The sequence below is a fragment of the Streptomyces sp. Ru72 genome (assembly GCF_002920635.1).
Lineage (GTDB): Bacteria > Actinomycetota > Actinomycetes > Streptomycetales > Streptomycetaceae > Streptomyces.
Genome location: NZ_PQSR01000004.1, coordinates 113,606 through 168,276 on the forward strand (window position 1 = coordinate 113,606; position 54,671 = coordinate 168,276).

Sequence of the window (54,671 nt, forward strand, 5' to 3'; positions counted from 1 at the left end):
CGGTCGCGCCGATCAGCTTCACACCGCGCGCGTGGGCCTGGTGGTAGGGCTTGGCACCCTTGAAGCTCGGCAGGAAGGAGTGGTGGATGTTGATGATCCTGCCGCTGAGCTGCTTGCACAGGTCGTCCGAGAGCACCTGCATATAGCGGGCCAGGACCACCAGCTCGACGTCCAGCTCGCGCACCAGCTCCAGCAGCCGCGCCTCGGACTCCGACTTGGTGTCCTTCGTCACCGGGATGTGGTGGAAGGGAATGCCGTACGAGCCCACCAGCTCGGCGAAGTCGGTGTGGTTGGAGACTACGGCCGCGATCTCGACGGGCAGCGCGCCGATCCGGGCGCGGAAGAGCAGGTCGTTCAGGCAGTGGCCGAACTTGCTGACCATGAGGATGACGCGCATCTTGTCGTCGGCCCGGTGGATCTGCCACTCCATCTGGAAGGAGTCACCGATGGCCGCGAAACTCGCGCGCAGCTTGTCCACGGTCACCGGGGCCTCGGCGGAGAAGTGGACCCGCATGAAGAACAGTCCCGTGTCCTGGTCGCCGAACTGCTGGCTGTCGACGATGTTGCATCCGGTCATGAACAGGTAGCTCGACACGGCGTGCACGATGCCCTGCTTGTCCGGGCAGGAGAGGGTGAGGACGTACTGGTCGGCCGGGACCGAGGCTCGGGTGGACTGCTCGTTCATGCACGCCAGGGTCTCATGTCCGCGGCCCCGTGCGGACCGCCGTCCCGCCACCCGGACGGTCCGGCGGACGCCAGGGCCCGCGCGCGCAGAACCACGGGGCCTACGCGCTCCTCGTCAGGATCCGCAGCACCTCGAGCGTGCGCGGCGGCGCGTCCGGGTCCTCCCCGTCGGCCACCGAGAGCCGCACGTGGGCGTCGCGTGCCGCCCGCACCGCCTCCGGCCACGCCTGGTGGTTGAGGTAGGCGTCCACCGGCGCGTCCGGCCCGACCTGGTGCATGATCCGCAGCACTCGCAGGACGGCGGTGTCGACGAGGGCCGCCTCCTGCGAGTCCCGGAAGATCGTGCCGACGTACTTCTCGGCCGACCAGTTGTCCAGCCAGGTGTCCTCGACCAGGCGGTACACGGCGTCGGTGACGTCGCCGTACCCCTCGACACCGGCCAGCCAGACGTCCCGCTGGAAGACGGGATCGGAGAGCATGTGCAGCGCGGAGCGCACATTGCTGCGCCAGCGCCACCACGGCATGTCGTTGAGTGGCATGCCGCCCATGGTGGATGAGCGACGACCGCGACGGGAAGAGTTCTCCGGAGCTTGCACGGTCATCGATCGTACGTTCCCTGTGAAATGCGGATCATCGGCCCCTGCAATTCACCTTCATGTCACCTTCCGTTGCCCCCGGATGACACGAGGGTTAGTGGTGTGAGGGAATCGTGCGTGTCCATGACCGGCAGGCGACGCACCAGCTCCTCCCCCGACCGCCCCCGTGTTCCGGGTTCCGTCCCTGAAAAAGCGACTCCCCGCGTCAGGACCGTCCTGCTGTCCGCGGGCGCGTTGGCGGCCTGTGCGTCGATCGCGGTCGCCTGCGGGGTCGTCCCCGGTACCACGGGGGGTTCCGGGGACGCCCCCGTGACCGTCATGACCTGGGCACCCGACAAGACCTCGGCGACCAACAAACCGGGCATGCCGGCGATGGCGCAGGCCTACGCGCGCTGGGTCAACGCCCACGGCGGCCTGAAAGGCCGCAAGCTCGAGGTCCTGACCTGCAACGACCACAACGACTACGTGGACGCCGCGAAATGCGCCCGGCTCGCCGTGAAGGAGAACGCCGTCGCCGTCGTCGGTTCCTACAGCCAGTACGCCAGCTCCTTCCTCTCCCCGCTGGAGTCGGCGGGCATCCCCTACATCGGGGGCTACGGCCTGACCGACGACGAGTTCAAGAGCGTGCTGTCCTACCCCGTCAACGGCGGCCAGCCCGCGCTGCTGGCCGGTCTCGGCGAGGAGCTGGGCCGGACCTGCGGCCGCGTCGCCCTGGTCCGCCCCGACACGGTCGCCGGCGACGAGCTCCCCCTGCTGCTCGACGCCGGACTGAAGGCGGCGCACCACGCCCCCGTGGCAGACGTGCGCGCCGCCGAGGACGCCACCGCCCTCGACGACCAGGCACGGCAGGCGCTCGGGGAGGCGACCGCGAACCCCCGGAAGAAGGGGTGCGTGGTCCCGGCGCTCGACGAACGCACCGGGACCTTCATGGACTCCTTCCGCCGTCTGAGCACCGACTACACGCCGGTGCGCACCGCGTCCGTGCTCGGCAGCGTCGACCAGTCGGTGATCGACTCCTCCGGCGGCGGCTCCGGCCCCTACGAGGACGCCTACGTCACCGGCTGGTATCCGGAGGCGTCGGACCCGCGCTGGAACGAGATGAAGGAGGTGATCAAGGAGCAGGCCTTCGACGACGACCGGATCGATCCGGCGGACGCGGGCGTGCAGACGACGTGGATCGCGTACCAGGTCCTGAAGAAGGTCGTCGAGTCGCTCGGCAACCGCGAGGTGTCGGCCCGCACGATCCGCATGGCCCTCGACAACGGCCTGAAGGTCGACACCGGCGGCCTCACCCCGACCCTGCGCTGGCGCTTCCAGGACCTGACCGCCGTCGTCGACTTCCCCCGCCTGATCAACTCCGACGTGACCTTCCAGGTCGTGCGCGGCGGACGGCTGGTGGCGGCACGCAAGGGCTTCGTGAACGTGTCGAAGACGCTGGAGAGCACGGACAGCGAGTGAGGCGTGCCGGTGCGCGCCGCCCGCTGAAGCGGTCTGCGCGCACCGCCGTGCTCACAGCTGGGTCGGCTGGCGCTCGGTCAGGCCGTACTTCTGCGCGATGACGTTCCACAGCCTGGCCGCCTTCGCCTTCTGGGCGCTGGCCGTGCCGCTGTCCCGGTTGCCCGCCGCGGCCTGACCGGTGACGCGCGCCTGGCCCTTCTTGCAGCCCTTGTTGTCCGAGACCTGGTCGGCCCAGGCCGCGTAGTGGGTGTCGGCGGACGCGGACGCCTTCCAGGCGCTGGTGAGCGCGGCGGTCAGCGCGGCGTGGTCAGCGAGCTTGTCGACCTGGAGCCCGGACAGCCGGCTCACCAGGTCGTTGCGCTGCTTGGCCGCGTCCCGCAGGTCGGCGGCCGACTGGTCGAGGTTCTGGCACGCCTTGACGTTGGCGACCGCCCTGATCACCGCGTCGCGGCTGTTGCCGCTGTCGGCGAGAAGCTTGTCCAGGGCGACGGCCTGCGCCCGGGCCGGGTCGGCGGCGCCCGACCCCGAGGCGTCCGGGGCGGGCCCGGTCGCGGCGACCGACTTGCTGTCGTGGCTCTTGCCGTCGCTGCCGCCACCACCGCTGAGCAGGGCGCCGGCCCCGATCCCGAGGACGACTATGCCGACGCCGACGGCCGCTATGAGGGGGATACGCGAGCGGGTACGGCCACCGCGCTCGTCGACGGCCCGGCCCGCGGGGGCGCCGGGGGCGTCCGCGCCGTCGAACCGCGGCAGGTGCTGGGTGGGTTCGGCGAAACCGCCCGCGCCGCCGCGGAAGAGGTTGTCGAACTCGGCCGGCGGCGCCTGCCCCGGCGCCCCGGGCCGCACGGCGTACGACTGGCCGGGCACGGGGCCGTGCGGCTGCCCGGGCACGGGCGGAAGGTACTGCGTGGCCTGCGCGTCGGGGCCGGCGGCGGGCGGCAGCGGACCGGTGGCGCGTCCGAGGAACTGGGTCGCATGGTCAGCGGGCATCTCCGGAGGCAGTGCGCCCGGGCCCACCGGCGGGATGTACTGGGTGGCCCCCTCGTCGGGGGAGGCGGCCACCGGGGGTATGTACTGCGTCGCGCCCTCGTTCGGGGAAGCGGCGACGGGCGGCAGGAACTGCGTGGCGCCCTCGTCGGCGGAGCCGGCCGCCGGGGGCAGGGGGCCGGCACCGGCGCTCTGCTGCGGGGGCAGCGGCTGTCCCGAGCCGGCGTGCGGCTGCTGACCCCAGGCCGAGCGCGGGTCCGAACCCTCCCAGGACGGCTGCGCGCCCCACTGCTGGTTCTGGTGCAGCTGCTGTTGCTGCTGGGCGGCCTGCTCCGGGCCCCAGGGCTGTCCCCATGCCTGACCGCCGGCCGGGCCGGATGCGGATGCGGGCGCCGGGGGTATGGAACCGTCCGCTCCACCCGTCTGGCCCGGCAGCAGGGGCGCGCCGCCGTCGGAGGGCAGCACGATGCCTTCGCGCGCGGGCCGCGCCGAGGGCTCCTCGCCCTGTCCACTCTGCGTCACCGGGACTCCTACGAATGGGGGACCTTCGGAATCGTCGGCTCACGCTACCGGGTCCCCATGACCGGTGCTACGCCGGTCATGGGGAGCGCCCCCATAGGGGCGCGGGGAACTGCGCGCCCAGCCACGAACGATCCGCACCAACGAGACATCCGTCACCCTTTACGGCGATACCCCCGGGGCCCGGGGCGGAGCCCCGCGACTGCACCCCCGGCCCCGGGCACGTCACACAACCACCGGTGACGTCACGCAACCGCCGGAGGCGTCACGCGGCTGCCAGATCCAACCGCGCCCCGAACTCCCGCACCACGGCCTCCTCCCGGTACGGCTCCAACCGCTGCTGCAGGTCCTCGAGATACTCCGCCCCCCGACTGGACCGCAGCGTGCCGAGCAGCTCCACGGCCTTCAGTCCGGTGTGGCACGCCTGCTCCACCTCCCGCTGCTGCACCTGTGCGGTGGCGAGGAGCACCAGCCCGATCGCCCGCCGCCGGGCCCGGGACTCGGGATGCCCGGCGAGCGACTCCTCCGCCCGCCGGGCCGCCGCCTCCGCCTGGCCCAGGTCCCGGTGACAGTGCGCCAGCTCGTCCGCCAGGTACGCCTCGTCGAAGTGCGCGATCCACGCCGGATCGTCCCCGGACGCCGCGTCGGCCGACTCCAGCGCCGTCACCGCACGCCCGGACGCGATCTGCGCGGCGCGCACATCGCCCATCAGCGCATGCCCGCGCGCCTCAGCCGCGTAGAACATCGCCTCCGCGCGCGGGGTCACGCGCCCCCGCGCCCCCTCCTGCGCCGCCCGCGCCAACTGCGCGATCTCGCGCGGGTTTCCGAGCTGCGCCGCGAGGTGGCTCATCGACGCGGCCAGCACATAGCCGCCGTACCCCCGGTCACCGGCCGCCTGCGCGAGCCGCAACGCCTGGATGTAGTACCGCTGCGCGAGCCCCGGCTGTCCGGTGTCGACGGCCATGTACCCCGCGAGCTCGGTCAACCGCGCGACCGCACCGAACAGTTCGCGTCCCACCGCGTCCCGGTACGACCCCGCCAGCAGCCCGGAGACGACGCTGTTGAGGTAGTGCACGACGACCGGCCGCACATGCCCGCTGCCGTACTGGTGGTCCAGTTCGACCAGGGCCTGCGTCATGGCCCGCACCGCGTCCACGTCCGACTGTCCCACCCGTGGCCCGGCCGACCGCGCGACCTGCGGGTCCGGACCGGAGATCAGCCAGTCACGGCTCGGCTCGACGAGCGCGGAGGCCGCGACGGAGGACCCGGACAGGAAGTCCCGGCGCCCGACGTCGCTGCGCCACAGCTCGCAGACCTGCTCGATCGCGCCGAGCACCGTGGGCGAGAACTGCAGACCCACGCCCGACGCGAGGTTCTTGCCGTTGGCCATGCCGATCTCGTCGATCGTGACCGTGCGCCCCAGTTTGCGGCCGAGCGCCTCCGCGATGATCGCCGGTGCCCGGCCCCGCGGCTGCTGTCCGCGCAGCCAACGGGCCACGGACGTCTTGTCGTAGCGCAGGTCGAGGCCGTGCTCCGCGCCGCACATGTTGACCCGGCGGGCGAGCCCCGCGTTCGAGCAGCCCGCTTCCTGAATGAGCGCCTGCAGTCGTTCGTTCGGCTGCCGCGCGACAAGAGGCCTGGCGGCCATGGCGTACCCCCTACTTCCTGGCTCGGTTCGCCGAGTGGCCGGTGCACCGAAAAGATCCGGCCTTGAAGATCGATGCCCAGCGGACATTCCTCTGATGCGAGACATGCGAAGATTGCCGGGGTAAAGGCTGGTCCCGCACCCCCCACCTGGTTACCCCACCCCCGCTGCGGTTCCCCGTGCGCGCCCCCACCCGTGCATCCATGCGCCCCACCCGCCGAGACGGTGCTCCTCCCCGGCGCATGTGGGATGAAAAGGACGTGCTCAAAAAGCATCGGTCCCCATCGGGACGGCCCCGGGCGGGCGAGGCGTAACCCCCGGTGATCGCTAGAGTTGAGTTCATCGTGGAAGAGACCATCGCGGGCCCTGAAGCTGCCCACATCCCGAAGCAGCGCGGCGAATCGCTCCTGGACGCCGCCGTCCGTTACGTCGAGGAGCGTCACTGGGACGTGTTCCCCGGCACCTGGCTGGATGCCGTCGACGGGATGCACCGCTGCTCCTGCGGTCAGTCCGCGTGTCCCGCGCCCGGAGCGCACCCGGCACGCGACGACTGGGCGACGCAGGCGACCGGCAGTGCCACCGTCGCGCGCGGTCTGTGGTCCGAGCGGCCGACCGCATCGATCCTGCTGCCCACCGGGCGCACCTTCGACGCGATCGACGTCCCGGAGACCGCCGGCTTCCTCGCGCTCGCGCGCATGGAGCGCATGGAGCTGACGCTCGGTCCGGTGACGCTGACGCCGGCGCGGCGCATGCAGTTCTTCGTGCTGCCGGGCGCGTCCGCGAAGGTGCCGGACCTGCTGCGCAAACTGGGCTGGCAGTCCGCCTCGCTCGACCTGGTCACGCTCGGCGAGGGCTCCTATGTGGCCGCGCCGCCCACCCGGTTCGGATCGCGGGGGGCCGTGCAGTGGGCGCGGCGGCCCACGTCGGCGAACCGGTGGCTGCCGGACGCCGAGGAGCTGTTGTCGCCGTTGGCGTACGCGTGCGGCAGGGATCGGTAGCCGGGTGCCCTCCCCCGTAGGGTGCTGGCATGACCGAAGGTGCAGGGGCGGGTGCCGCCGCCGTACGCGTACACGATCTCTGGAAGCGGTTCGGGGAACACGTCGCCGTCGCCGGGGTCGATCTCGAGTTGCCCGCCGGGCGGTTCATCGGGCTGGTCGGGCCCAACGGGGCCGGGAAGACCACCACGCTGTCCATGGTCACCGGGCTGCTGCGGCCCGACCGCGGCACCGTCGAGGTCGTCGGACACGACGTGTGGCGCGACCCCGCCCAGGTGAAGGCCCGTATCGGGGTGCTGCCCGAGGGGCTGCGGCTCTTCGAGCGGCTGTCCGGGCGCGAACTCCTCGCCTACACCGGCCGCTTGCGCGGACTGCCCGGCGACGAGGTCGACAAGCGGGCCACCCAGCTCCTCGACGTCCTCGATCTGGCCGGGGCCCAGCACAAGCTCGTCGTCGACTACTCCACCGGGATGCGCAAGAAGATCGGCCTCGCCGCCGCGCTGCTGCACAACCCCGAAGTCCTCTTCCTCGACGAGCCGTTCGAGGGCGTCGACCCGATCTCCGCGCAGACCATCCGCGGCGTCCTCGAGCGGTACACCGCCTCCGGCGCCACCGTCGTGTTCTCCTCCCACGTCATGGAGCTGGTCGAGTCGCTGTGCGACTGGGTGGCCGTCATGGCCGCGGGCCGCATCCGCGCGCACGGCCCGCTGGCCGACGTGCGCGGCGACGCGCCCACTTTGCAGCAGGCGTTCTTGGAACTGGTCGGCGCGCACGGCCGCACCGCCGGCGCCGACCTCGACTGGCTCGGCGGCGGCGCCCGATGACCGGCCTGACGACCGTCGTCGTACGGCTGAAGCTGTCCCTGCTGCGGAACGGGCTGCGGCGCTCGGCCGGTCGGCGCGCCGCTTACATCACCTCCCTCGTCCTGGTCCTGTTGTTCGCGGCCACCCAGTTGCTCGGCCTGGTCCTGCTGCGTGGCAACGCGCACGCCGCCTCCGTCGCCGTGCTCGGCATCGAGGTCGTCGCGCTCGGCTGGGCGGTGATGCCGCTGTTCTTCCCCAGCGGCGACGAGACGCTCGACCCCACCCGCCTGGTGATGCTGCCGCTGCGCCCGGGGCCCCTCGTCCGGGCGCTGCTGGTGGCGTCCCTGGTCGGCATCGGGCCGCTGTTCACGTTCTGCATGGCCGTCGGCTCGGTGATCTCCGTGGCGCACGGGGCGGCGGCGTACAGCACCGCGGTCGTCGCCGTCGTGCTCACGCTGCTGGTCTGCGTCACCCTCGCGCGGGCCGTCGCCGCCGCCAACATCCGCCTGCTGACCAGCCGCAAGGGACGCGACCTCGCCGTACTGAGCGGGCTGGTCGTCGCCGTCGGCGCGCAGCTCGTCAACTTCGGCGCCCGCGAGCTGGGTTCGGCCGGGCTGTCGCGGCTGGGGCCGGTGGGAGACGTCGTGCGCTGGGTCCCGCCCGCCTCCGCGATCGGCGCGGTGGACTCCGTGAGCAAGGGCTCGTACGGCGTCGGGGCCGCCCAACTCGCGCTGAGCGCGGCCGCTTCGGCGGGCCTGCTGGCCGTGTGGTCGCGCAACCTCACCAGGCTGATGACCGCACCGGACTCCTCCACGCTCCAGGCCGCCGAACCGGGGCCCCGGGAGCGGGCCGCCGGGGGCCTGTCCCGGCTGCTGCCCGCGGGCCGCACCGGCACGGTGGCCGAGCGCAGTCTGCGCTATGTGTGGCGCGACCCCAAGACGAAGGCGGCGTGGGTGACGTCGCTGGCCATCGGGCTGATCGTGCCCGTCTTCAACGCCCTCCAGGGCACCGGCTCCGTCTACTTCGCCTGCTTCGCGGCAGGCATGCTCGGCATCCAGATGTACAACCAGTTCGGGCAGGACACCTCGGCGTTCTGGATGGTCGCCATGACGATCTCCTCCACCCGTGACGCCCACGCCGAACTGCGCGGCCGGGCGCTTGCCCTGCTGCTGATCACCCTGCCGTACACCGCCCTCGTCACCGTCGCCACCACCGCCCTGCTCGGCACCTGGGACAGGCTGCCGGAGGTGCTCGGACTGTCCCTCGCACTGCTCGGCGCGATGCTGGCCACCGGCGCCTGGTCCTCGGCCCGCTTCCCGTACTCGATACCGCAGGAGGGCTACAAGAACGTGGTTCCCGGGCAGGCGGGGCTCGCCTGGATCTCCATCCTCGGCGGCATGGTCTCCGCCGCTCTGCTCTCCGCGCCGGTGATCGCGGCGACGATCTGGCTCAACGTCAGCGCGAACGGCGACGACTGGGCCTGGCTGCTGCTGCCCGCGGGCGCCGCCTACGGCGCCCTGATCACCCTCCTCGGCCTCCGCCTCGCGGCCCCCCGCACGGCCCGCCGGCTGCCGGAGATCCTGGCGGCGGTCAGCAAGGGTTAGCTCCCGGGGCCGAGGGCACAGGAACCCGCGACGCAAGGAATTCCCCCAATCTTCTGTGAAGGAGATGTGGGCTGGGTCACCGTCGAGTTGAATGTGGGCGAGAGAGCGGACGAGCGTGCCGTATGGGCGGACGCGCAGGCTGCAGGGGGGTTCGGGTGAGTGCTTCCCGGCGGAGGGGGACCACGGACGAGCCGGTGCCGGACGAGCCGGAGCGGGACGGTTCGGATCTTCTCGCCGCGCTCCTCGACGGAATGGACGCGGCCTTGTGCGCCTTCGACGCGGACGGGGTCGTGACCCACTGGAACCGGGAGGCCGAGCGGATTCTCGGCTGGTCGGCGGGCGAGGCGGTGGGGCGGCGCGGCTTCGCCGGGTGGGCCGTGCGCAGCGCCGACGCGGCCGAGGTCGAGGCGTGGCTGATGTCCGCGATGCAGGCTCCCGGGCGCCAGGTGCACGAGTTCGCGCTGCTGACCAAGGACGGCGGGCGGGTGCTCGTACGGACCCAGTCCGCGGCCGTGCGGGGCCCCGACGGGAAACCCGCCGGGGTGTACTGCGCGTTCAGCGAGGTGCACACCCAGATCGATCTGGAGCGGTCGATCGCGCTCAGCGAGGCCCTGTTCGAGGACGCGAGCTGGGGTGTCGTGCTGGTCGACGCGGACCTGCGGCCCGCCGTCGTCAACGCCCACGCGGCCCGGGCGCTCGGCATCGGGCGCACGGCCGTGCTGGGACGGCCCCTCGGGGACCTGCTCGCCCAGGGCGTCGAGGAGCTGGAGAGCGCGCTGACCCATGTGCTCGCCGAGGGGGCGCCGCCGGCGCCCGCCGAGATCTGGGTGAGCGTGCGGACCGCGGACGGCGAGAAGCGGCGTTGCTGGCGGAGCGGGTTCCTGCGGCTGGCCTCGCCGCTGGCGGAGGAGCCGGTCCCGCTCGGGGTCGGATGGCTGTTCCAGGACGTCACCGAGACCAAGCAGAGCGAGCAGGAGGCGTCCCTGCTGCGCTTCCGCTCCAACCAGCTGCACCGAGCCGCGCGGGCGGCCGCCGAGTGCGAGGACCCCGGCGAGGCGGCCACGATCCATCTGGACTTCTCCCTCGCCGGATTCGCCGACCACGCCCTGATCGACCGGGTGGCGGGCGGCTGGGTGGCGGACGGGGCGGGGCGGGTACGGCTGGTGCGGGCCGTCGAGACGCCGTCCGGTGCGCCCGGCCCGAGCGTGCTCACCGGGAAGGCGGGACTGCCGGTGCGGTACGACGACGGCCATCCCGCCCTGCAGTGCGTGGAGCGCTCTGGGAGCGTACGGGCCGACGCGGGCGCCGCGGACCCGGCGCAGGCACGCGCGTGGGCGCTGGCCCGGCAGTGGCCCGCGGACGCGGTGCACGCCCTGTGCGCGGTGCTGCGCAGCCGGGGGCGGACGCTGGGAGTGGTGACGTTTCTGCGGGGAGCCGGGCGCAGCCGGTTCGAGCGGGCGGACGCGGTGTACGCGGAGGACGTGGCGGTACGGATCGCCGCGGCGCTGGACCTGTCCGACGTGGTGAAGGGGCGGGCCGCGAAGTAGGCCCTGGGGCGCGGCTACGCCTGGCGGTAGAAGATCCGGTCGGCGTACTCCGCCAGTACCCGGGCGTTCCACTCATGGCCGCCGTCGACGTTCCCCGACCGCAGCAGGGGCGGTTCGATGCCGCGCTCCGCGAGGACCCCGGCCGCCGCCGCCATGACCGCCTGCAGCAGGGCCGTGGTGACGACGGTGGAGGCGGGTGCGAAGGGCGCCGGGATGGTGTCCAGGGTGAGCTCCGCGTCTCCCACCGCGATCTTCGAGTCCAGAACGAGGTCGCAGTGGTCCTTCAGGTACGTGCCCGAGGCGTGCCGGGACTTCGTCTCCCCCGCATACCCCACCGAGGTCACACCGATGACCTTGATGCCGCGCGCGCGGGCGGTCATCGCCATCTCCACGGGCAGTTCGTTGCGGCCGGACAGGGAGATGATCACCAGGAGGTCGCCGGAGCGCAGGGGGCTGGTCTCGAGGACCGCGCTCGCCAGGCCGCCCACCCGCTCCAGCGCGGAGCCCAGCGTCGTCGGCATGACGTCCACGCCGACGACTCCCGGCACCGCGAGCAGGTTCATCAGGGCCAGACCGCCCGCGCGGTAGACCAGGTCCTGCGCGGCCAGCGAGGAGTGCCCGGCACCGAAGGCGAACAGCCGGCCGCCCGCGGCCACGGTGTCCGCGATCAGCGTGCCGGCCGCCGCGATGTCCTCCGCGTCCTCGTCCCGCACGCGCCGCAGCAGCCCGATCGCCGCGTCGAGGAACCGCTCCGCCGGCGTGCTCCCGCCCTGCGGCTCCCCACCGCTCGGCCCTGCGCTCATCGGTGACGCCCCTTCGAAGTCGGCCCGTGTCGCGGATCACGTTGCGGTCTGGACCAGTGGGATGTCAATACGGCCCGCCCGGCGCCGGGGGTACGGCCGGCGGCCTCGGAGACCGGCGTCCTGGAAGCGCGCCGGGTCCCGTACCGACGCGCCCCATGACCCGTGGTCCACTCGCCGCGCCCCGGTTGTCAGTGGGATGAGTCAGAATTGAACCCAGGGCCAGCGCACACGCCGGTGAGCAGTCGAGCCTCCGGCAGATCTCTTCGAGGGGCACGTATGTCCGGACTGATCGACACCACGGAGATGTATCTCCGCACCATCCTCGAGCTCGAGGAGGAAGGCGTGGTCCCCATGCGCGCCCGTATCGCCGAGCGGCTCGACCAGAGCGGCCCGACCGTCAGCCAGACGGTGGCGCGAATGGAGCGCGACGGCCTGGTGTCGGTCGCCGCCGACCGACACCTGGAACTCACGGACGAGGGCCGCCGCCTGGCCACCCGCGTCATGCGCAAGCACCGGCTCGCCGAGTGCCTCCTGGTCGACGTGATCGGGCTGGAGTGGGAGCAGGTGCACGCCGAGGCGTGTCGCTGGGAGCACGTGATGAGCGAGGCGGTCGAGCGCCGCGTCCTGGAGCTGCTGCGCCACCCCACCGAGTCGCCGTACGGAAACCCGATCCCGGGTCTGGAGGAACTCGGCGAGAAGGAGATGGCGGACCCGTTCCTGGACGAGGGCATGGTCTCGCTGGCCGACCTGGATCCGGGCACGGACGGCAAGACGGTCGTCGTACGCCGTATCGGCGAGCCCATCCAGACGGACGCGCAGCTGATGTACACGCTGCGGCGGGCGGGCGTGCAGCCCGGCTCGGTGGTCAGCGTGACGGAGTCGGCGGGCGGTGTCCTGGTCGGCAGCGGCGGCGAGGCGGCGGAGCTGCAGGCGGACATCGCGTCCCACGTGTTCGTGGCCAAGCCCTGACACAGGCACCGAGGCCCGAATGACCTCTTGGCCCCTCTCCGTCCCGCTACGCCGCTCCTCACTCCGCCGGTCCCTCACAACTCATGGGATTCCTGGGTCTGTTGTGATGATTCCGCGATCGTACTGAAATCAAGATTCAGTGAGCGGAATCGCAGCGCTCCGACCGTTCGCATGCGAGGCTGTCGCATGAGGCATATGACCTGACGGCTCTTGGCCGGAGATGACAGCGATGTCACGGCCGGGAAGGGGAGGGAGGATGTGCCCCGAACGCGACCCCGGACACGGGGAGGGCCCCGGCACCCATCGGCGCCGGGGCCTGTCCTCCCCTGTTTCGACCCGGAGCCCCGAGCTCTCAGGGTCGCCCCCTCGGACCGGTTTTCCCCGAGCGGTCCGCCTCCCGCAGAAGATCTCCCCGCGCAGGCGGCGGCCAACCCTCGAGGGAGGTCACTCGAAGGTGGGGTGTTGCCGCCGAAAACGGCGCTTTCGAATAGCCATTCGATAGCGTGGGCGGTGACGATCTCGTCGGGCCGGGCGCTGCACCAGTGACGCGTCCGCCACACCACGAGCACAGGCACCACCGCCCGGCGACACCCGCGCCGGCGGTGAGCGCCGACACCGGCAGAAGCAGCACGACAGCGGAAGTACGACCAGTACGACAAGCGCGCGGACCGACCGCCCGACGCGGAAGCGAGCGGTCCCGGCCGAGCAGGGGGGTGCCAGGACGATGCGTCGCATCGACGTGACCGGAGCGGGCGGCGTACGCCTCGCGGCATGGGAGTTCGCCGACCCGCCCAAGACCGGCGACGGCGAGCAGACGCCGGGCCTGCTGTTACTGCACGGGCTCATGGGCCGCGCCTCGCACTGGGCGCCCACCGCCCGCCTGCTCGCCGAACGCCACCGCGCCGTCGCCCTCGACCAGCGCGGCCACGGCCAGAGCGACAAGCCGGCCGACGGCTACACCCGTGAGGCCTACATCGACGACGCCGAAGCCGCCCTCGAACAACTCGGCCTCGCCCCGGCCGTCCTCATCGGCCACGCCATGGGCGCCCTGACCGCCTGGCAGCTCGCCGCCAAACGGCCCGACCTGGTCCGCGCCGTGATCATCTGCGACATGCGGGCCTCCGCACTCGGCGCCGCCTCTCAGCGCGAATGGGAGAACTGGTTCAAGTCCTGGCCCCTCCCCTTCGCCACACTCGCCGACGTACGCAAGTGGTTCGGCGAGGACGACCCCTGGGTCGAGCGCCCGAACCCTGCCCGCGGCGAGTTCTACGTCGAGGTGATGACCGAGTCCCCGAACGGCTGGCGCCCCGTCTTCGAACCCGAGCACATGCTCAGGTCCCGCGAGACCTGGGTGTACGACGCGCACTGGGAGGAACTGGCCCAGGTGCGCTGCCCCACCCTGGTCGTGCGCGGCCTGGACGGCGAACTGGGCCGCGCGGAGGCCCAGGAGATGGTCCGCGTCCTGCCCCACGGCCAGTACGCGGAGGTCCCCGACGCCGACCACTTCCTCCACCACGCCCGGCCGGAGGCATGGCGAGCCGCGATCGAGCCGTTCCTGACCGCCGTGCTGTCTCCCTGAGCGCCGCGGGCCCTCTCCGGCCGCCTGGCCGGCATGACGATCACCGACTGTCCTCGCCGAGCCATTCAGGCGGCCGGCCGAGCACAGGCACCTCCCGTTCCTGGCGGGACCGGAGTGCGTGACGACGGCACACTGCCCGCCGTCACCGAGCAGCTGTCGGAGGCCCAGCCGTTCGTTCTGCGTCAGGTGACCCGCATCACACCCGACTCCTGTCAGCAATCGGGGCGCCGTCTCGTTCAAGGGGCACGCGAACGAGACAGGAGCATCGCCATGAAGCACCGCATCGTCGTACTCGGCGCCGGATACGCCGGGGCCTTCGCCGCCGGAAACCTGGGCCGCCGGCTCTCTCCCGCCGACACCGAGATCACCGTCGTCAACGCCGCCCCCGACTTCGTCGAGCGGATGCGGCTCCACCAGCTCGCGGTCGGCCAGGACCTCACGTTCCGGGGGCTCGCCGACGTGTTCGCGGGCACCGGGGTGCGGCTGCGCCTGGCGCGCGTCACCGGCGTCGACCCCGAGCGCAGGACCGTCGCCCTGACCGGCGAGGACGGCGACGGCGAGCTCCCGTACGACACGCTTCTCCATGCGCTCGGCAGCTCCGTGGCCCACCACGGCGTGCCCGGCGTGGCCGAGTACGCCTTCGATGTGGCAGGCCGGTCCTCGGCGCTGCGGCTGCGCGAGCGCCTGGCCGATCTGGGCGAGGGCGGCACCGTGCTGGTCGTCGGTGAGGGGCTGACCGGCATCGAGACCGCCACCGAGTTCGCCGAGTCCCGGCCCGACCTGTCGGTCGCGCTCGCCGCCCGCGGCGAGCTGGGCGCCTGGCTCTCCCCGAAGGCCCGTCGTCACCTGCGCCGGGCCTTCGACCGGCTCGGCATCACCGTCCACGAGCACACCGGCATCGAAGCCGTCGAGCCGACACGGGCGATCGCCGCCGACGGCAGGTCCATCCCGGCCGACGTGACCGTCTGGTCGGCCGGGTTCGCCGTGCACCCCATCGCGGCCGCCAGCGGCCTCGAGGTCGCCGGGACCGGCCAGATCGTCGTCGACCGCACCATGCGCTCGGTCTCGCACCCGGACGTCTACGCGGCCGGTGACTGCGTCTACGCGATCGGCGACAACGGCCGGCCGCTGCCGATGTCCTGCGCCTCCGCAGGCTTCACCACCATGCAGGCGACGGCCGCGATCATCGCGCGCCTGACGGGCGGTGCGGTCCCGACGGTCGGGCTGAAGTACTACGGCAACCACATCAGCCTCGGGCGGCGGGACGCGATCTTCCAGATGGTCGACGGGGAGGCCCGGGCGAAGTCCTGGTACCTGGGCGGCCGGACCGCCGCGCGGCTCAAGGCGGGTGTGCTCCGGGGGGCCGGGTGGAGCATCGGCCACCCGACCTACGGCATGCCGACGCGCCGGCGTCGCCTGGCCACCGCGCCCGACCGGGCCGGTGTGCGGGTCGCCGCATAGGCTCCTCCGCATGGACAGCGCAGCCATCGATGAATTCGAGGCCAGTCGGGGCCGGCTGGCCTCGCTCGCGTACCGTCTGCTCGGCTCGGCCGCCGACGCCGAGGACGCCGTGCAGGACACCTTCCTGCGCTGGCAGGCCGCGGACCGGGAACACATCGAGGTGCCGGAAGCGTGGCTGACCAAGGTCGCCACCCATCTCTGCCTCGACCGGCTCCGCTCGGCGCAGGCGCGCCACGAGCGAGCGGCCGGTGCCTGGCTGCCCGAGCCACTCCTCGAGGGCGACCCGATGCTCGGCCCTGCCGAGACCTTCGAGCAGCGCGAATCGGTCACCTTGGCCGTACTGACCCTCATGGAGCGCCTCTCGCCGGTCGAGCGGGCCGCTTACGTCCTGCGCGAGGCCTTCTCCTACACCCACGCCGAGATCGCGGGCATCCTCGACATCACCGAGTCCGCGAGCCAGCAGCATGTCCACCGGGCCCGGCGCCGGGTCGCCGCCGAGCGCCGCGGCGGAGGCGAGGTGGACCCCGCGTCCGCGCGCCGGATCGTCGAGGAGTTCCTCGTCGCCGCCACGTCGGGGCGCACCGAACGGCTGGTGGCGATGCTCACCGCCGACGCGACGGCGGTCTCGGACGGCGCCGGACTGGCCAGGCGGCTGCTGCAGTACGACACGCGCGAGCGCATCGCCTCCTACGTGCGGGCCGGCTTCAAGCCCACGCCGGCGAAGCGGCGGCTGGCGGGCGGCTCCGTCGCGCTGTACATCGCGCCGGTCAACGGCTCCCCGGCCGTCATCGGCGTGGTCGACGGCCGGGTCGTGGGTGCCGTGGTGTTCGAAGTCGGCGACGGCAAGATCGCCTCCCTGCGCGGCATCGCCGCCGCGAACCGGCTCGCGCGCCTCGATGAGGCCTGGCGGCAGCACGAACCCGAGGCACCCGTCATCAGCGCTTGGTGAGACGCCTCCCGCAGGAACCCGGGGCTCTGCGGCGCGGCGACGGGTACGGCTACGGCACCCGTCCGGAACCCGCGCCGCAACGTCTCGAAAAAAACCTGTTGATTGCGTGCCAACCGCTTCTTAGGGTGTGAAGCACACGGAAGGGAGGTGGTTCGGCAGATGTATGACATCCGGACGCGTGAGGTGGCTGCGGGCTAGCGGCCCGCCGTCGTACTCAGTTCGGCGCCGGACCAGCGCGTGCGAGATGCGCGCAGCCGGCCAATCCAACGCAGTCACCCGGCCCGCGGGCTCGCCGGTACGTCCGGCCGGCTCCTTCGTCCACTGACGGAGGACCTGAGCTCGCGGGCCGTCTGCGTTTTCGGGCACCGGGGGTCAGGGGCTGAGGCGCTCCACCCGCCAGGTGCCGTCCGGTTCCGCGACGTAGCGGAGGCGGTCGTGCAGGCGGTTCTCCCGGCCCTGCCAGAACTCGACCGCCGAGGGTGCGATGCGGAAGCCGCCCCAGTGCGGGGGGACCGGGACCTGGGTGCCCTCGGGGTAGCGGGTGGTGAGTTCCTCGTAGGTGGCGTCGAGTTCGGCGCGGGAGCAGATGATCGAGGACTGGGTGCTGGCCCAGGCGCCGAGCTGGGAGCCGTGGGGGCGGGTGCGGAAGTAGGCGGCGGTCTCGTCGCGGCCGGTGCGGCGGGCGGTGCCGGTGACGATCACCTGGCGGGCCATGGGGTGCCAGGGGAAGAGCAGCGAGACGTAGGGGTTCGCGGCGAGGTCCTGGGCCTTGCGGGAGTCGTAGTTGGTGTAGAAGACGAAGCCCTGTTCGTCGTACTGCTTCATCAGGACGGTGCGGGAGCTGGGGCGTCCTGCGGCGTCGGCGGTGGAGACGACCATCGCGTTCGGTTCGTAGATCATTCCGGCGATGGCGGCTTGGGCCGCCTGTTTGAACCAGCGGGCGAACTGCTCCATGGGGTGCGGTGCGAGCGTGGACTCGTCGAGGCCTTCGGCGCGGTAGTGGGCTCGCATTTCCGCGGGGTTGGCGGACAGGTCCTCGGCGGGACCTTCGGCCGCGTGTTCGACGATGGGTTCGATAACCGGGTCCGTCGTGGATTTGGCGGCAGGGTGAACGGGGTGCTGGGCTGCGGGTTCGTCCGGGTAGCGGTCGGTCACGTCGTCATCTTGCCGTACGGGCCACAGGCCCTCGACGGCTTGGGGACAGTGGGCACGGCGGGAGTGCGGTTCATCACTGTGTGGCACTGAGTGCCGCTTGGTCTCCCCAAAGGTGGCACTCAGGGATATCGTGCAGATGCCGTTCGGTTGGGTGACCGCCGACCGATCGGGGCATCAACCGGGGTGACCGTTTCGGACCGCGAGTTTTCGAGAACGACCGCTACAGACCGTGGAGCCGGGGCGGCGCGACCCTTTCCGCCGTACACATCACGAGGAGCCGCCTGATGTCCGATTTCGTACCCGGGCTCGAGGGAGTCGTCGCGTTCGAGACGGAGATCGCCGAGCCGGACAAGGAGGGCGGTGCCCTGCGGTACCGGGGCGTCGACATCGAGGACCTGGTCGGCCATGTCTCGTTCGGGAACGTGTGGGGGCTGCTCGTGGACGGCGCCTTCAACCCCGGACTGCCGCCCGCCGAGCCGTTCCCGATCCCGGTGCACTCCGGCGACATCCGTGTGGACGTACAGTCCGCGCTGGCCATGCTCGCCCCGGTGTGGGGCCTGAAACCGCTGCTGGACATCGACGTGGAGCAGGCCCGTGAGGACCTGGCCCGGGCCGCGGTCATGGCGCTGTCGTACGTCGCCCAGTCGGCGCGCGGCCAGGGGCTGCCGATGGTGCCGCAGCGGGAGATCGACAAGGCGCGGTCCGTCGTGGAGCGGTTCATGATCCGCTGGCGGGGCGAGCCGGACCCCAAGCACGTCGCGGCCGTCGACGCCTACTGGACCTCGGCGGCCGAGCACGGCATGAACGCCTCCACCTTCACCGCGCGGGTGATCGCCTCCACGGGCGCGGACGTCGCAGCGGCGCTGTCGGGTGCCGTGGGTGCCATGTCGGGGCCGCTGCACGGCGGAGCGCCCTCCCGTGTGCTCGGCATGATCGAGGAGATCGAGCGCACCGGTGACGCGGAGGCGTATGTGAAGGGGGCGCTGGACCGGGGCGAGCGGCTGATGGGCTTCGGCCACCGGGTGTACCGGGCCGAGGACCCGCGGGCGCGCGTGCTGCGCCGTACCGCTCGTGAGCTGGGTGCGCCGCGTTTCGAGATCGCGGAGGCGTTGGAGAAGGCGGCTCTGGAGGAGCTGCACAACCGCCGTCCCGACCGTGTGCTCGCCACGAACGTGGAGTTCTGGGCGGCGATCGTGCTGGACTTCGCCGAGGTCCCGGCGCACATGTTCACGTCGATGTTCACGTGTGCCCGTACGGCCGGCTGGTCGGCGCACATCCTGGAGCAGAAGCGCACGGGCCGCCTTGTGCGTCCGTCGGCCCGCTATGTGGGTCCCGGGCCGCGCAGCCCGCAGGAGATCGAGGGGTACGCGGACATCGCGCACTGACGACGGACGGCCCAGGGCCCTCCACCGGCGACGGGGCGGCACCGGGCCGCCCTCAGCCCAGTGCCTCCTCCAGCAGCGCCGCCCACTGCGTCACCACGCGTTCGCGGCGGGCGGCGTCGTCGGTGAGGAGGTTCGCGAGGCCCAGGCCGCGGGCCATGTCCAGCAGGCCCTGGACCGTTTCACGGACGCCCGGCCTCCGCTCGTCCGCGCGGAGCAGGTCGACGGCGATGCGGTGGGTCTCGCGACCGACGCGGGCCTCCAGCTCGGTCACACGGGGGCGCAGCTGCTCCTCGTTGGAGGCGGCTACCCACAGGTGCAGGGCCGCCCGGAACAACGGCCCCGTGTAGAGGTCGACGAGGGCCGCGACCACCGCCCGCCGGTCGGCGGCCCCGTGCGGGAACAGGGCCCTCAGCGCGGTGGAGCGCTCCTCGGCGACGTACTCGACGGCCGCCGTGAACAGGTCCTCCCGGGTCGGGAAGTGGTGCTGGGCGGCGCCCCGGGAGACGCCGGCGCGTTCGGCGACGACCAGGACGGTGGAGCCGGCCCAGCCGTGGTCGGCGAGGCAGGCCACGGCGGCCTGGAGGAGCCGTTGCCGGGTGGCCCGGCTGCGGTCCTGCTTGGGGACGCGCTCGCGTTCGACTGTGTTCACACCACCCATGAGGGGTCCCGTCGTTCCAGGAAGGCCGTCATTCCCTCGCGGGCCTGCGGGGAGGAGAACAGCCGGGCCGAGAGCGCGGTCAGCTCGGCCGCGTCCCGGTCGAAGGTCTGCAGAACAGTAGCGGTGAGGATTCGTTTGGTCTCCGCCAGGGCCTGGGGTGCGGCTCGCCGCAGTCCGTCGAGCATGGGTTCGAGCACTTGGTCGACGTCGTCGCCGGTGGCGGTGAGCAGGCCGGTGCGTACGGCTTCGGGGGCGTCGAAGCGTTCGCCGGTGAGGTAGTGACGCGCGAGGGCGCGGGGGTCGGTGCGGGGCAGCAGCGGAAGGGAGATCACAGCGGGGGCGACCCCGATGCGCACCTCGGTGAAGGCGAAGGTCGCCGCGGGTGACGCGGCGGCGATGTCGCAGGCGCCGAGCAGGCCGAGGCCGCCCGCCCGTACGTGTCCGGTCACCCGGGCGACGACGGGTTTGGGTAGTTCGACGATCTGCCGCAGCAGCCCGGCGAAGGCGTCCGGGGGCGAGGGGTCGCGCAGATCGGCGCCCGCGCAGAAGGTGGTGCCGGTGTGGGCGAGGACGACGGCGCGGACGTCGTGGTCCTTGCCGCAGGCGGTGAGCGCGTCGGCCAGGCCGCCGACGAGTGCGGCCGACAGGGCGTTGCGGTTGGCGGGCGAGTCGAGGGTCAGGGTGGTGATGCCGCGGTCGTGGGCGGTGCGGACGAGGTCGGTCATATCCGCTCCCTGAGCTGCCGGCGGAGGATCTTCCCGGAGGCGGCGCGGGGCACGCCGTCGATGAAGGTGACGTTGCGGACGCGTTTGTAGGGGGCGACGCGTTCGGCGACGTACATCATGACCTCGCCCTCGGAGAGGTCGTCGGCGCCCGGCCTGCGGACGACGAAGGCGTGGGGGACCTCGTTGTGGTCGTCGTTGTAGACGCCGATGACGGCGGCGTCGGCGATCCGCGGGTGGGTGAGGAGGAGGGCCTCGAGTTCGGCCGGGGCCACCTGGAAGCCCTTGTACTTGATGAGTTCCTTGACGCGGTCGACGACGAACAGCCAGCCGTCCGCGTCGACGTACCCGACGTCCCCGGTGTGCAGCCAGCCGTCCCGGTCGATCATCGCGTCGGTGGCCTCGGGCCGTCCCAGGTAGCCCTTCATCACCTGGGGGCCGCGGAAGGCGATCTCGCCGGCCTCGCCGACGCCGAGGTCCTTGTCGGGGTCGTCGAGGGACAGGATGCGCATCTCGGTGCCGGGGACCAGTTTGCCGACGGTGCCGGGGGGCGCTTCGTGGGCGTCGAGGGGGACGACGTGGGTGCACGGGGACAGTTCCGTCATGCCGTAACCCTGGCCGACGGGGGGCAGGCCGAGGCGCTGGGCGCAGGCCACGGCGAGCTTGGCGTCCAGGGGTGCCGCGGCGCTGATGATGTACTTCAGGGACGACAGGTCGTACTGGGCGACGACCGGGTGCTTGGCGAGGGCGAGCACGATCGGCGGGGCCACGTACAGGCCGGTGATGCGGTGCTCCTGGATGGCCGCGAGGAAGGTGTCCAGGTCGAAGCGGGGCAGCACGACGACGGTGGCGCCCTGCCGCAGTGGCGCGTTCAGGAGGGCCGTCATGCCGTAGATGTGGAAGAAGGGCAGCACCGCGAGGATGCGCTCGCCGGGCCCCGTGCCTATGAGGGGCCGGATCTGGGCGAGGTTGGTGGCGATCTGCCGGTGGGTGAGCATGACGCCCTTGGGGATGCCGGTCGTCCCGGACGAGTACGGGAGCGCGGCGACGTCCTGCACCGGGTCGATGACGACCTGGGGCTCCGGCGCGGCGGAGGCCAGCATGTCGATCAGCGACCGGTGGCCGGGGGCGCTGTCGCAGACGAAGATCTCCTGGACGCCGCCCGAGAGTTCGGCGGCGCGGCGGGCCGTCTGGAGGAGCGGTGAGACGGTGACGATCCAGCGGGCCGCGGAGTCCCGCAGCTGCTTGGCGAGCTCCTCGGCCGTGGCCTGCGGGTGCACGGTCGTGACGGAGGCACCGGCGCGCGTGGCCGCGTAGAAGGCGAGGGGGAAGGCGATCGTGTTCGGGCTGTGCAGCGCGAGCACGTCGCCCTTGCGCACGCCCGCCTCGGCGAGCGCGGCCGCGATCCGCCGGTGGAAACGGTCCAGTTGTTCGTAGGTGAGGGTGGTGCCGTCCGTGCCGTCGATCAGGGCGGGCAGCTCGCCGAACTCGGCGGCCCGGCCCAGCACGGCGTCGTGGATGGGGAGTTCGACGGGCGGGACGTCTGCGTACTCGCTGCGGAACACTGTTCCTCCTCGCGCCGGCGCGCCGGTCGTCAGTACGACTTGGGCAGGCCCAGACTCTGGTGGGAGACGTAGTTGAGAATCATCTCCCGGCTCACCGGCGCGATACGAGACACGCGCGCGACCGTGATGAGGGAGGCGAGTCCGAACTCGCGGGTGAGGCCGTTGCCGCCGAGGGTGTGCACGGCCTGGTCGACGGCCTTCACACAGGCCTCCCCGGCCGCGTACTTGGCCATGTTGGCGGCCTCACCGGCGGCCGCGTCGTCCCCGGAGTCGTAGAGGAAGGCGGCTTTCTGCATCATCAGTCGGGCCAGTTCCAGGTCGATGTGCGCCTGCGCCAGGGGGTGCGCGATCGCCTGGTGGGCGCCGATGGGCTGCTGCCAGACGGTACGGTCGCGCGCGTACTCCACGGCCCGGGAGACCGCGTAGCGGCCGAGGCCGATCGCGAAGGCGGCCGTCATGATGCGTTCGGGGTTGAGGCCGGCGAAGAGCTGGAGGAGCCCGGCGTCCTCGTCGCCGACGAGGGCGTCTGCGGGCAGCCGTACGTCGTCCAGGGTCAGCTCGAACTGCTTCTCCCGGCCGGTGAGTTCCATGTCGATCTGCCGCCGCTCGAAGCCGGGCGCGTCGCGGGGGACGATGAACAGGCAGGGTTTGAGCCTTCCGGTGCGAGCGTCCTCGGTGCGGCCGACGATGAGGGTCGCGTCCGCGATGTCGGCGCCGGAGACGAACACCTTGCGGCCGTTCAGGACCCAGTGGTCGCCGTCGCGGCGGGCGGTGGTGGTGATGCGGTGGGAGTTGGAACCGGCGTCGGGTTCGGTGATGCCGAAGGCCATGATCCGAGTGCCTTCGGCGATTGCGGGGAGCCAGGTCTGTTTCTGTTCCCCGGTGCCGAAGCGGGCTATGACCGTGCCGCAGATGGCGGGTGAGACGACGAGCATGAGCAGGGGGCAGCCGGCTGCGCCGAGCTCTTCGAGGACGATGGAGAGGTCGGCCATGCCGCCCCCTCCGCCGCCGTATGCCTCCGGCAGGTTGACGCCTAGGTAGCCCAGCTTGGCGGCTTCCGACCAGAGTGCGACGGGGTCGTGGTTGCGGCCGTGGCGGGTGCCCAAGGCCGCGACGGCCGAGCGAAGGGTCTTTTGTTCGTCGGATTCGATGACGGGACTCATGGTCGTCTCCCGGGTGCCGGTCCGTCGTGGTTGCTCGCGCTCACGCGGCGGTAGCCGCATATCGATACAGCCCCGCGCCCCTGAAGGGGCGCGTCCCTACTCGGCGGTTTGCACCACTGCCAAGAGGGCTCCTACCTCGACCTGCTGGCCCAGGGCGGCGTGCAGGGCCGTGACCGTCCCTGTGGCCGGGGCTGTGATCTTGTGTTCCATCTTCATCGCCTCCAGCCAGAGCAGGGGCTTTCCGGCCTGTACCGTCGCGCCGACCGTCAGCCCCTCCGCGATCCGTACGACCGTGCCGGGCATCGGGGCCAGCAGGGAGCCCGGGGCGTGGGCCGCCGTGGGTTCGTGGAAGCGGGGCAGGGCCGTCAGGGCCGTCGAGCCGACGTACACCTCGTCGCCGTGGCGGGCCACCGGGAACCTCCGGCGTACGCCGTCCACCTCGAGGACCACCAGGTGCGCGTCCGCGTGCACCACCCGCGCCCCGTCCGCCTCCAGGCCCCCGCGCGTGTGCCGGTAGTGGACCTCGTGCTCCTCGCCCGCCATGACGTACCGCTTGGTCTGCGGCTGCGACGGCAGGTTCCGCCAGCCGCCGAACCGCGAGCGGCCGTGGGCGTCCGCGAGGGCGGCGGCCAGTGGGGCGTACGGGTCGGGGGCGGACTCGGTGAGGACGGCGAGGTGGCGCTCGTAGAAGCCGGTGTCCATCCGGGCCGCCGCGAACTCCTCGTGGCGCAGGGAGCGGACCAGCAGGTCGCGGTTCGTCACCGGGCCGTGGATCTCGGCGCGCTCCAGGGCCCCCGCCAGCTTCCGGATCGCCTCCGCACGTGTGGGGGCGTGGGCGACGGCCTTGGCGAGCATGGGGTCGTAGTGGACGCCGATGGTGTCGCCGTCCGTGTATCCCGTGTCGAGGCGTACGCCCGGTACGGCGAGTCGGTGCAGGGTGCCGGTCTGCGGGGCCCAGTCCCGGGAGGGGTCCTCGGCGTAGAGGCGGGCCTCGATCGCGTGCCCGCGCGCGCGTGGCGGCTCGTCGTCCAGTGCCGCGCCCTCCGCCACCCGGATCTGCAGGGCCACCAGGTCGATCCCGAACACCGCCTCGGTGACCGGGTGTTCCACCTGGAGGCGGGTGTTCATCTCCAGGAAGTGCGCCCTGTCCCCCGCGACCAGGAACTCGACCGTGCCCGCGCCCGCGTAGTCGACGGCGCGGGCGGCCCGTACGGCCATCGACCGCAGGGATTCTTCGAGTTCGGGGGTCAGTCCGGGGGCGGGGGCCTCCTCGACCACCTTCTGGTGGCGGCGCTGGAGGGAGCAGTCCCGGGTGCCGAGCGCCCACACCGTGCCGTGGGTGTCGGCGAGGATCTGCACCTCGACGTGGCGACCGCCCTCGACGTACGGCTCGATGAACACCTCGTCGTCACCGAAGGCGCCACGTGCCTCCGCGCGTGCGGCCGTCAGTTCTGGGTCCAGGTCGGCGAGGCTCCGTACGATCCGCATGCCGCGTCCGCCGCCGCCCGCCGCCGCCTTCACCAGGACCGGGAGGTCGGCCTCCGTCACGGAGGTGAGCGGCTCCAGGCCCATCAGCTTCTTCGCGCGTGTCTTGGACGCCATCGCCTCGATCGCCTCCGGCGGCGGCCCGATCCACAGCAGGCCCGCGGCGCGCACGGCGCGCGCGAAGTCGGCGTTCTCGGAGAGGAAGCCGTAGCCGGGGTGCACGGCGTCGGCGCCGGACGCGAGGGCGGCCTCGACGATCAGGTCGCCGCGCAGATAGGTGTCGGCGGGTGCCGCGCCCGGGAGGCGTACGGCCGCGTCGGCCACGCGCGCGTGGAGGGCGTTCTCGTCGGCGTCCGAGTGCACGGCGACCGTACGGATGCCCAGGTCACGGCAGGTGCGGACGATGCGGCAGGCGATCTCGCCGCGGTTCGCCACCAGAACGGAAGTGATCACGGGCATCGAAGACATCGGGGGCATCGGGGCCTCACATCCGGAAGACGCCGAACCCGCCACGCGCGCCCTGGTAGGGCGCGGTGTGGATCGCGGACAGGCACAGGCCGAGGACGGTACGGGTGTCACGCGGGTCGATGACCCCGTCGTCGTACAGCCGCCCGGACAGGAACATCGGCAGGGACTCGGACTCGATCTGCCGCTCCACCATGGCCCGCAGGGCGGCGTCGGCGTCCTCGTCGTACGGCTGCCCCTTGGCCGCCGCCGACTGCCGGGCGACGATCGACAGGACGCCCGCGAGCTGCTGGGGGCCCATGACCGCCGACTTGGCGCTGGGCCAGGCGAACAGGAAGCGCGGTTCGTAGGCCCGTCCGCACATGCCGTAGTGCCCGGCCCCGTACGAGGCGCCCATCAGGACCGACAGGTGCGGCACCGTCGAATTGCTGACGGCGTTGATCATCATCGCGCCGTGTTTGATGATGCCGCCCTGCTCGTACTCCTTGCCGACCATGTAGCCGGTGGTGTTGTGCAGGAACAGGAGCGGGATGTCGCGCTGGTTGGCGAGCTGGATGAACTGGGCCGCCTTCTGGGACTCCTCGCTGAACAGCACGCCCTGGGCGTTCGCGAGGATGCCGACCGGGTAGCCGTGCAGGGCCGCCCATCCGGTGCACAGGCTGGTCCCGTACAGCGGTTTGAACTCGTCGAAGTCGGAGGCGTCGACGATGCGGGCGATGACCTCGCGCGGGTCGAAGGGCACCTTCAGGTCGCCGGGCACGATCCCGAGGAGTTCCTCCTGGTCGTACTTCGGAGGAGCCGCGGGGCCCGGATCGGCGTACGCCTTGCGGTGGTTCAGGCGGGCGACCACGCGACGGGCCTGCCGGATCGCGTCCTGCTCGTCGACCGCGTAGTGGTCGGCGAGACCCGAGACGCGCGCGTGCATCTCGGCGCCGCCCAGGGACTCGTCGTCGCTCTCCTCGCCGGTGGCCATCTTCACCAGCGGGGGCCCGCCGAGGAACACCTTGGCGCGCTCCTTGACCATGATCACGTGGTCGGACATGCCGGGGATGTACGCGCCCCCGGCCGTGGAGTTGCCGAAGACGACGGCGATGGTCGGGATGCCGGCGGCGGACAGGCGGGTCAGGTCCCGGAAGACGGCGCCTCCGGGGATGAAGATCTCCTTCTGGGACGGCAGGTCGGCGCCCCCCGACTCCACGAGGCTGATGCAGGGCAGCCGGTTGGCGAGCGCGATGTCGTTGGCGCGCAGGGCCTTCTTCAGGCTCCACGGGTTGCTGGCGCCGCCCCGCACGGTGGGATCGTTGGCGATGATCAGGCATTCGACGCCCTCCACCACCCCGATGCCTGTGACGAGGGAGGCGCCGACCGTGTGGTCGCTGCCCCAGGCGGCCAGCGGGGAGAGCTCCAGGAAGGGTGTGTCGGGGTCGAGGAGGAGTTCGATGCGCTCGCGGGCGAGCAGCTTGCCGCGCGCGCGGTGGCGGGCGACGTACTTCTCGCCGCCGCCCGCGAGGGCCTTGGCGTGCTCGGCGTCCAGCTCGGCGAGTCTGGCGAGCATGGCGTCACGGTGGGCGAGGTGGTCGGGGCTGCGCGGGTCCAGCGCCGACGGCAGGACGGTCACAGCAGGGCCTCCGGTATCTCCAGATGGCGGGCGCGCAGCCATTCGCCGAGGCCCTTGGCCTGCGGGTCGAACCGGTGCCGCGCGGCGACGCCCTCGCCGAGGATGCCCTCGACGACGAAGTTCAGGGCGCGCAGGTCGGGCAGGACGTGGCGTCGGACGGGCAGGGCGGCCGTCTCCGGGAGCAGTGTGCGGAACCGGTCGGCGGTGAGGGTGTGGGCGAGCCAGCGCCAGGCCTCGTCGGTGCGAACCCAGACGCCGACGTTGGCGCTGCCGCCCTTGTCGCCGCTGCGGGCACCGGCGACGCGACCGAGGGGCGCGCGACGGGTGGGCCCCGGGGGCAGCGGCTCGGGCAGGGGCGGGTCCGGTACATCGTCGAGTGCGCGGGTGGTCTGGGCGGGCGGCACGGGGATGCGGCGGCCGTCGTGGAGGACCGCCACATGGTCTACGGCACCACGGTCGACGGGGGCCGCCTCGAAAACTCCATATGGTTCAGCTCTCCCCGGTGGGGCGACCACATGGAAGCCGGGGTAGCTGGCGAGCGCCAGTTCGACCGCGGCGCCGGTGAGCGCGCGCCCCACCGCCTCCTGGCCCGGGTCGCGCACGACGAGTCGCAGCAGGGCGCTCGCGGTCTCCTCGGTGGGGGCGTCGGGGTGATCGGTGCGAGCGAGTTCCCAGCGGATCTCGTTCGGCCGGGACTCCGCGGCGTCCAGGGCGGCTTCCATCTGGGCTCGGACGAGCGCGGCCTTGGCCTCGATGTCGAGCCCGGTCAGCACGAAGGTGACCTCGTTGCGGAAGCCGCCGAGCCTGCTGAGGCCGACCTTCAGGGTGGGCGGCGGTGCCTCCCCGCGCACCCCCTCGATCCGCACCCGGTCGGATCCCTCCTGGGTGAGCCGGACGGTGTCCAGCCGGACGGTGACGTCCGGGCCCGCGTACCGGGCGCCGGCCGTCTCGTACAGCAGCTGTGCGGTGACCGTGCCGACGTCCACGACGCCGCCGGTGCCGTCGTGCTTGGTGATGACGCTGCTGCCGTCCTGGTGCAGTTCGGCGAGCGGGAAGCCGGGCCGGTGCAGCCGCTCGGGCGGATGCTCGTCGAAGAAGGCGTAGTTGCCGCCGGTGGCCTGCGCCCCGCACTCCAGGACGTGCCCGGCGACCACCGCGCCGGCCAGCCGGTCGTACTCCTCGGGCCCCCACCCGAAGTGGGCGACGGCCGGCCCGGTGACCAGGGCCGCGTCCGTCACGCGCCCGGTGACCACGATGTCGGCGCCCTCGCGCAGACACACGGCGATCCCGTGGCCGCCGAGGTAGGCGTGGGCGGTGAGGGCGCCCGGGTGGGACGTGGTGAGGTCGTCCCCCTCGACGTGCGCCACCCGGACGGGTATGCCGAGACGCCCCGCCAACTCCCGTACCTGCTCGGCGAGTCCGGCCGGATTGAGGCCGCCCGCGTTGGCCACGATCCGCACACCCCGCTCGTGGGCGAGGCCGAGGCACTCCTCCAACTGGCCGAGGAACGTGCGCGCGTAACCGCCGCCGGGATTCCTCAGGCGGTCACGGCCGAGGATCAGCATGGTCAACTCGGCGAGATAGTCGCCGGTGACGACGTCGAGGGGGCCGCCGGTGAGCATCTCGCGCAGGGCGTCGAAACGGTCGCCGTAGAAGCCGGAGGCGTTGCCTATGCGCAGCGGACGGAGGGCCCTCACCGGGTGGCTCCCTTCGGCGGGCGTCCGCTGCCGGGTGGACCCGCGAAGGCCTGGGCGATGTCCAGCCAGCGGTCGGCGTCCGGGCCCTCGGTGCGCAGGGCGAGGTCGGCGCGGTGGGCGCGTTGGGTGACCAGGAGGCAGAAGTCGAGGGCGGGTCCGGTGACGCGCTGTGGGGCGTCTTCCGGGCCGTACGTCCACACGTCGCCGGACGGTGCGAGGAGTTCGACGCGGAAGGGGTCGGCGGGCGCGGGCAGTCCGTGGACCGAGTAGGAGAAGTCGCGGGTGCGGAACCCGAGCCGGGCGATGTGCCGGAGCCTCACCGTGGGCGCGGGTGCCACACCGAGCGCGTCCGCCACGTCCAGGCCGTGGGCCCAGGTCTCCATCAGGCGGGCGGTGGCCATGGAGGCGGTCGACATGGGCGGCCCGTACCAGGGGAAACGTGCGCCGGGCGGTGCCTGGCGCAGGGCCCGGTCGAGCGCGGCGCGGCCCTCGCGCCACCGGGCGAGCAGTTCGGCGGGCGGGCGCCCGGCTTCCTCCCGTGCGGCCTCGTCGACCCAGGTGCCGGGCGACGCGAGGGCCTTCTCGACCTCCGCCGCGAAGTCCTCCGGGTCCGTGACGGCCAGCAGGGCGGCGCGGTCGGTCCAGGCGAGGTGCGCGATCTGATGGGCGACGGTCCAGCCCTCGGCGGGGGTGTCCAGCGCCCAGCCGTCCTCCCCCGACTCGGCCACCAGTCGGTCGAGTTCCTCGCTCTCCCGGCCCAGGTCGTCGATCACGGACGATGCGTCGGACACGATGCGCTCCCCTCGGGGCACGACGGTGTGCGTGGGGAGCATGGCAGCGGGGGGAGAAACAAGCAAGCGTGCTTGCATGGATCGTTTGCGCTCAGGGGGCTCACAGACAGGGGCGCCGGGGACAAGCAACACTCAGGTTCCGCGACCGACTGCCAGCGATTCCCCAGGTTTTCACAGCCCCCGTTTGCAGTTCCTTGCCGTTTTGCGGTCCCGGCCCGTGTAAGTTCTCTCGTGTCGGGCGGCGAAGGAATTCCCGGGACAAGCGATCCGGAATCCCCGCCTCGCCCACCGAGAATTCTCGCACCACTGCACGGCAATTTCGATAAACCCTCAAGGAGACGGAAATGAGCTTCAAGAAGCTTGCCCCGCTGCCCCCGAAGCCCAAGGCCAAGCAGCTCCCGCCCCCGCCGAAGCCGAAGCCGAAGAAGAAGCACCAGCCGAAGCCGCTGCCGAAGCCGCTGCCCGGCCACGACCACTGAATCCAGTAATCCGGCAACAATGAAGAGGGCCGACGGGTGCACCGTCGGCCCTCTTTCGTGTTTTTCCGCTCCGATTGCGGCGGCATTTCACAGCCTGCGCCGAGACCGTTCAAAGGGCCGACCAATCCCCGTGACAGAACCTCTGGACATGACCGGGACTGATCAGTACGAGGACCACGAGGACGAGTACGGGGACCACGCCAACGACGACACCCCCACGATCCCCGCCCCCACCGCCTTCCGGCGCTTCTGGCCCATGACCAGGGGGCTGCGGGGCTGGCTGGCGATCGTCTGGGGGTGCACGGTGCTCGCCGCGCTCGCCGAGACCGCCGCCATCCTGCTGTTCAGCGAACTCACCGACCACGCGCTGCAGAAGGGCTCGCTGAGCGCGTTCTGGGCGCCGGCCGCCGAGTGGCTCGGGGTGGCGGTGCTCGGCGCGGCCATCGGGTACGCGGGCAACTCCCTGGCGACCTGGATCACCGAGCGTTTCGTGATGCGGCTGCGCGAGCACGTCTTCGACCACGTACAGCAGTTGCCGCCGCACTTCTTCCAACGGCACCGGCAGGGCGACCTGCTGTCCCGGCTGACCAGCGACGTCGAAGCGATCGAGACGATGGTGGTGTCCGGGCTGGTAGGAGCCGCCTCGGCCGCTTTCAGTGCCGTCTTCTACGCGGCCGCCGCGTTCTGGCTGCGCTGGGACCTCGCGGCGGCGGCCTTCGTACTGGCGCCCCTGTTCTGGCTGGCCGCCCGGCGCTTCTCCGGAAGCATCAAGGCCGTCTCCCGTGAGGGCCGGGTCGCGGACGGCGCGATCACCTCCGTCGTGGAGGAGTCGCTGGGCAACATCGTGCTCACCCAGGCGTACGACCGCCGTGCCGCCGAGCGGCGACGGCTCGGGCAGGAGGCGAACGCCTGGTTCCGGGCGTCGGTGCGCTCCGCCCGGCTGGGCGAGCTGTACGAGCAACTCGTGCAGGTCATCGAGACCGTGTGCGTGCTCGCGGTGATCGGGCTCGGCGCCTGGGAGATCTCCGCGGGTCGGATGACGCTCGGCCAGCTGCTCGCGTTCGCGGCCTTCCTCGGCTACCTCTACCCGCCCGTGCGTGGCCTCGCGCAGCTCGGGCTGACCGTGACGGCGGCCACGGCCGGTGCCGAGCGTCTGATCGAGATCCTGGACGTGCGGCCGGCGGTGAGTGATCCGGCGCGTTCGGACCGGGCGCCGGTGGGGCGGCCCGACGGGTCGGTGGAGGTACGAGACGTGTACTTCCGCTATCCGGGGGCGGACCGGATGGCGTTGGAGGGGCTGTCGTTCTGCGTGCGCCCCGGCGAGTTGGTGATCATCACCGGACCGAGCGGCGCCGGCAAGTCCACGGTCTCGAAGATGCTGCTGCGCTTCTACGACCCCGACTCCGGAGCGGTGCTCCTCGACGGAACGCCGATCGGCGACTTCCCGCTGGCACGGCTGCGCGAGTACGTCACGCTGCTGCCGCAGGAGACCCTCGTGCTGCACGACACGGTCCGCGCGAACATCGCCTGCGGGCGGCCCGGCGCCGGCGAGCAGGCGATCTTCGATGCGGCGCAGGCCGCGGACGCGCACGAATTCATCATGCGGCTGCCCGAGGGATACGACACCAAGGTCGACCCCAACTCGGCCCGGCTGTCCGGCGGCCAGCTGCAGCGCCTCGCGATCGCGCGCGCCATCCTGCGCGACGCGCCGGTGCTCGTGCTCGACGAGCCGACGACCGGCCTGGACGCGATGGCGGCGCGCCGGGTCGTCAAACCGCTGCGGCGCCTGATGGCGGGCCGTACGACGATCATGATCACCCACGATCTGAACCTCGCGCCCGACGCCGACCGCATCCTCGTCGTCGACCAGGGCCGCATCGTCGAGACCGGCCGCCACGAGGAGCTGCTGGCGCGGGGCGGGGCGTACTCCCGGCTGCACCGGTCGCAGAACAACGTGAACATGGACACGGCGGAGCTGCGGCTGCCGCTGTTTCCGGAACCCGCGAAGGTGCCCACAGCGGTTCCGGCGGACTACACGGCCGGGGCCCCGGCGGGGCAGCAGGCAGGCCGGCCGGCACCCGATCCGCACGTGCCGTACGAGTTCCCCGGCCGGGCCCCCGGGGCGGTACCGCACCAACTCCCGGATGGCCGCCCGCTCTTCCGCGACGAGCGGCCCTGGCACGGGGGCTGACACCGCTCCGCGGCCGGGGGTACAGGCGCATAACCGCTTCACACACATGACCAAGTCCATTACCCTGGACTTCCAGGTACACCAAGCTGCACGACTTCAGCCCAGCATCTGGAAGGCCCCGTGAACACGCCCAGCACCGCAGCCTCCGCCGCCTCTTCGGCGCCGACTCCCGCCTCGACTGCTCCCGTGGCACCCGGCGGTCCCCGGCTGCGGGGTTCCCTCGGGCCCGTCGGCCTGGTGCTCGCCGGAGGCGTCTCGGTCCAGTTCGGTGGTGCGCTGGCGGTGAGCCTCATGCCGCGGGCCGGTGCGCTCGGCGTCGTCACCCTGCGCCTGGTGGTGGCCGCGATCGTGCTGCTCCTGGTCTGCCGGCCCCGGCTGCGCGGGCACTCGCGCGCCGACTGGGGCACGGTCGTCGTCTTCGGCATCACCATGGCCGCGATGAACGGCCTCTTCTACCAGGCAGTCGCCCGCATCCCGCTCGGCCCCGCCGTCACCCTGGAGGTCCTCGGCCCCCTCACCCTCTCCGTCCTCGCCTCACGCCGCGCGGTGAACGTGGTCTGGGCGGCCCTCGCCCTGACCGGCGTGTTCCTGCTGGGCGGCGGAGGCTTCGGCGACCTGGACCCGGCGGGCGTCGCGTTCGCCCTGACGGCGGGCGCGATGTGGGCGGCGTACATCGTCTTCAGCGCCCGTACCGGACGGCGCTTCCCGCAGGCGGACGGCCTGGCGCTCGCGATGGCGGTCGCGGCGGTGCTGTTCGTGCCGCTGGGGATCGCCGAGTCCGGCACGAGGCTGCTCGTACCGGTGACGATCGGACTCGGCGCGGCCGTGGCGATGCTCTCCTCGGTCCTGCCCTACACCCTGGAACTCCTCGCCCTGCGCCGCCTGCCCTCCTCCACCTTCGCGATCCTGATGAGCCTGGAACCGGCCCTCGCGGCGACGGCGGGCTTCCTGATCCTCGGCCAGTCCCTGACCGCGACCCAGACGGTGGCGATCGCGCTGGTCATCGCGGCGAGCATGGGAGCGGTGCGGACGCAGGTGGGGCGGGGCAAGGCGAAGGTGGCCCGGCCGGAGGCGTAGGTGCCGGGGCGGTTCCCCGCTCGTCCTCGCCGAACAGGGCCCACCGGGCCTGACGGCAGCCTCGCTTCCCGTACCACCTCCGTGGACGCGGCTTCGTCCAGGTCTCGTCCCTGCCGAAATTCGTTTCGGGCGCCGTGGCGGGTGCCTCTACGGTGACCCGGTGACAACTCAGGTGATCGTGTTGAACGGCGGGTCAAGCTCCGGCAAGTCCGGGATCGTCCGGTGCCTTCAGGCGATACTGCCGAACCCGTGGCTTGCCGCCGCGATCGACTCGCTCATCGAGGCGATGCCCGCGTCCATGCAGGCATCGGAAGAAGGATTCGACATCGCATCAGATGGCGGGGTGAACATCGGGTCGGCCTTCCGGGAGCTGGAAGCAGCATGGAGGGAGGGGGTCGCCGCCATGGCCCGTGCGGGCGCCCGGGTCATCGTCGACGACGTCTTCCTCGGCGGAGCGGCGTCCCAGCAGCAGTGGCAGAAGGCTCTCAGCGGGCTGGACGTGCTGTGGGTCGGCGTCAGGTGCGGGAGCGCCGTCGCCGCGGGCCGGGAGATCGCCCGCGGCGACCGGGCCCAGGGAATGGCCGCACTCCAGGCCGACATGGTCCACCGGGGCGTGGTCTACGACCTGGAGGTGGACACCACGCACACGGAGTCCCTCGAGTGCGCGCGGACTGTCGCCGCCCGGGTCAAGTGACCGGGAGCTCTGCCGTCGGCACGCCCGGCGGCCCTGCCGGCCCGGGCGTCACTCACCCTCCGACGCCGCTCCCCGCCCCTCCATCCGTCCGAACACCTCCAGCACCTCCGCGTCGCCCGCCCGGGCGTTGAGGAAGTAGTCCGCCCACTCGGCGATGTCCTCGTACGCCGACTCCCGGGTCAGGCGGGTGATGGCGGACGGGATGTCGAAGTGCGTCCTGCGCAGGTCGACGCCGGGGCCGAGCAGGCACCAGTGGGCACCGGGGCGGCCGTAGGGCATGCCGACGCTGCCGGGGTTGACCACCTGGCGGCCGTGGGCGAGGCGGACGTACGGCATGTGAGTGTGGCCGCACACCACCGTGCCGATCGTGTCCGGCAGCTTCTCCCACACATCCGCCCAGCGGGTGAGGGGCGAGTCGACGAGGACGACCTCCTCGTCGTTCCTCGGCGTCGCGTGGCAGAACAGCACATCGCCGAGGCCACGCACCGGGAGAGTCACCGTCAGCGGCAGTTCGGCGAGGAAGTCGACCTGCTCGTCGCGGAGCCGGGACGCCGCGTAGGGGCCGATGGGGTCGGGGATCTCCGTCCGCCGCCCGCGGCGGAGTTCGACAAGCTCCCGGTCCGCGTTGCCCGCGACCCAGACCACCCGCTCGCCCTCGCGCGCCAGCAGGTCCAGGACCTCGGCCGGCTGCGGGCCCGCCGTGATGTCGCCCGTCACCACGACGCGGTCGGCCGCGGCGACGTCCGGCTCCGCGAGTACCGCTTCCAGGGCGGGCAGTACGCCGTGGATGTCGGAGAGGACCGCCACCCGGTCCAGTACGTCGCTCACTTACTCGTCCCCTCCTTGTCGATGCTCTCCTCCAGCCCTTCCGCCAGCACCTCCGCCAGGTGCCGTGCCCGGACGCCCGCCAGCTGCTGAAGCTGGGTGCGGCAGGAGTAGCCGTCCGCCAGGATCACCGCGTCCTCGGGTGCCGAGCGCACCGAGGGAAGCAGTTGCTCCTCCGCACAGGCCGTCGAGACCTCGTAGTGTCCCTTCTCGAAGCCGAAGTTGCCCGCGAGGCCGCAGCAGCCGCCGGTGAGTTCGCCGGTCAGGCCCGCCGCCGTGCGCAACCGGCGGTCGGCCGTGTCGCCCAGGACGGCGTGCTGGTGGCAGTGGGTCTGGCCGGCCGCCGGGCGGTCGAGGCGGGGCGGTGTCCAGTCGGGGGCGTGCTTCTCCAGGGCCTCCGCGAACGTCACCACCGCCGCCGCGAGGCGCCGCGCGCGTGGGTCGTCATGCAGCAGCTCGGGGACGTCCGTGCGCAGGGCGGCGGCACAGCTCGGCTCCAGGACGACCACCGGGGCGCCGGCCGCCAGCACCGGTTCCATCAGGTCGAGGGTGCGGCGCATGACGGTGCGGGCGCGGTCCAGTTGACCTGTGGAGACGTAGGTCAGACCGCAGCAGACCCGGCGCCGGTGGCCCGGGGGCAGGGCGACCCCGAGGCCCGCCGCCTCCAGCACCCGTACCGCCGCGCGGCCCACGGAGGGCGACAGGTGTTCCGTGAAGGTGTCCGGCCAGAGGGCGACCAGCGGGCGCGCCGTCCGGGGGCGCCCGCCGGCCGTCCGCCGCCACCATCGGCTGAAGGTCTCCTGCGCCAGCCGGGGGAGGCGGCGCTGCGGTGCGACGCCGCCCAGGCGTTTCGCGAGCGCCGCCAACGGGCCGACCGACGTGAGGGCGTTGACCAGCGGCGCCGTGCGGGTACGGGCCACCGCCCGGAGCCACAGCGGCAGCCATCCCATCGCGTAGTGCGCGGCCGGACGGCGGCGGCCGGCGTAGTGGTGGTGCAGGAACTCCGCCTTGTACGTGGCCATGTCGACGCCGACCGGGCAGTCCGTACGGCAGCCCTTGCAGGACAGGCACAGGTCGAGGGCGTCTGCGACCTCCGTCGAGCGCCAGCCGTCCGTCACCACCTCGCCCGCCAGCATCTCGTGCAGCAGCCGGGCCCGCCCGCGCGTGGAGTGCTCCTCCGCGCCCGTCGCCCGGAAAGAGGGGCACATCACCGAAGAGCCGGACACCGTCGTCGTACGGCACTTGGCGACGCCCACGCACCGGCGGACCGCCGCCGAGAAGTCGCCGCCGTCCGACGGATAGCCGAAGGCGACCTCGACCGGCCGGCGGGGCAGTACCGCGAATCTGAGGTTCTCGTCCAGACGGGCCGGGCGGACCAGCATGCCGGGGTTGAGCAGACCCTCCGGGTCCCACAGGTCCTTGGCGCGGGCGAAGAGGGCGACCAGGTCGGGGCCGTACATCTTCGGAAGCAGCTCCGCGCGCGCCTGTCCGTCGCCGTGCTCCCCCGACAGCGAGCCGCCGTGGGCCACGACCAGGGCCGCGAGGTCCTCCGAGAAGCGGCGGAAGCGGGCGACGCCCTCCTCGGTCAGCAGGTCGAAGTCGATACGGACGTGGATGCAGCCGTCCCCGAAGTGGCCGTACGGTGTGCCGCGCAGACCGTGGTCGGCCAGCAGGCCCCTGAAGTCGCGGAGATAGTCGCCGAGTCGGGCCGGGGGCACCGCGCAGTCCTCCCAGCCGGGCCAGGCCTCTCCCCCACTCCCGGCTCCGCTCGAGCGGGAGGGGCCCCCTCCGTCGGGCATACGGGTCGCCGTACCGGCGGCGTCCTCCCGCAGCCGCCACAGCGCGCGCTGTCCGGCAGGGTCGGTGACCACCGTGGCGTCCGTGACGTCCGCCGCCCGGACGATGGCCCCCGCACGCGCGCGTGCCTCCGCCTCGTCCCCGCCGCCCGTCTCCACGAACAGCCAGGCGCCACCGCGCGGCAGCCCCGCCGACGGTGGTACGAGATCGGCGGCCATGCCCTCCACCGTCAGCGGGCCGTGCGGCAGCAGCCCGGCCGCCGCGTGGGCCGCCGCCGTCTCGTCCGCGTACCCCAGCACGGCGAGCGCACGCGCGCGGGGTGCCTCGACCAGGCGGACGACCGCCTCCGTCAGGACGCCCAGCGTTCCCTCGGAGCCGCAGAAGGAGCGGGCCACGTCCGCGCCCTTTTCCGGCAGCAGCGCGTCCAACGCGTAACCGGAGATACGGCGCGGGAGGGACGGGAATCCCGTGCGAAGGAGCGCCAACTCGCCCTCCACCAGCGCCCGCAGGCCCTCGGGGGCGCCCTTCCAGCCCCGGCCCGGGGTCAGCGCCTCGCCCCGCGCGGTGAGCACGGACAGCTCCCGTACGTTGTCCGCCGTCGTCCCCCAGGCCACCGAGTGCGAGCCGCACGCGTTGTTGCCGATCATTCCGCCCAGCGTGCAGCGGGCGTGGGTGGAGGGGTCCGGGCCGAAGCGCAGGCCGTGCGGGGCGGCGGCCTCCTGGAGACGGTCCAGGACCAGGCCCGGCTGCACCACCGCCGTGCGCGCCCCGGGGTCCAGGGACACGATCCGGTTCATGTGGCGGGTGAAGTCGAGCACCACGCCCGTGCCCGTCGCCTGCCCGCCGATCGACGTGCCGCCGCCGCGGGCGACGACCGGCACGCCGTGCGCCCGGCACACCTCGAGCGCCGCCGCCACGTCGTCCGCGTCCCGGGGCGCCACGACGCCGAGCGGGACGCGCCGGTAGTTGGACGCGTCCATGGTGTGCAGCGCCCGCGCTGTCGTGTCGAACTCGACGGCGCCGCGCACCGCCGCGCGCAGCTCCCGACTCAGCGCACCGATGTCGGCGCCGGCGCCCGCCGCCTGCCGCTCTCGCACCACACGATCCGTCATGCCACCAGCATGCCCTCCGTCACTGACAGTGACCGCCCGGGGCACACGGGAGCCGTCCAGCAGCGCGGGACGGGAAGGCGCACGGTCCGACCGCGGGCGTCTTCGACATCACCCGGGAAACAAAGAACCGGCACATCTCTTGCGGGGACACGGTCCGCATGTGTGCCCCGGAGCGGCGCTGTCCCGCCTGGGGTGGGGGTGGCGCTCCCGGCGCCGTACGCCCGTTTCCCGGGCCTGGACCTGGCGCTCCCGGCGAGCGAGCTGCGCAACAAACCGGTGGTGACGCAGAACGACCTGTTCGAGCTGCCGGTACGGCTCGGGGGCTGAACCCGGCGGTTCTCGCCCCCGCCGCCCCGCCGCCCCTACCGGCTCGAGGACGAGGCCGTTCAGCCCGACGCGGGGTCCGGAGCGCAGCCCTCAGACACGGGGCGGGTAAGGGTGGCGGAGGTGAGGTCAACCCCGCGACGACACCCCGTCTCAGCCGACGGACCACGTTTCGCCCAGGTTTCCTCCAGCGGCTACGCTCCCGTCCGTGGCTGATATCCAGATTCCTGACGACATCAAGCCCGCCGATGGTCGTTTCGGCGCGGGTCCCTCCAAGGTGCGGGTCGAGGCGCTGGACGCCCTCGCCGCCACGGGTAGCTCCCTGCTCGGCACGTCCCACCGCCAGGCCCCGGTCAAGAACCTGGTCGGCAAGGTGCGCGAGGGTATCCGCGAGCTGTTCCAGCTGCCCGACGGCTACGAGGTGATCCTCGGCAACGGCGGTTCCACCGCGTTCTGGGACATCGCGACCCACGGCCTGATCGAGAACAAGTCGCAGCACCTCAGCTTCGGCGAGTTCTCCTCGAAGTTCGCCAAGGCGGCCAAGCTCGCCCCCTGGCTCGCCGAGCCCACCGTCGTCGCCACCGACCCCGGCACCCACCCCGAGCCGCAGGCCGAGGCGGGCGTCGACGTCTACGCGTTCACGCACAACGAGACCTCGACCGGCGTCGCCATGCCGATCAAGCGCGTCGAGGGCGCCGACGAAGGCGCGCTGGTCCTCGTGGACGCCACCTCCGGCGCCGGCGGCCTCCCGGTCGACATCGCCGAGACCGACGTCTACTACTTCGCCCCGCAGAAGTCCTTCGCCTCCGACGGCGGCCTGTGGATCGGTGTCTTCTCCCCGGCCGCGATCGAGCGCGCGGAGCGCATCCATGCCTCCGGCCGCCACATCCCGGAGTTCTTCAGCCTCCCCACGGCGATCGACAACTCCCGCAAGAACCAGACGTACAACACCCCGGCCCTCGCCACCCTCTTCCTGCTGAACCAGCAGCTGGAGTGGATCAACGGCCAGGGCGGCCTGGACTGGGCGGTCCGCCGCACCGCCACCTCGGCGCGCACGCTGTACGGCTGGGCCGAGGACGTCAAGTTCGCGACCCCGTTCGTCACCGACCCCGCCAAGCGCTCCCAGGTCATCGGCACGATCGACTTCTCGGAAGAGATCGACGCCGCCGCCGTCGCCAAGGTCCTGCGCGCCAACGGCATCGTCGACACCGAGCCGTACCGCAAGCTCGGCCGCAACCAGCTCCGCATCGCGATGTTCCCGGCGATCGACCCGGCGGACGTCGAGGCGCTGACGAAGTGCGTCGACTACGTGATCGAGAAGCTGTAGGGCTTCGGCCGACTTCCTCGCGTACGACGGAAGGGGCGTCCGGTGTCACCGGGCGGCCCTTCCGTCCTTCTCCGGTGCCGTGACCGAAAACCTTCACCGAGGTGGATTCCGCCAGGTGTCGACGGCGACGGATGTCGCGCAGGTCGACTCAAGGTCGTGACACGCCCTGTCCGTTCTCTGGTCTAGGGTCGCCCGCATGGCTGAGCCCTCGTTTCTGACCGCCGTGCGCGAGTCGTACGACACGGTCGCCGCTGATTACGTCGAACGCGTCCCGCCTCCCGCCGAGATGGACCCGCTGTCCCGCGCGATGCTGGCGGGGTTCGCCGAGCTCGTGCGGACGGCTGGTCCGGGGCCGGTCGCGGACCTGGGGTGCGGCCCCGGCCGTGTGACGGCGTACCTGGCCGGGCTGGGGGTGTCCGCCTTCGGCGTCGATCTGTCGCCGAAGATGATCGGGCTGGCCCGGCACGCCTATCCGAACCTGCGGTTCACCGAGGGCTCGATGACCGCGCTGGAGATGAGGGACGACGAGCTCGGCGGCATCCTGGCCTGGTACTCCACCCACCACACGCCCCCGCAGTGGCTGCCGGCGGTGTTCGCCGAGTTCCACCGCACGCTCGCGCCCGGCGGCTACCTGCTCTGGGGAGACTATGTCGGAGATGAACGGCTGCAGCCGACCCAGGGCTATGGCCGTCCGGTGTCCTACGAGTCGTACCTCCTGCCACTGGACCGCATGGTCGGCCTGCTGGAGCAGGCCGGACTCGTCGTCACCGCGAGGCTGGAACAGGAGCCCGGCGGACGGGTGAACAGACCGCACGCCTGCCTACTGGCCCGCAAGCCCGAAGGGGCCTGACGGGGCGTCCGACGGGAGCGTGCCGAGCGCAGCGACGGGGCGAACGTTGCCTGTCGGGGCACTAGCGCGGGGTGCGGCGCAGCAGGCGTTTGAGGACCAGGACCACGGCCAGGCCGGCGGCGAGGACCAGGGCGCCCACCCTGTAGTCGGCGTTCAGTGGTGAGCCGTTTCCGGCCCCGTTCTGCGTACTCCCTTTCCCCGAGGGCGACTTGGCCTGGTGACCGGGCACGCTCTCGGGTTGTACCGGGCTGTCCGCGCCCTCGCTCCCGTACAGGAGCTTCGACCCGTCGAGCGTGTAGGTGACCGACTCGCCCTGGCGCTGCAGGGGAACGTCCAGGCGGGTCTGCTTCTTGATCCGCCCGCCGTTCCACGCGTACGCGATGCCGCCGAAGTAGCCGCGTACGGCGAGCTGTTCGCCGTCGGGCGAGAAGGCGGCGTCGGTGGCCCACAGGTCGACGGCGGCGGTGGGGCGGAAGACGTTCGTCCCCGTGGCGGAGAGCCTGACCGGGCCCTCGTAGAGGTGGCCGCCGTCCTCCTTCTTGTCGATGATGTAGACGCGCCCGGTCTTCGGGTGGACCAGCAGGGACTCGGCGTCCCTCGGGCCGTCCGCGTACTTCACGACGTACTGGGTCGCGCGGATCGTCTGGTCCTTGAGAACCTTCGGCTCGGGCAGCTTGTAGATCCACACGTACGGCCACGTGCCGCCGAAGTTGTCGCCGATGTCGCCGAGGTAGATCTCGTTCCCCGGGCCCATGGAGACGGCCTCCACGTCACGGGGCGTGCCGATGCCGCGCAGGGTGAGGGTGGCCACCGTCCTTCCGGTGCGGCTGTCCACCGCGTAGACGTACGGGCCGTCGTCGCTGTCGTTGTGCGTCCAGTAGATCCCCGGGTGGAGACGGGAGGCGGCGAGCCCGCTCGACTCGGTGATCCGGGGATCCCTGATGGTGAAGCCGCCGTCGTCGGCGGACGCGGGCGCCGGCGCGGCGAGCGCGAGCGCACCGACGAGAAGGGCCCCGGACAGGAACGCGAACGATCGACGCATGCCCCCAAGCCTGCCATCCTGCGAACGGCGGCCCTCGTGCGTGTCGATCCTCACATCCGCCCCGTCCCATACGTCCCGTCGGCTCCCCCAGTGATCCTCCATCATGAGCGGATGCTCAGGTTCATGCCCGTAGGCGACTCCATGACGATCGGCAGCGCGGGCGAACACACATGGCGCTACCGGCTGTGGCGGCATCTGTGCGCCACATACGGCGGCCCCTGCACGCTCGTCGGTCCGCGCGAGACGCTGTACGACAAGGCGGCGGACGCGCCGACGTCGTACGCCTACGCCGAACCCGACTTCCCCCGCGCCCATCTGGCGGGCTGGGGCGAGGGCTGGCTGCACATGGCCCCGCTGATCGCGGACGCGGTCCGCGCGTCCCGGGCGGACGTGCTGCTGGTCTCCCTGGGGCTGATCGACCTGGGCTTCTACACGAACGCGGAGCAGACGGCGGAGAACGTGCGGCGCTTCGTGACTCAGGCGCGGAGCGCCAACCCGCGCGTCCGGATGGTCGTGCTCCCGGTGATCCCCAACATCCGGGCGCAGGCGGACGCGCCCTTCGGGGCCCAGGTGGCCCTCTTCAACGAGCTTCTGGCGAAGGCGGCGGCCGACCTGGACGAGCCCGGCTCGCCGATGCTGCTCGCCTCGCCGCCGCCGTCGTACGACATCCACGTCGACACGTACGACGGTACGCATCCGAACGCCTCCGGTGAGCACAAGATCGCGGCGGCGTTCGCGGGGGCGATGTGGGAGGCGTGGGGGGTCGGACAGCCGTACGCGGCCTGAACGAGCTGACCGAATACGGGCGTTCCCTGGTCACTGTGCGTATCGTTTGACCCGCCCCGCACCCAACCCCCCTTGCCTAGAGCGCACTCCACGCCGTTGGCTAAGCAGTCATGAAGTACACGCAGCTCGGACGCACGGGACTCAAGGTCAGCCGGCTCGTTCTCGGGACGATGAACTTCGGTCCGCAGACCGAGGAAACCGACAGTCACGCGATCATGGACGCGGCCCTGGACGCGGGGATCAACTTCTTCGACACCGCCAACGTGTACGGCTGGGGCGAGAACAAGGGCCGAACCGAGACCATCATCGGCAACTGGTTCGCCAAGGGCGGCGAACGGCGCGACAAGGTCGTGCTCGCCACCAAGGTGTACGGCAACATGGGCCCGGACGGGGAGGCCTGGCCCAACCACGACAAGCTCTCCGCGGTGAACATCCGGCGGGCGGTCGAGGCCAGCCTCAAGCGCCTCCAGACCGACTACATCGACCTGTACCAGTTCCACCACATCGACCGGAACACTCCCTTCGAGGAGACCTGGCAGGCTCTGGACGTACTGGTCCAGCAGGGCAAGGTCCTGTACGTCGGCTCCAGCAATTTCCCCGGCTACAAGATCGCTCAGGCGAACGAGACCGCCGCCCGCCTCGGCTCGCTGGGCCTGGTCAGTGAGCAGTGCCTGTACAACCTCTTCGAGCGCCGCGCCGAGATGGAGGTCATCCCGGCCGCGCAGGACTACGGCGTCGGGGTCATCCCGTGGTCGCCGCTGCACGGCGGGATGCTGGGCGGCGTCATCAAGAAGGAGGTCCAAGGCGGACGCCGGGCCGGTGGGCGCACCGCCGACTCGCTCGCCGACCCCGCGGTCCGGGCACAGATCCAGTCCTACGAGGACCTGCTGGAGAAGCACGGCCTGGAGCCCGGCGAGGCGGCTCTCGCCTGGCTGCTGACCCGCCCGGGCGTCACGGGACCGATCGTCGGCCCGCGCACCGCCGAGCAGCTCGAGTCCGCGATCAGGGCGGTGGAGCTGGAGCTGTCGGAGGAGGTCCTGGCGGGCCTGGAGGAGATCTTCCCCGGTCCGGGTCCGTCTCCGGAGGCCTTCGCCTGGTAGCCCGCCCGGCGGGACGTGGGTGCGGGACGTGGGTGGTGTCCACAGGCCGGGAACGTCCGGCCCGGGGCACCCTGCCCGCGTCCGCGCGCTGCCACTGGATCTACTTCCCGACCGCCGCCGCCAGTGCCACCACCGCGAACATCAGCACGAGCACACCGGCCATGATCCGGTTACGGGTCTTCGGGTCCACGTATCGAGCGTAACCGGACCTCGTCACTCCCCTGCGCCGAGCCCCCACCGCTCGACCGTCTCGTAGCGTGGCTGCTCCCCCGGCACGCCCGACCTCGGCAGGCGGCTGCGCACGAGGGTCAGGTCGGCGACCGTCCACTCGCGGCCCGCGAACTCCCGCAGCGCCGCCACGTACGGCCGGAAGTCCGCCGTACCCCGACTGCGGGCCAGGGTCAGATGCGGCCGGTAAGAGCGGTGCTCCCCCATCTCCACGCCCGCCTTGCGCGCCGCGGACTCCACACGGTCGGCGAGCAGCCGGAGCGCCCGTACGTCCCCGGACGCGCCCACCCACAGTGCCCGGTCCCCGAAGCGCCCGCCCCCGGACACGGACAGCGGGAACGGCTCGGTGCGCCGGGCCGCCCGGGCCAGCCGCTCGGACAGGTCCGGTACGACGTCCTCGGCCACCTCACCGTAGAAGGCCAGCGTGAAGTGCCAGGCCGGCCGTTCCGTCCAGCGCAGTGTGCGCGCCCCCGGAAGTCCCTCCAAGTCGCGTACCGCCGAGGCCAGTTCCCGCAGGGCGTCCGGGGGCGGCAGCACCGCGGCGAAGAGTCTCATGACCTCACCTTCGCAGGGATCGGATTGCCCGGCCACACCGGCGAACAGGCGCCGAGGGGGCGCCCCCTGCCCCGGGGCGCCCCAACCCCTCAGGCCGGCACCGGCTCCTCGCGCGGCACGAACCGCACCCGAGGGTGCCCCCGGTGCCAGCCCACAGCCAGGCGCAGGCCGCTCGCCCGGACCAGGATCAGGCCGATGGTCACGGCGGCCAGGGCGGAGACCAGACCGCCCAGGGCGAACCCGACCCGGGCGCCGTACGCGTCCGTGATCCAGCCGACGACGGGCGCCCCGAGCGGCGTACCGCCCATGAAGACCATCATGAACAGGGCCATGACGCGGCCGCGCATCGCCGGGTCCGTGCCCATCTGGACGGCCGTGTTCGCCGTGACGTTCACCGTGAGGCCGAAGATCCCTATCGGCACCATCAGCAGCGAGAACAGCCACAGGGACGGCGCCCCGGCCGCCACGATCTCCAGCGTGCCGAAGAGGGCCGCCGCCGCGATCAGCACCCGCAGCCGGGCCGTGCCGCGGCGGGCGGCGAGCAGTGCGCCGGTGAGCGAGCCGATCGCCATCAGCGTGTTGAAGAGGCTGTAGGCGCCGGCGCCCGCGTGGAAGACGTCGTCCGCGTAGGCCGAGAGCCAGACGGGGAAGTTGAAGCCGAAGGTGCCGATGAACCCGACCAGCACGATCGGCCAGATCAGCTCCGGGTGCCCGGCGACATAGCGCAGTCCCTCGCGCAGCTGGCCCTTGCCGCGCGGCGCGCGCTCCACGGCGTGCAGCTCACGGGCGCGCATCAGCAGGAGGCCGGCGATGGGCGCGAGGAAGGACAGGCCGTTGAGCAGGAAGGCCCAGCCCGTGCCCATACCGGTGATCAGGACACCGGCGACGGCGGGGCCGACCAGGCGGGCGGACTGGAAGTTCGCCGAGTTCAGGCTGACCGCGTTCTGCAGGTGCTTCGGGCCGACCATCTCGGAGACGAAGGACTGCCGGGCCGGGTTGTCGACGACCGTGGCGAGTCCGACGGCGAAGGCGGCCACGTACACGTGCCAGACCTGGACGTGCCCGGTCAGGGTCAGGAAGGCGAGGACGAGGCCGGTGGCTCCCATCGCCGACTGCGTGACGAGCAGTGCCGGGCGCTTGGGCAGGCGGTCGACGAGGACGCCGCCGTACAGGCCGAACAGCAGCATCGGCAGGAACTGGAGCGCCGTGGTGACACCGACGGCGGTGGAGGAGCCGGTCAGGCTGAGCACCAGCCAGTCCTGGGCGATGCGCTGCATCCAGGTGCCGGTGTTGGAGACGACCTGACCGAGGAAGAAGAGCCGGTAGTTGCGGATGCGCAGGGAACTGAACATCGACGACCTGCGGGGCTCGGTCGGGACGGCGGTCTCGGGGCGTTCGCCGGGCTCGGCAGGCAGGACGGGTCCGGTCCGCGGGGCGGTCTCGGTCCGCGCGACGGTCCCGGCCGGTTCGGCAGGCTCGGGGCTCTCGGCGGCGGTGGGGGGCTGTGCGGGTTGTGCGGTCTCGTGGGCGGGCGGGGAGTCGTGGGTGGCTGGTGCGGGGGCGGAAGCTGCTCCGGTTCCCGTACTCAAAGGGATTCGCCTCCTTGCGATGACGGCTTCGTACATCCGCGGGTGGGGGCCGCGTCGGTCACGGCGGGCGTCCGGCACGGGAACGCACCCGTGGTCGCGGCACCCGGGCTCGGGGTGCCGCGGTACCCCGGATGCGCCCCGCTCACAGGTGCGCGAGCTTCTCGAGGACGGGGGCCGCGGCGCGCAGTGCCGCCCACTCGTCCTCGTCCAGGCCCTCGACCAGTCCGGCCAGGAACGCGTTTCTCTTGCGGCGGCTCTCCTCGAGCATCGCCTCGGCACGCTCGGTCTGGGTGACCACCTTCTGGCGCCGGTCCTCGGGGTGGGGCTCCAGGGCGACCAGACCCTTGCTCTCCAGCAGGGCCACGATGCGGGTCATCGAGGGCGGCTGGACGTGCTCCTTGCGGGCGAGCTCGCCCGGGGTCGCGGAGCCACAGCGGGCCAGGGTGCCGAGCACCGACATCTCGGTCGGGCTCAGCGACTCGTCGACCCTCTGGTGCTTGAGTCGGCGCGACAGCCGCATCACGGCGGAGCGGAGAGCGTTCACGGCGGCGGCGTCGTCGCCATGGGTCAGGTCAGGCATGCTCTTTAGGATAACTCATTACTTTCCCTAAAGACCACCTGGGCGTACACCCATGAGGGTGACTCCGACCACTTCCCGAGCCGCACTCGCAAGCCCCGGCAAGAAACACCGGAGCTGCTCAGATCACCCGAACGAGTGATCCAAGGGCGGAACGTGACGCGTCGCGCGCCCGCGTCCGGCAACCCTCGTAGCCATGGGGACCAGCGTGCTCAGCCTGCGGATGGACGGGGAACTGCTCGAGCGGCTCCGGCAACACGCCGCCAGAAGAGGAATGAGCGTCCAGGACTATGTCGTCCGGACGCTCATTCGGGATGACTTCGACCAGCGGTTCGAGGCCGCCGTCGAGGAGACGGAGCGGTTCTACGGGGTCACCTGACCGTCGCCGGGCCCCGGGGACCGATCCGGCGGATCAGGTCAGGCCCAACGCCGGCATCAGGTAGTAGAAGGCGAAGACCGCCGCCACCACGTACATCGCCGCCGGGACCTCGCGCCCCCGGCCCGCGGCCAGGCGCAGCAGGGCGAAGGTGATGAAGCCCATGCCGATGCCGTTCGTGATCGAGTACGTGAAGGGCATCATCAGCATGGTCACGAAGGCCGGGATGGCGATCGTGTAGTCCGCCCAGTCGATCTCCTTGATCGAGTTCGACAGGATCAGGAAGCCCACCGCGACCAGGGCCGGGGTGGCCGCCTGGGACGGGACCATCGTGGCGACCGGGGTGAGGAAGAGCGCCACCGCGAACAGCAGGCCCGTGACGACGTTCGCGAAGCCCGTGCGCGCACCCTCGCCGACGCCGGCCGTGGACTCCACGAAGCAGGTGGTGGCCGAGGAGGAGCTGGCGCCGCCCGCCGCGACCGCGATGCCGTCGACGAAGAGGACCTTGTTGATGCCGGGCATGTTGCCCTCGGCGTCGGTCAGCTTGGCCTCGTCGCTGATGCCCATGATCGTGCCCATCGCGTCGAAGAAGCACGACAGCAGGACCGTGAAGACGAACAGGATGCCGGTCAGCACGCCGACCTTGCCGAAGCCTCCGAACAGGCTGACCTTGCCGATCAGGCCGAAGTCGGGGCTGGCGACCGGGTTGCCGGGCCACTTGGGGACGGTCAGGCCCCAGCTGGGGATCTTGGCGACGGCGTTGAGGACCACCGCGAGGACCGTCATCGCGACGATCGAGATCAGGATCGCGCCCGGCACCTTGCGGACGATCAGCGCGAAGGTGAGCAGCGCGCCGAGGACGAAGACCAGGACGGGCCAGCCGTTGAGATGACCGTTCACGCCCAGCTGGAGCGGGACCGTGGTCTGGGCGACGTCGGGGATCCGGGTGACGAAGCCGGAGTCCACGAGTCCGATCAGCATGATGAACAGGCCGATGCCGATCGAGATGCCCTTGCGCAGGCCGAGCGGCACCGCGTTCATCACGCGCTCGCGCAGACCGGTGGCGACGAGGAGCATCACCACGAAACCGGCGAGGACGACCATGCCCATCGCGTCCGGCCACGACATGCGCGGGGCGAGCTGGAGGGCGACGACCGTGTTCACGCCGAGGCCGGCGGCGAGGGCGATCGGGACGTTGCCGATCACGCCCATGAGCAGCGTGGTGAAGGCGGCGGTCACGGCCGTCGCGGTGACGAGCTGGCCGTGGTCCAGGTGGTGCCCGTACATGTCCTTCGCGCTGCCGAGGATGATCGGGTTCAGCACGATGATGTACGCCATCGCGAAGAAGGTGGCGAAACCGCCGCGGATCTCGCGGGACAGCGTGCTGCCCCGCTCGGAGATCCTGAAGTAGCGGTCGAGGGCGCCGGACGGCGGCCGGGTACCCGGCTGCTGCGGGGCGGAGGCCTTGGCGGGGGCCGAGGTGGGCATGCGGGACCTCAATGTGCACGGGGATCACGGGGATCGCTGACAAACGTGATCGAGTCTCGCCGTCGCCTTGTCACCAACAGGTTCCCCCACGCTTCTGTTGGTGCTTCATACGAACGCAAGCGGCCAGACTCGAACCGTTTCAGTATGAACATATAAGTCCCTGATCGCTATCTCCGCGCGTAGACCCTTGGTGCGCAAGGGCTCCCCCGGGCGCGCCCGGGTCGCGGCCTAGGCGGTTTCGGGCTCCTCGTAAGCTGTGCGCATGGCGAAGTGGACCCCCAGGCACGAGGCGCCGGAGCCCCTCGAGGGCCCCGTGGTGCCCGTCATCACCGGCGGCACGATCCTCTGGTTCCTGATGTTCCTGGTCCAGCTGCCGTTCTACGGCTGGTTCGCCGACCACGGGCACACATGGTGGCTGTGGACCTGCCTGGCCGGGGCGGGGCTGGGCTGTGTGGGCATCTGGTACGTGCGCAGGCGGGACGCGGCGATCAAGCGAGCCGCCGACGCCGGGCGGTGACTTTCGCAGTACCTCTCCCGCACTCCCTCCGACCCCCGCATGAGCCGCCCTCCTCCCCTGGTCGGATCTTTGAAGTGCCCGGCGGGTGAAGGCGCAAGTCCGCACGTACCGTCGAATGCATGACGCACATCGACGCGGGTGCCGAACTCGATCCCGTGCACCCCGCCCCGATGCCTGTGCGGGCGCGCGGCCTGACCGCCGCCGAAGTGGCCGAGCGGGTCGCCCGCGGTGACGTCAACGACGTTCCCGTGCGCAGCAGCCGCTCCCTGGGCGAGATCGTGCGCGCGAACGTCTTCACCCGCTTCAACGCGATCATCGGCGTGCTCTGGCTGATCATGCTGTTCGTGGCGCCGTTCCAGGACAGCCTGTTCGGATACGTGATCATCGCGAACACCGGGATCGGCATCATCCAGGAGTGGCGGGCCAAGAGGACCCTGGACTCGCTCGCGGTGATCGGCGAGGCACGGCCGACCGTGCGCCGGGACGGGACGGCGGCCGAGATCAGTACGTCCGGGATCGTGCTGGACGACGTCATCGAGATCGGGCCGGGGGACAAGATCGTCGTCGACGGCGTCTGCGTCGAGACCGACGGGCTGGAGATCGACGAGTCACTGCTCACCGGAGAGGCCGACCCCGTCGTCAAACGGCCCGGTGACCCGGTGATGTCCGGCAGCTTCGTGGTCGCGGGCGGTGGCGCCTTCCAGGCGACCAAGGTGGGCCGCGAGGCCTACGCCGTCCAGCTCGCCGAGGAGGCGAGCCGTTTCACGCTCGTGCACTCCGAGCTGCGCACCGGCATCTCCACCATCCTCAAGTACGTCACCTGGATGATGGTCCCGACCGCGATCGGCCTGGTCGTCAGCCAGCTGGTCACCACGCAGCACGGGATCAAGGACTCCGTCGCCCGCACGGTCGGCGGCATCGTGCCCATGGTCCCCGAGGGGCTGGTCCTGCTGACCTCCGTGGCCTTCGCGATCGGGGTCATACGGCTGGGCCGCAAGCAGGTCCTCGTCCAGGAGCTCCCCGCCATCGAGGGGCTCGCCCGCGTCGACACCGTCTGCCTGGACAAGACGGGCACCCTCACCGAGGGCGGCATGGACGTCACCGAGCTGCGACCGCTCCAGGGCGCCGACGAGACCTACATACGCAAGGTCCTCGGCGCCCTCGGCGAGGCGGACCCGCGCCCGAACGCCTCTCTCCAGGCGATCATCGACGCCTACCCCGGCAGCGAGGACTGGCGCTGCACCGAGGCCCTGCCCTTCTCCTCCGTCCGCAAGTACAGCGGCGCCTCCTTCAGCGAGGGCGACGGCCGGGCCAGTACGTGGCTGCTCGGCGCCCCCGACGTCCTCCTCGACCCCGACGACCCGGCGCTGACCGAGACCGAGCGGCTGAGCGAGCAGGGGCTGCGCGTGCTGCTGCTGGCCCGCGCCTCCCGGGACCTGGACGACCCCCGGGTCACGGCCGGCGTACGGCCCACCGCGCTGGTCGTCCTGGAGCAGCGGCTGCGCCCGGACGCCGCCGACACCCTGCGCTACTTCGCCGACCAGAACGTCCACGCCAAGGTCGTCTCCGGCGACAACGCGATTTCGGTGGGCGCGGTGGCCGGAAAGCTCGGCATCCGCGGCGAGGTGATGGACGCCCGGCACCTGCCGCAGAACCAGGACGAGATGGGGAAGTCCCTGGACAAGGGCACCGTCTTCGGCCGGGTCACCCCGCAGCAGAAGCGGGACATGGTGGGCGCGCTCCAGTCGCGCGGGCACACGGTGGCGATGACCGGCGACGGCGTGAACGACGTGCTGGCGCTCAAGGACGCGGACATCGGGGTGTCGATGGGCTCCGGCTCGGAGGCGACCCGGGCCGTGGCGCAGATCGTGCTGCTCGACAACAGCTTCGCGACGCTGCCGTCGGTGGTCGGCGAGGGACGGCGGGTCATCGGGAACATCACGCGGGTCGCGACGCTGTTCCTGGTGAAGACGGTGTACTCGGTGCTCCTGGCGGTGCTGGTGGTGTGCTCGCAGGTGGAGTACCCGTTCCTGCCCCGGCACCTGACCCTGCTGTCGACCCTGACGATCGGCGTCCCGGCGTTCTTCCTGGCCCTCGCGCCGAACAACGAGCGGGCGAGGCCCCACTTCGTCCGGCGGGTGATGCGGTACTCGATCCCGGGCGGGGCGGTGGCGGCGGTCGCCACGTTCGTCACGTACCTGATCGCCCGCCACCACTACAGCGGCCCCGGCTCCCTGGAGGCGGAGACCAGCGCGGCGACCCTCACGCTCTTTCTGATCTCCATGTGGGTTCTGGCCATCGTCGCCCGCCCCTACACCTGGTGGCGGATCGGTCTGGTGGCCGCGATGGGTGTGGCGTTCGTGTGCGTGCTGGCCGTGCCGCGGCTGCAGCACTTCTTCGCCCTCAGGCTGGTCGGGGAGACGATCCCCTGGGTCGCGGTGGGCATCGCGGCGGTGTCGGCGGCCGCCCTGGAACTGCTGTGGAAGTGGGTCGACCGCCGGTTCCCCGCGTGATGCCCTAGTCGAACCAGCGGTCCCGCGCCAGTTCCCCGGTGCGGGACGGGTCCTCCAGCAGCGCCGCCACCTCGAAGCGGCGCGGCCACTGGCCCGCCGCCCAGGCCAGGCCCGCCGCGACGCCCTCCAGGGTGGCCGCGTGCAGGACCCCGCCGGCTGTCAGGCGCCAGTCCAGTTCGACCCCGTCGACGACGAGTTCCTCGTGCTCGACGTACGTCTCCGGTGTCCGGGGTCCGAGCAGGACCCGCACCGACTCCGGTACGTCGTGCTCGACACCTTCGGAGGTCACCTCGCCCGTCACCGACTCGCTCAGCCGCCGCACCTGGAACAGCTCGGCCAGGTCGGCGGCCCGGGCCGGGCGGACCGGCAGCAGGGGGACGCCCTCGGTGAACGGCAGCAGGTCGGGTGAGTCGACCACCACCGCGTCGGCGGCGTCCACCACGGTCACCCGTCCGTCGACCACCGCCCGCAGCTCGTCCGGCAGGGTCACCCGCTGGGGGTCCAGCTCGGCCAGCGCGCCGTACAGCGCGTGCAGTTGGGCGGCAGTGACGGCCCGGTCCGGGTCGGCGAGCCGGTCGAGGAGTTCCGCCGCGCCGCCGGGCTCGTCGAGGAGGGCGGCGACCGACGTCCGTACGCCGAGGGCGCGCAGCACCTGCTCGTCGTCGAAGCCGGTGGCGTCCGCCTCGTCGTACAGGCCGGCGAGCAGCGGGTCGCCGCCCGCCGCGCGCAGACCGGCCGGGCGACGGCCGTCCAGCACCGGGTGGCCGCGCAGCCACCAGGCCGTGTAGGGGCGTACGACCTCGTGGGTGCCGTCCGGCAGCAAGACCCGTACGGGCTGGGTGAGCGCGTCCCTGAGCGGGGGTCGGGAGAGCAGGGCGAGAGCCTGCGGCCAGCGGTCGTCGTCGACCAGGTCCAGGTCCCGTACCGCGACGACCTCGGTCGCCACCGGCGGCACCGGGCTGTCGGGCAGCCGGTCGAGGACGTCCTCGCACCACACGTCGACCGCGTCCAGCAGCCCCACGTCGTCGGGTTCGGCGAAGTCGGAGTCGCGGGGCTCCAGTTCGTCCGGGTCGAGAACGACGTCGGTGGCGCGGACGAGGGTGAAGCCGGCGAGCACGCCGCAGGCGGCCAGCGGCTGCTGACCCCAGCGTTCGGCCAGGTCGGCGTCCACGAAGGCCAGCTCGCCCTCGCGCATGACGCTCGCGAACGGGCTGCCGGGCAGCACGAGTTCCCCGGCGGGCGCGAGCTCGCCGTCCTCGTCGGGCAGCGCGAGCGCGCCGAGCCACGGCTCGTCACCGGGGTCGAGGCCCGCCTCGCGGACGAGGGCGAGCACGGTGTCCGCCAGCTCCTCGGCGTCCAGGCCGTCCTGCTCCCAGCCCACGCCCTCGTCCTCGAGGGAGGCGGCGACGGCGGCCCGCACCTGCGGGGTGGTGAGGATGGCCCGCGGGGTGGCCGGGAGGGCGCCGAGCTTCTCCAGCAGCGGGTGGGCGCCGTCCGCGTGGGCGACCTTCAGTCCCAGCCGGGCCAGCGCCTGGGGAGCCACCGGCGGCCCGTCGAAGGTCGGCAGCAGGATCTGCCGGGGCCCGATCGTGGTCCGCCCGTCGGCGAGCGGCACGGGCAGCCCGGACAGCCGGTCCGGGTCGACCCCGGCCAGGCTGTCGTACAGCCGCCACCACCACTCCGGCGCCTTCTCCAGTCCCGCGAGCCGGTCGATCGCCTCGGTCAGCGGCACCCGCGCCACGCCCAGCGTCCGCAGCTCCACGCGGCGTTCCAGGCCCGCGGGCAGCAGGCAGGGCAGCACCTCGGCGAGGACCCGCACGGTCCCGGCCCCGGCGCCCTCGACGACCTCGGCGTCCCGGGGGCGCAGCGCCTCGGGCAGTTCGTCGTCGTCGCCGGGCTCGTTCGCGGGCGGCAGGAAAGCGGTGCGCGGCAGTCGCTCGAGGATGGCGCCGCGCAGCGCGCCGTCCAGCTCCCCCTTGCCCAGCGGCCCCGGCACCAGGTCCAGGACGCCGGAGGTCACCGGGCGCCAGGCGGCGAGGAGTTCGGCGTAGGCGTCGGCGGCGCGCTCCACCAGGAAGTCGGTCAGCGGGCCGGGCGCGGCGTGGCGTCGGCTGGTGTCCAGCGGGAACGACGCGATGAGCAGGGCGGGCACCCCGAGCGGCTCGTCGCTGGGGGTCGGGGCGTGCACCACCGGGGCGGTGCGGGGGCGGCCCGGGGTGCCGTCGGCCTCGGCGGGGACGGCCCAGGTGACGGACCAGTGGGGGCGCAGCCGCTCCTCGACCGGGCGGTCGGCGAGCAGGTCGGGGGTGAGGGGGCCGTGCTGGGAGACGGTGCGCCAGCGGGTGGTGCCGTCCCGGGAGTCGTCTACGACGGTGTCCGTGCCATCGGCGCGGCGGATCAGCGTGCGGGGGCCGAAGTCGTGGATCTCGACGACGACTTCCTCGAGGCCGGGCAGGGCGAGCAGCAGCGCGTCGTCGACGGCCCCCAGCAGCCGCTCGGCGAGATCGGCGGCCGCCGCGTCGCGCAACGGGAGGATGACGGCGGTGTCGTACGGGTCCGGGGCGGTGCCCTCGGCGGCGAACGGCAGCCTCAGCAGCGGCACGTGCCCGTCGCGGCGGCGGATCTCGTCGCCGAGGCCGGGGCTGTGCCGGGCGGTCTCGGTGGCGAGTTCCCTGGCCTCGGACAGGGACCAGCGCACTCCGCCGTGCCGGCCGACGACCGCGGGTTCGTCACTGACGGAGAGGACCGCCGCGAAGCCGACGCCGAAGCGGCCGACGGCCTGCTCCCGGTCGTCGCGCTTGGCCGAGGCCCGCAGGGTGGACAGCGACTCGACACCGGCCGCGTCGAGCGGGGCACCGGTGTTGGCGGCGACGAGCACGCCCTCGCGGAGGGTCAGCCGGAGCCGTCCGGGCACCCCCGCCCGGGCCGCGGCGTCGGCGGCGTTCTGCGCGAGCTCCACGACGAGCCTGTCGCGGTAACCGCCGAGGACGAGGTCCTCCTCGGCGTTGGCGTCCTCGCGGAACCGGGCCGGGCTGGTCGCCCAGGCGTCCAGCACGCCACGGCGCAGGCGGGCCGTGCCGAACGGGTCGCCCTCGGCCGCCGGTCGCACGAAATTGCTCACGCTTCATCCTCCACCGGGTCGCTTCGCTGGATGAAGGTACCGTGCGGCGCGGTGGGCGTTCTGAGGGCTCTGCCCCCAGACCCCCCTTCGGCCTGAACGCCCTCGTCCTCGAACTCCCCCGAGCTCTTCGAGCAGGGGGGACCACCGGACGGGCCGGTCATGCTCGGCCAGGTTCGAGGTGGCCGGGGGCGTGCCCTACGAGTGCCCCAGCTCCGCCGACGCGTCGTCCGCCACCGCCGGCACCGAACCCTCCGGCGACGGCCGCAGCGGAAACGGTTCGACCTTCGTCTCGTCGACCACCGGCGGAGCCGGGCGCGGCGTCTTCGGCATGACCGCCGCCTCCGAGTGACCGCCGCAGCCGTACGACAGGGAGACCACACGGCCGTCCGCCGGGGAGAACTCGTTGGCGCACACCCCGAAGGCCTGTCCGAGCGAGCCGCCGATCGGGACCAGGAAGCCGCAGGAGACACAGGAGGCGGGAGCCGCCTGGGCCATCGGCGTCTTGGCGCCGAACGCCTCCTCCCAGCGGTCCGCGGCGACGTGCAGTCCGTAGCGGGACAGGACCCGGGCGCGACGCATGCCCAGCTCCTCCGCCACCGCGGAGATCGAACCGCGCGACGGGGCGATCGGCAGGTTCGCCGGGGCCCCGCCGGTCACCTCCGCGTCCTCCGCCTCGACCAGCTCGGCCATCTCCCCGGAGACCGCCGCGTTCGGCGGCGGCTCCTCCTCGCCGGTGAAGCCGGGCTCCAGGCGCAGGTCCTCCGCGTCCGTCGGCAGCAGGTCTCCCGGGCCCAGGTCGC

At 72.2% G+C, this 54,671-nt stretch carries 44 protein-coding genes and 1 pseudogene (1 of these 45 cut by a window edge); 22 read left to right on the forward strand and 23 right to left on the reverse strand.

Features of this window, described 5'->3' with window-relative positions:
• A protein-coding gene (gene purU / locus C3488_RS03470; protein ID WP_103837785.1) for a formyltetrahydrofolate deformylase crosses the window boundary here: on the reverse strand, positions 1-685 show its 5' portion. Its footprint begins 197 nt before the window's first position; 685 of the gene's 882 nt are visible here — the first part of the coding sequence; the start codon lies at positions 683-685; its stop codon lies beyond the left edge, outside the window.
• A 100-nt stretch (positions 686-785) separates the two neighbouring features.
• Entirely contained in the window at positions 786-1,286 is a 501-nt protein-coding gene (locus C3488_RS03475) for a hypothetical protein (protein WP_103837786.1), read from the reverse strand.
• A 117-nt stretch (positions 1,287-1,403) separates the two neighbouring features.
• Here C3488_RS03475 and C3488_RS03480 point away from each other — a divergent pair, with 117 nt between their 5' ends.
• Positions 1,404-2,738: an ABC transporter substrate-binding protein gene (locus C3488_RS03480; protein ID WP_103837787.1), complete on the forward strand. Its 1,335-nt coding sequence runs from the start codon at positions 1,404-1,406 to the stop codon at positions 2,736-2,738.
• 51 nt (positions 2,739-2,789) lie between these two features.
• Here C3488_RS03480 and C3488_RS03485 read toward each other — a convergent pair whose 3' ends face one another.
• Positions 2,790-4,247 (reverse strand): hypothetical protein, encoded by a 1,458-nt coding sequence (locus C3488_RS03485; RefSeq protein ID WP_103837788.1) that lies wholly within the window; start codon positions 4,245-4,247, stop codon positions 2,790-2,792.
• 262 nt (positions 4,248-4,509) lie between these two features.
• Positions 4,510-5,892, reverse strand: coding sequence for a transcriptional regulator (locus C3488_RS03490; protein ID WP_103837789.1), 1,383 nt, complete (start codon positions 5,890-5,892; stop codon positions 4,510-4,512).
• Between the two features lie 341 nt (positions 5,893-6,233).
• Between C3488_RS03490 and C3488_RS03495 the strand changes: the two genes are divergently transcribed.
• The 4 genes from C3488_RS03495 to C3488_RS03510 all read left to right on the forward strand — a co-directional run bounded on the left by C3488_RS03495 (position 6,234) and on the right by C3488_RS03510 (position 10,838).
• A complete protein-coding gene (locus tag C3488_RS03495; protein ID WP_103837790.1) occupies positions 6,234-6,887 on the forward strand; it encodes a bifunctional DNA primase/polymerase in 654 nt (217 codons plus the stop codon).
• Positions 6,888-6,916: 29 nt separating this feature from the next.
• The gene (locus tag C3488_RS03500) at positions 6,917-7,708 is read left to right on the forward strand and encodes an ABC transporter ATP-binding protein (protein ID WP_103837791.1); all 792 of its coding nucleotides are present in this window, start codon (positions 6,917-6,919) and stop codon (positions 7,706-7,708) included.
• Positions 7,705-9,291, forward strand: coding sequence for a transporter (locus C3488_RS03505; protein WP_103837792.1), 1,587 nt, complete (start codon positions 7,705-7,707; stop codon positions 9,289-9,291). The genes C3488_RS03500 and C3488_RS03505 overlap by 4 nt, the downstream gene beginning before the upstream one ends.
• Positions 9,292-9,446: 155 nt before the next feature.
• The gene (locus tag C3488_RS03510; protein WP_258053270.1) at positions 9,447-10,838 is read left to right on the forward strand and encodes a PAS domain-containing protein; all 1,392 of its coding nucleotides are present in this window, start codon (positions 9,447-9,449) and stop codon (positions 10,836-10,838) included.
• Between the two features lie 14 nt (positions 10,839-10,852).
• On the opposite strand, the gene C3488_RS03515 is transcribed toward C3488_RS03510, so the two are convergent.
• On the reverse strand, positions 10,853-11,641 hold the full coding sequence (locus tag C3488_RS03515) for an SIS domain-containing protein (RefSeq protein ID WP_103837794.1): 789 nt from the start codon (positions 11,639-11,641) through the stop codon (positions 10,853-10,855).
• 276 nt (positions 11,642-11,917) lie between these two features.
• Between C3488_RS03515 and C3488_RS03520 the strand changes: the two genes are divergently transcribed.
• From C3488_RS03520 to C3488_RS03535, 4 genes are all read left to right on the forward strand, one after another.
• Complete coding sequence (locus C3488_RS03520; RefSeq protein ID WP_103837795.1) at positions 11,918-12,610, forward strand: metal-dependent transcriptional regulator; 693 nt, start codon at positions 11,918-11,920, stop codon at positions 12,608-12,610.
• 724 nt (positions 12,611-13,334) lie between these two features.
• On the forward strand, positions 13,335-14,189 hold the full coding sequence (locus tag C3488_RS03525; RefSeq protein ID WP_103837796.1) for an alpha/beta fold hydrolase: 855 nt from the start codon (positions 13,335-13,337) through the stop codon (positions 14,187-14,189).
• 270 nt (positions 14,190-14,459) lie between these two features.
• Positions 14,460-15,650 carry an NAD(P)/FAD-dependent oxidoreductase gene (locus tag C3488_RS03530; RefSeq protein ID WP_103837797.1) on the forward strand — a complete coding sequence of 397 codons (1,191 nt, stop codon included), beginning with the start codon at positions 14,460-14,462 and terminating at the stop codon, positions 15,648-15,650.
• Between the two features lie 10 nt (positions 15,651-15,660).
• On the forward strand, positions 15,661-16,599 hold the full coding sequence (locus C3488_RS03535) for a sigma-70 family RNA polymerase sigma factor (protein ID WP_103837798.1): 939 nt from the start codon (positions 15,661-15,663) through the stop codon (positions 16,597-16,599).
• A gap of 372 nt (positions 16,600-16,971) precedes the next feature.
• Here C3488_RS03535 and pdxH read toward each other — a convergent pair whose 3' ends face one another.
• Complete coding sequence (gene pdxH / locus C3488_RS03540) at positions 16,972-17,610, reverse strand: pyridoxamine 5'-phosphate oxidase (RefSeq protein WP_103837832.1); 639 nt, start codon at positions 17,608-17,610, stop codon at positions 16,972-16,974.
• Between the two features lie 428 nt (positions 17,611-18,038).
• Between pdxH and C3488_RS03545 the strand changes: the two genes are divergently transcribed.
• Positions 18,039-19,139 carry a citrate synthase 2 gene (locus tag C3488_RS03545; RefSeq protein WP_103837799.1) on the forward strand — a complete coding sequence of 367 codons (1,101 nt, stop codon included), beginning with the start codon at positions 18,039-18,041 and terminating at the stop codon, positions 19,137-19,139.
• Between the two features lie 52 nt (positions 19,140-19,191).
• On the opposite strand, the gene C3488_RS03550 is transcribed toward C3488_RS03545, so the two are convergent.
• The 8 genes from C3488_RS03550 to C3488_RS03585 form a co-directional block, all read right to left on the reverse strand.
• Entirely contained in the window at positions 19,192-19,797 is a 606-nt protein-coding gene (locus C3488_RS03550; protein WP_103837800.1) for a TetR/AcrR family transcriptional regulator, read from the reverse strand.
• Entirely contained in the window at positions 19,785-20,522 is a 738-nt protein-coding gene (locus tag C3488_RS03555; RefSeq protein WP_103837801.1) for an enoyl-CoA hydratase family protein, read from the reverse strand. The genes C3488_RS03550 and C3488_RS03555 overlap by 13 nt, the downstream gene beginning before the upstream one ends.
• A complete protein-coding gene (locus C3488_RS03560; protein WP_103837802.1) occupies positions 20,519-22,084 on the reverse strand; it encodes a 4-coumarate--CoA ligase family protein in 1,566 nt (521 codons plus the stop codon). Before C3488_RS03560 ends, C3488_RS03555 begins: the two co-directional genes overlap by 4 nt.
• Positions 22,085-22,113: 29 nt before the next feature.
• A complete protein-coding gene (locus tag C3488_RS03565) occupies positions 22,114-23,247 on the reverse strand; it encodes an acyl-CoA dehydrogenase family protein (RefSeq protein WP_103837803.1) in 1,134 nt (377 codons plus the stop codon).
• Positions 23,248-23,343: 96 nt separating this feature from the next.
• A complete protein-coding gene (locus tag C3488_RS03570) occupies positions 23,344-25,185 on the reverse strand; it encodes a biotin carboxylase N-terminal domain-containing protein (protein WP_103837833.1) in 1,842 nt (613 codons plus the stop codon).
• A gap of 31 nt (positions 25,186-25,216) precedes the next feature.
• On the reverse strand, positions 25,217-26,815 hold the full coding sequence (locus tag C3488_RS03575; RefSeq protein ID WP_103837804.1) for an acyl-CoA carboxylase subunit beta: 1,599 nt from the start codon (positions 26,813-26,815) through the stop codon (positions 25,217-25,219).
• A complete protein-coding gene (locus tag C3488_RS03580; RefSeq protein WP_181138861.1) occupies positions 26,812-28,512 on the reverse strand; it encodes an acyclic terpene utilization AtuA family protein in 1,701 nt (566 codons plus the stop codon). The genes C3488_RS03575 and C3488_RS03580 overlap by 4 nt, the downstream gene beginning before the upstream one ends.
• The gene (locus tag C3488_RS03585) at positions 28,509-29,303 is read right to left on the reverse strand and encodes a TIGR03084 family metal-binding protein (RefSeq protein WP_103837805.1); all 795 of its coding nucleotides are present in this window, start codon (positions 29,301-29,303) and stop codon (positions 28,509-28,511) included. The genes C3488_RS03580 and C3488_RS03585 overlap by 4 nt, the downstream gene beginning before the upstream one ends.
• A gap of 344 nt (positions 29,304-29,647) precedes the next feature.
• On the opposite strand from C3488_RS03585, the gene C3488_RS41300 reads away from it, so the two are divergent.
• The 4 genes from C3488_RS41300 (at position 29,648) to cpt (ending at position 33,744) form a co-directional block, all read left to right on the forward strand.
• A complete protein-coding gene (locus C3488_RS41300) occupies positions 29,648-29,782 on the forward strand; it encodes a hypothetical protein (RefSeq protein WP_258053272.1) in 135 nt (44 codons plus the stop codon).
• 148 nt (positions 29,783-29,930) lie between these two features.
• Positions 29,931-31,973, forward strand: a complete 2,043-nt coding sequence (locus tag C3488_RS03590) for an ABC transporter ATP-binding protein (protein WP_103837806.1) — start codon at positions 29,931-29,933, stop codon at positions 31,971-31,973.
• 120 nt (positions 31,974-32,093) lie between these two features.
• On the forward strand, positions 32,094-33,050 hold the full coding sequence (locus C3488_RS03595; RefSeq protein WP_103837807.1) for a DMT family transporter: 957 nt from the start codon (positions 32,094-32,096) through the stop codon (positions 33,048-33,050).
• Between the two features lie 160 nt (positions 33,051-33,210).
• Positions 33,211-33,744 carry a chloramphenicol phosphotransferase CPT gene (gene cpt, locus C3488_RS03600; RefSeq protein WP_103837808.1) on the forward strand — a complete coding sequence of 178 codons (534 nt, stop codon included), beginning with the start codon at positions 33,211-33,213 and terminating at the stop codon, positions 33,742-33,744.
• 48 nt (positions 33,745-33,792) lie between these two features.
• Here cpt and C3488_RS03605 read toward each other — a convergent pair whose 3' ends face one another.
• The gene (locus C3488_RS03605; RefSeq protein WP_103837809.1) at positions 33,793-34,572 is read right to left on the reverse strand and encodes a metallophosphoesterase; all 780 of its coding nucleotides are present in this window, start codon (positions 34,570-34,572) and stop codon (positions 33,793-33,795) included.
• Positions 34,569-37,478: an FAD-binding and (Fe-S)-binding domain-containing protein gene (locus tag C3488_RS03610; RefSeq protein WP_103837810.1), complete on the reverse strand. Its 2,910-nt coding sequence runs from the start codon at positions 37,476-37,478 to the stop codon at positions 34,569-34,571. The genes C3488_RS03605 and C3488_RS03610 overlap by 4 nt, the downstream gene beginning before the upstream one ends.
• Positions 37,479-37,543: 65 nt before the next feature.
• On the opposite strand from C3488_RS03610, the pseudogene C3488_RS03615 reads away from it, so the two are divergent.
• From C3488_RS03615 to C3488_RS03625, 3 genes and pseudogenes are all read left to right on the forward strand, one after another.
• A pseudogene (locus C3488_RS03615) lies at positions 37,544-37,805 on the forward strand (cytochrome P450); the annotation flags it as partial.
• A 205-nt stretch (positions 37,806-38,010) separates the two neighbouring features.
• Positions 38,011-39,129, forward strand: coding sequence for a phosphoserine transaminase (gene serC, locus C3488_RS03620; protein WP_103837811.1), 1,119 nt, complete (start codon positions 38,011-38,013; stop codon positions 39,127-39,129).
• 196 nt (positions 39,130-39,325) lie between these two features.
• A complete protein-coding gene (locus tag C3488_RS03625; RefSeq protein WP_103837812.1) occupies positions 39,326-39,979 on the forward strand; it encodes a class I SAM-dependent methyltransferase in 654 nt (217 codons plus the stop codon).
• A gap of 61 nt (positions 39,980-40,040) precedes the next feature.
• Here C3488_RS03625 and C3488_RS03630 read toward each other — a convergent pair whose 3' ends face one another.
• Positions 40,041-41,021 (reverse strand): hypothetical protein, encoded by a 981-nt coding sequence (locus C3488_RS03630; protein WP_103837813.1) that lies wholly within the window; start codon positions 41,019-41,021, stop codon positions 40,041-40,043.
• Positions 41,022-41,132: 111 nt separating this feature from the next.
• Between C3488_RS03630 and C3488_RS03635 the strand changes: the two genes are divergently transcribed.
• Together C3488_RS03635 and C3488_RS03640 are read left to right on the forward strand one after the other, a co-directional pair.
• Positions 41,133-41,807 carry a GDSL-type esterase/lipase family protein gene (locus C3488_RS03635; RefSeq protein WP_103837814.1) on the forward strand — a complete coding sequence of 225 codons (675 nt, stop codon included), beginning with the start codon at positions 41,133-41,135 and terminating at the stop codon, positions 41,805-41,807.
• Between the two features lie 110 nt (positions 41,808-41,917).
• On the forward strand, positions 41,918-42,907 hold the full coding sequence (locus C3488_RS03640; RefSeq protein ID WP_103837815.1) for an aldo/keto reductase: 990 nt from the start codon (positions 41,918-41,920) through the stop codon (positions 42,905-42,907).
• Positions 42,908-43,120: 213 nt separating this feature from the next.
• Here C3488_RS03640 and thpR read toward each other — a convergent pair whose 3' ends face one another.
• The 3 genes from thpR to C3488_RS03655 all read right to left on the reverse strand — a co-directional run bounded on the left by thpR (position 43,121) and on the right by C3488_RS03655 (position 45,859).
• Positions 43,121-43,690, reverse strand: coding sequence for an RNA 2',3'-cyclic phosphodiesterase (gene thpR, locus C3488_RS03645; protein WP_103837816.1), 570 nt, complete (start codon positions 43,688-43,690; stop codon positions 43,121-43,123).
• An 89-nt stretch (positions 43,691-43,779) separates the two neighbouring features.
• The gene (locus tag C3488_RS03650) at positions 43,780-45,042 is read right to left on the reverse strand and encodes an MFS transporter (RefSeq protein WP_103837835.1); all 1,263 of its coding nucleotides are present in this window, start codon (positions 45,040-45,042) and stop codon (positions 43,780-43,782) included.
• A 379-nt stretch (positions 45,043-45,421) separates the two neighbouring features.
• Complete coding sequence (locus C3488_RS03655; RefSeq protein ID WP_103837817.1) at positions 45,422-45,859, reverse strand: MarR family winged helix-turn-helix transcriptional regulator; 438 nt, start codon at positions 45,857-45,859, stop codon at positions 45,422-45,424.
• A gap of 193 nt (positions 45,860-46,052) precedes the next feature.
• Between C3488_RS03655 and C3488_RS03660 the strand changes: the two genes are divergently transcribed.
• Entirely contained in the window at positions 46,053-46,235 is a 183-nt protein-coding gene (locus tag C3488_RS03660) for a ribbon-helix-helix protein, CopG family (protein WP_103837818.1), read from the forward strand.
• Between the two features lie 33 nt (positions 46,236-46,268).
• Here the strand turns inward: C3488_RS03660 and C3488_RS03665 are convergent, their stop codons facing one another.
• The gene (locus C3488_RS03665) at positions 46,269-47,720 is read right to left on the reverse strand and encodes an NCS2 family permease (protein WP_103837819.1); all 1,452 of its coding nucleotides are present in this window, start codon (positions 47,718-47,720) and stop codon (positions 46,269-46,271) included.
• A 262-nt stretch (positions 47,721-47,982) separates the two neighbouring features.
• On the opposite strand from C3488_RS03665, the gene C3488_RS03670 reads away from it, so the two are divergent.
• A complete protein-coding gene (locus tag C3488_RS03670) occupies positions 47,983-48,237 on the forward strand; it encodes a DUF2530 domain-containing protein (protein WP_103837820.1) in 255 nt (84 codons plus the stop codon).
• Between the two features lie 119 nt (positions 48,238-48,356).
• Positions 48,357-50,750 carry a cation-translocating P-type ATPase gene (locus C3488_RS03675; RefSeq protein WP_103837821.1) on the forward strand — a complete coding sequence of 798 codons (2,394 nt, stop codon included), beginning with the start codon at positions 48,357-48,359 and terminating at the stop codon, positions 50,748-50,750.
• Between the two features lie 4 nt (positions 50,751-50,754).
• On the opposite strand, the gene C3488_RS03680 is transcribed toward C3488_RS03675, so the two are convergent.
• Together C3488_RS03680 and C3488_RS03685 are read right to left on the reverse strand one after the other, a co-directional pair.
• Positions 50,755-53,871, reverse strand: a complete 3,117-nt coding sequence (locus C3488_RS03680) for a sacsin N-terminal ATP-binding-like domain-containing protein (RefSeq protein ID WP_103837822.1) — start codon at positions 53,869-53,871, stop codon at positions 50,755-50,757.
• A 195-nt stretch (positions 53,872-54,066) separates the two neighbouring features.
• On the reverse strand, positions 54,067-54,671 hold a 605-nt coding region (locus C3488_RS03685), incomplete at its 5' end, for a DUF3027 domain-containing protein (RefSeq protein ID WP_103837823.1).

What these genes read in the sequence shown, in the direction of transcription:
- C3488_RS03505 (WP_103837792.1), top strand. Translation starts at nt 7,705, where the DNA reads ATGACCGGCCTGACGACCGTCGTCGTACGGCTGAAGCTGTCCCTGCTG.
- C3488_RS03535 (WP_103837798.1), top strand. Translation starts at nt 15,661, where the DNA reads ATGGACAGCGCAGCCATCGATGAATTCGAGGCCAGTCGGGGCCGGCTG.
- C3488_RS03530 (WP_103837797.1), top strand. Translation starts at nt 14,460, where the DNA reads ATGAAGCACCGCATCGTCGTACTCGGCGCCGGATACGCCGGGGCCTTC.
- pdxH (WP_103837832.1), bottom strand. Translation starts at nt 17,610, where the DNA reads ATGCGAGCCCACTACCGCGCCGAAGGCCTCGACGAGTCCACGCTCGCA.
- C3488_RS41300 (WP_258053272.1), top strand. Translation starts at nt 29,648, where the DNA reads ATGAGCTTCAAGAAGCTTGCCCCGCTGCCCCCGAAGCCCAAGGCCAAG.
- C3488_RS03555 (WP_103837801.1), bottom strand. Translation starts at nt 20,522, where the DNA reads ATGACCGACCTCGTCCGCACCGCCCACGACCGCGGCATCACCACCCTG.
- C3488_RS03665 (WP_103837819.1), bottom strand. Translation starts at nt 47,720, where the DNA reads ATGCCCACCTCGGCCCCCGCCAAGGCCTCCGCCCCGCAGCAGCCGGGT.
- C3488_RS03635 (WP_103837814.1), top strand. Translation starts at nt 41,133, where the DNA reads ATGCTCAGGTTCATGCCCGTAGGCGACTCCATGACGATCGGCAGCGCG.
- thpR (WP_103837816.1), bottom strand. Translation starts at nt 43,690, where the DNA reads ATGAGACTCTTCGCCGCGGTGCTGCCGCCCCCGGACGCCCTGCGGGAA.
- C3488_RS03550 (WP_103837800.1), bottom strand. Translation starts at nt 19,797, where the DNA reads ATGGGTGGTGTGAACACAGTCGAACGCGAGCGCGTCCCCAAGCAGGAC.
- C3488_RS03515 (WP_103837794.1), bottom strand. Translation starts at nt 11,641, where the DNA reads ATGAGCGCAGGGCCGAGCGGTGGGGAGCCGCAGGGCGGGAGCACGCCG.
- C3488_RS03640 (WP_103837815.1), top strand. Translation starts at nt 41,918, where the DNA reads ATGAAGTACACGCAGCTCGGACGCACGGGACTCAAGGTCAGCCGGCTC.
- C3488_RS03545 (WP_103837799.1), top strand. Translation starts at nt 18,039, where the DNA reads ATGTCCGATTTCGTACCCGGGCTCGAGGGAGTCGTCGCGTTCGAGACG.
- C3488_RS03475 (WP_103837786.1), bottom strand. Translation starts at nt 1,286, where the DNA reads ATGACCGTGCAAGCTCCGGAGAACTCTTCCCGTCGCGGTCGTCGCTCA.
- C3488_RS03625 (WP_103837812.1), top strand. Translation starts at nt 39,326, where the DNA reads ATGGCTGAGCCCTCGTTTCTGACCGCCGTGCGCGAGTCGTACGACACG.
- C3488_RS03525 (WP_103837796.1), top strand. Translation starts at nt 13,335, where the DNA reads ATGCGTCGCATCGACGTGACCGGAGCGGGCGGCGTACGCCTCGCGGCA.
- C3488_RS03610 (WP_103837810.1), bottom strand. Translation starts at nt 37,478, where the DNA reads ATGACGGATCGTGTGGTGCGAGAGCGGCAGGCGGCGGGCGCCGGCGCC.
- C3488_RS03660 (WP_103837818.1), top strand. Translation starts at nt 46,053, where the DNA reads ATGGGGACCAGCGTGCTCAGCCTGCGGATGGACGGGGAACTGCTCGAG.
- C3488_RS03655 (WP_103837817.1), bottom strand. Translation starts at nt 45,859, where the DNA reads ATGCCTGACCTGACCCATGGCGACGACGCCGCCGCCGTGAACGCTCTC.
- C3488_RS03500 (WP_103837791.1), top strand. Translation starts at nt 6,917, where the DNA reads ATGACCGAAGGTGCAGGGGCGGGTGCCGCCGCCGTACGCGTACACGAT.
- C3488_RS03520 (WP_103837795.1), top strand. Translation starts at nt 11,918, where the DNA reads ATGTCCGGACTGATCGACACCACGGAGATGTATCTCCGCACCATCCTC.
- C3488_RS03650 (WP_103837835.1), bottom strand. Translation starts at nt 45,042, where the DNA reads ATGTTCAGTTCCCTGCGCATCCGCAACTACCGGCTCTTCTTCCTCGGT.
- C3488_RS03480 (WP_103837787.1), top strand. Translation starts at nt 1,404, where the DNA reads ATGACCGGCAGGCGACGCACCAGCTCCTCCCCCGACCGCCCCCGTGTT.
- C3488_RS03565 (WP_103837803.1), bottom strand. Translation starts at nt 23,247, where the DNA reads ATGAGTCCCGTCATCGAATCCGACGAACAAAAGACCCTTCGCTCGGCC.
- C3488_RS03590 (WP_103837806.1), top strand. Translation starts at nt 29,931, where the DNA reads ATGACCGGGACTGATCAGTACGAGGACCACGAGGACGAGTACGGGGAC.
- C3488_RS03490 (WP_103837789.1), bottom strand. Translation starts at nt 5,892, where the DNA reads ATGGCCGCCAGGCCTCTTGTCGCGCGGCAGCCGAACGAACGACTGCAG.
- C3488_RS03670 (WP_103837820.1), top strand. Translation starts at nt 47,983, where the DNA reads ATGGCGAAGTGGACCCCCAGGCACGAGGCGCCGGAGCCCCTCGAGGGC.
- C3488_RS03675 (WP_103837821.1), top strand. Translation starts at nt 48,357, where the DNA reads ATGACGCACATCGACGCGGGTGCCGAACTCGATCCCGTGCACCCCGCC.
- C3488_RS03630 (WP_103837813.1), bottom strand. Translation starts at nt 41,021, where the DNA reads ATGCGTCGATCGTTCGCGTTCCTGTCCGGGGCCCTTCTCGTCGGTGCG.